Source organism: Antarcticimicrobium luteum (assembly GCF_004358185.1).
Classification (GTDB): Bacteria; Pseudomonadota; Alphaproteobacteria; order Rhodobacterales; family Rhodobacteraceae; genus Antarcticimicrobium; species Antarcticimicrobium luteum.
The window spans coordinates 109974-167186 of sequence record NZ_SMUV01000071.1 but is presented as its reverse complement, the minus strand read 5'-3'; the positions used below and the strand labels follow the sequence as shown (position 1 = coordinate 167186).

The window sequence follows — 57213 nt, the reverse complement described above, 5'->3', positions numbered from 1 at the left end:
TCCTCGACCTGGCGGACCTCGGCGCGGGCGCCTTCACGGTCCTGGAAATCAAAGTCCGGCATTTTCTTGTAGTCGGTTTCGGTCAGCTCGCCATCGGACATGGAAACCACGCCCTCGTGCAGGATAAAGAATTTCTTGCGGTCTGCGGGCTCGCCGTGGCGCGCCAGGATGCCATAGGGCGCCAGGCTGACCGGGGCGCCGGAGGCGTTCTGGACCGTCTGGGTGACGGTGAACATGTAATTATCGTCCACCGCGACCACGCGGCGGAAGGTCAGGCCCTTGCCGTTGTCCCAGGCCAGCGTCACCGGGCTGTCGATGCTCAGCGTTTTGCCGCTTTCGGCCCGCCATTCGGTATTGGGGCCCGGCACGTCGTTCGCGGTGAGACCGGCGCCGGGCGCCCAGCCGTAAAGCGCGTAATAGGCGCCAGCCTCGCCCACCGGCTTGAGCATGCGGACGATTTCGGACTGCGGGTCGATGGTGACGCGGTAATCCTTGAGCGACAGATCGTCGATCCGGCCGCCCAGCAGCGAGATGCTGCCGGTCAGGCGCGGCGTGTCGATGGCGACGCGGGGCGCGTCTGTGGCGGCCTCCTGCGGGGCCGAGCCCGGTGCGGTGCCGGCCGTGCCGCTGCCGGCCTCGGCGGTCGGCGCCGTGGCGGAAGGGACCGCGGGTGCGCCCGCGCCGGGCGTGGTCTGGCTGGCCTGTTCGGTCGGCGCGGTGCCGGTTGTGTCCGGCTCCGGCGGCGGGAACAGGATGAACCACCCGAGGATCACCAGGAAACTGAGCGCCGTTGCGAGAATGAGGTTCTTGTTCTGATCGTCCATCGGGGACCGCCACCTTGTGCTGTCTATGACAGGGTGGGTTCAACAGAGTGCAGCCCCAAAGGTCAAGCGGATTCCGGGTGAGTGTGCATTCGTGGTGCGCCCCGGTCCGTTCCCGGCCCAGGAAGCCATGCCCCTCAGCCGGTTTTGTCCCCGATTCGCGGCGCGTCCCGCAGTTTCGCCCGATGGGCGGAAATCCAGTCGAGCGTGCGATCGAAGGGCATCGGGCGACCGATGCCGAAGCCCTGCACATGGTCGCAGCCGAGCTGCGCCAGCAGCGCGTGTTCACCGACCGTCTCGACCCCTTCGGCGAGGGTCTCCAGTTCCAGCCGTTCGGCCATGGTCAGGATCGCGGCGATCAGCTTTTGCTGTTCGGGGTCGCGGTCGGCCTTCATCACAAAGGACCGGTCGATCTTGATCCGCGAGACTTCGAACCTCTGGATCGAGGCGAGCGAGGCATGGCCGGTGCCGAAATCGTCCAGGTCGATGCGGCAGCCCAGCCCGGCCAGCCCGGCGATATTGCGGGCGATGGTGTCGTCCGGATCGCTGCTCATCACCGTTTCGAGGATCTCGACCGACAGCCGGTCGGCGGTCAGATCGAAGCGGTCGAGTTCCCAGCGGATGCGCTCCACCAGGGCCGGATTGCGCAGCTCGTCGGTGGAGAAATTCACCCCCACGCGCGGCACATCCGCCCCGGCGCTGTCCCAGGCCTTCAGGGCGGTCAGCGCGTTGTAGAGGATCACCTCGCCCAGCCGCTGCATCAGCCCCGCCTCCTCCAGCGCCGGCAGGAACTGACCGGTCGGGATCATCCCGTGGACCGGGTGGGTCCAGCGCGCCAGCGCCTCGAATCCGGTGATCTTTCCGGTGTCGGTCGAGATCTGCGGTTGATACCAGGGCTGGATCTGGCCGTTTTCAAGCGCGGCCGCGGCCTCGTCCTGCAGGTCGTGGCGGGCGCGGCTGCGGCGATGGGTCTCGGCGCTGTAGACGCGGATGCCCGAGGGGCCATTGGCCTGCGCCTCGCTCAGGGCGGCACTGGCGGCCTCGAACCAGGCGCCGGCACCCGGGCCAGGCGCGCGGCTGCGCAGGCACAGACCGATGGAGCAGGACATGTAGATGGTGCTGGCGTCGACCGAGATCGGATCCTCCACCGCGCTTTGCATCCGGCCGGCAAGCTGAATGCAGAGTTCGAGATCGAGCTGGCGCACCGGGGTCAGGCAGATGGCAAAGCGGCTGTCGCCGATCCGCGCCACCGTGTCGGTGCCGCGCAGCGCCGCGCCGATCCGCTCCCCGGTCTGCAGCGCCACCTGATCGGCGGCGGCCTGGCCATGCCGTTCCTCCAGATCGCGGAAGTCGTCCAGCTCCAGCACGAAACAGGCCGAGCGCAGGCCGGAGCGGCTGGTCTCGGCATAGACCCGCTCCAGCGCCGCCTCGAATCCGTCGCGCAGCAGCAGACCGGTCACCCCGTCGCGCGGGACCGAGGGGGCCCGCGCCCGTTCGTCGAAGGCGCCAACAAAGGCAAACAGCAGCGGCAGACCGAGCGAGGTGATGACCAGCGCCGCCTCGCCCCAGAGCCAGAAGGCGCCCAGCGTGATCGCCGGAAGAAAGGCCAGAACCGGGGGGCCCATGAGAATGGGCAGGACGGTCTGGCGCAGCCGGGTCAGGGGGCTGGAGGGCGGCAGGGACATTGGGGGCCTTTCACCTTTTGCGTTTCGCAAGGTGAGGTTAGCCCGAGGGTCTGACCCAGATGTTAACGCAGAACGGGAATTTTCCCGTTGTCGTTCCCATCCTCCGCGTGGGCCGTGGCGGCGCGGGTCAGGCCGGCGAAATCGAACAGTTTGGGGTCGAGCATATGCGAAGGGCGGATGTTCATCAGCGCCCGGAACATCACCTGGCGGCGGCCCGGCGCGTTACTTTCCCACTGGTCCAGGATCGCCTTGACCTGCTGGCGTTGCAGCCCGTCCTGGCTGCCGCAGAGGTCGCAGGGGATGATCGGATAGTTCATGGCGCGGGCGAATTTCCCGCAATCCTCCTCGGCCACATGAGCCAGCGGCCGGTAGACAAAGAGGTCGCCCTCTTCGTTGACCAGCTTTGGCGGCATGGTCGCCAGCCGCCCGCCGTGAAAGAGGTTCATGAAGAAGGTTTCCAGGATGTCGTCCCGGTGGTGGCCCAGAACCACCGCTGAGCAGCCCTCTTCCCGAGCGATCCGGTAAAGATTTCCGCGCCTTAACCGCGAGCAGAGGGCACAGTAGGTGCGCCCGGCGGGCACCTTGTCCATCACCACCGAATAGGTGTCCTGATATTCGATCCGGTGCGGCACCTGCATCTTGTCCAGAAACTCGGGCAGCACCGTGGCGGGAAAGCCGGGCTGGCCCTGATCGAGGTTGCAGGCCAGGAGATCAACGGGCAGCAGCCCGCGCCATTTCAGCTCGTAAAGGACCGCCAGCAGCGTGTAGCTGTCCTTGCCCCCCGACAGGCAGACAAGCCATTTCGGCCGTTCCGCGCCCTGTTCGACCATGCCGTATTGCTCGATCGCCTCGCGGGTGGCGCGGACGATGCGCTTGCGCAGCTTCTTGAACTCCGTCGAGGAGGGCGCGCCGTTGAACAGCGGGTGGATATCGTCGGTTTCGTCGAACATGGTCTGGCTTTAATGGAGTCGCGCGGATCGGGCAAGCGGCGCGAAGTGCGGTAAGCGGCGCGCGCAGCGGGCGCGGCATTGGGGCGCGGCCTTGGGGATCGGCGGGGGGTGATTCTGCGGGCGGGCGCGGCCCTGTGCGCCTGCATCGGAGGGAGGGATGAAACCGCCCCCTTACTTTCTATTGGCCGCCTTTTCCTTCGGCTTCGGCTCCGGCACCGGATCATAGCCGTCGCTGCCCAAGGGATGGCAGCGGCCGATGCGGCGCAGCGCCAGCCAGCTGCCCCGGATCGCCCCGTGTTTCGCCAGCGCCTCCAGCGCATAGGCGCTGCAGGTGGGCTGATAGCGGCAGTTATGTCCGACCCAGGGCGAAAAGATCAGCCGGTAGGCATGGACCGGCAGGGCGACGATGCGGGCGAGCGGGGTCATGGGCGGCTCTTGTTGCGGTCGGCGTGAAGTTTCGCCATCGCATATCTAAGATCGCCCAGAAGCGACTCATAGGGGGCTGCGACAGTTGTGTCGCGGCGCCCGATCAGCACATAGTCCCAGCCGTCGTGGCCGAGGTCGGGCAGGATCGCGCGCGCCACCTCGCGCAGCCGCCGCTTGGCGCGGTTGCGGGCGACGGCATTGCCGACCTTCTTGGAACAGGTATAGCCGACGCGGATTCCGGTCGCGGCGTGCCCCTCGGGGCGGCGGCGGGCCTGCACCACCATGGTGGCGGTGGCCTGGCGCCGGGCGCGCGACGCGGCCAGAAACTCCGCCCGCTTGCGCATGGTCTGAAGCGGCATCCTGGGATCAGCCTCCGGACATGACGAAACCGCCGGGGGCGTCGTCCCCGCAATGGTCTCGGGGGCCTCCGGCGGTGTCGTTGTCATCGGAACCTGACTGAGGCGTTACGCGCTCAGCGACTTGCGGCCGCGGGCGCGACGGGCGTTCAGGATCTTGCGGCCGGCCTTGGTTGCCATGCGCGCGCGAAAACCGTGGCGCCGTTTGCGAACCAGGTTCGAGGGTTGAAAGGTGCGTTTCATCGCTCCGTCTCCAGTCTTGCGGTCGGGTGCGACGCGGATTCGCCCCCCGGATGTGTTCGAAGCCCGTCCTTTACGGGCAGTTGCCCGGCAAGTCAAACCCTGTCGGGACGGTTTTCGCGCTGTGTCTGCAACAAAAGACGCGGCGCGGGCAGGCGGAATGTTACAAAGGCGCGCCCGAGCGCGGAATTTGTCACGAATCCGGCCCGGTCCATCACCGCCGCGTGAGGCCCCTGTCGTTTTTTGTTCCTGCGGCCCATTTTGGACCCTCGGTGAACAGGTTCGGCGAACAGGATCGGGCGGCAGGATGACGGAGACGAACGAGATGATGACCCCACGCGCGCGACGGTGGCTGCGGCATCTGCCGCTGATCGCGATTCTGCTGGTGGCCGCGACCGGCGCGGCGACGCTGGGCGACGATCTGAGTTTCGACACGCTGCGCGACAACCGCGCGGCGCTGCTGGCGTTCCGGGATGGCAATTTCACAGCGCTCGCGCTGAGTTTCGTCGGCGTCTACGTGCTGATCGTGGCCTTCTCCCTGCCCGGGGCGGCGGTGGCCTCGGTCACTGGCGGGTTCCTGTTCGGGCTGGGGCTCGGCGGCGTGCTGAATGTCGTGTCCGCGACCATCGGCGCGGCGGTGATCTTTCTGGTGGCGCGCTGGGGGCCGGGACAGGCGTTGAGCGCGCGGATGGAGGCCTCGGAGGGGCGGTTGCAGCGGCTGCGCGAGGGGCTGCGCGAACATGAGGTCAATGTACTGCTGCTGCTGCGGCTGGTGCCGGCGGTGCCGTTTTTCGTCGCCAACCTGCTGCCGGCGCTGGTGGGCGTGCGGTTCTGGACCTTCCTGTGGACCACGGCCGTGGGGATCGTGCCCGGCGCGCTGGTGTTCACCTGGATCGGGGTGGGTCTGGGCGAGGTCTTTGCCCGCGGCGAAAAACCGGATCTTTCACTGCTATGGGAGCCGTATATCATCGGGCCGATCCTGGGGCTCTGTCTGCTGGCGGCGCTGCCCATCGCCATGAAGATGCTGCGCGGGGGCAAAGAGGTATGAGCGGTATGGAACGGATCAAGACCGACCTGCTGGTGATCGGCGCGGGCTCTGGCGGGCTGTCGGTGGCGGCGGGGGCGGCGCAGATGGGCGCCGATGTGGTGCTGCTGGAAGGGCACCGGATGGGCGGCGATTGCCTGAACTACGGCTGCGTGCCCTCCAAGGCGCTGATCGCGGCGGCCAGGGCGGCGCATGGCCAGGCGAGTTCCGCGAGATTCGGCGTCGCCAACGTGGTTCCGCAGGTGGATTACGCCGCGGCGATGGAACATGTGGCGGATGTGGTCGGGCAGATCGAACCGATGGACAGTCAGGCGCGGTTCGAGGGGCTGGGGGTGCGGGTGATCCGCGAGTATGGCCGCTTTGTCTCGCCGCGCGAGGTGCAGGCGGGGGATCATGTGATCCGCGCGCGGCGGGTGGTGATCGCCACCGGCTCTTCGCCGCTGGTGCCGCCGATCCCGGGGCTGGCGGATGTGCCCTATCTGACCAACGAGACGCTGTTCGATCTGCGCGCGCGGCCCGATCATCTGCTGATCATCGGCGGCGGCCCGATCGGAATGGAGATGGCGCAGGCGCATGTGCGGCTGGGCAGCAAGGTCACGGTGATCGAGGGCGACCGCGCGCTGAACCGCGACGACCCCGAACTGGCGGCGGTGGTTTGCGACAGCCTGCGCGGCGAGGGCGTGGAAATTGCCGAGGGCGCGCTGGTGGAACGGGTTTCCGGCACGGCGGGCGCGATCGAGGTGACGGCGCAGGACGGGCGGGTCTTTGCCGGCTCGCACCTGCTGGTGGCGGTGGGGCGCAAGGCGAATACCGAGCGGCTGAACCTGCCGGCGGCGGGGATCGAGACCACGCGCACGGGGATCAAGGTGGATGCCGGGCTGCGCACGAGCAACCGCCGGGTCTATGCCATCGGCGATGTGGCGGGCGGGCTGCAATTCACCCATGTGGCGGGGTATCACGCCGGGGTCATCATCCGTTCGGCCCTGTTCGGTCTGCCGTCGAAGGCCGGCGAGGCGCATATCCCGCGGGTGACCTATAGCGATCCGGAACTTGCGCAGGTCGGTCTGAGCGAGGCCGCGGCGCGCGAGATTCATGGCGACCGGCTGGAGGTTGTGCGGTTCGATTATGCCCATAACGACCGGGCGATTGCCGGGCGCAAGGCAGTGGGATTCGTCAAGGTGATGGTGGTCAGAGGGCGCCCGGTGGGCGCGAGCATCGTCGGCGATCAGGCGGGCGAGTTGATCGGCCTGTGGTCGCTGGCGCTGGCCAACGGGCTGAAGATGGGCCAGATCGCCGCGATGGTCGCGCCCTATCCGACCATCGGCGAGCTTAACAAACGCGTTGCGGGGGCCTATTTCTCACCCAGGTTGTTTGATAGTCAAATGGTCAAACGCGTGGTCGGGGCCGTTCAGAGGTGGCTGCCCTGATCTGGAAAGGGCTGTATGCTGAACACGCTTTCGGGCCGGTTTCTGATCCTGACCACGGTCTTCGTGATGCTGGCCGAGGTGCTGATCTTTGTGCCGTCGATCGCCCGGTTCCGGGTCGATTACCTGAACGATCGGCTCGAGCGGGCGCAGATCGCCTCGATGGCGCTTCTGGCCGACGACATGCTGGAGACCGAGCTGGAGCAGGAGCTCCTGCGCAACGCCGAGGTGTTCAACGTGGTGCTGCGCCGCGACGAGATGCGCCAGCTGATGCTGTCCTCGCCGATCCCCGAGCCCATCGCCGAGACGTATGATCTGCGCGACGCGGGGGCGGTGATGCTGATCCGCGACGCGCTGCGCCGGCTGTTCACGCCGCAGAACCAGATCGTGCGGGTGATCGGCGCGCCGACCCGCGATGCCGGTCGGCTGATCGAGGTGACGATGGAGACCGCGCCGCTGCGCACGGCGATGATCGACTATGGGTTGCGGATCCTGCTGCTCTCGGCGGTGATCTCGGTCTTTACCGCGCTGCTGCTGTTCGTGGCGGTGCAGCGGTTTCTGGTGCGGCCGATCAAGGGCGTGGTGAGCTACATGAAACGCTATGCCGCCGCCCCCGAGGATGCGCGCGGGATTATCCAGCCGCATGCCGGCGTAACCGAGCTGCGCGAGGCGGAAGAGGCGCTGCAGATGCTGCAGACCGAGCTGACCCAGCTTCTCAAGCAGCGCGAGCGCATGGCGCAGTTGGGCGGCGCGGTGGCCAAGGTCAGTCATGATCTGCGCAACATCCTGACCAGCGCGCAGCTGTTCACCGACCGGATCGAGATGAGCGAGGATCCCCGCGTGCGCCGGCTGGCGCCCAAGCTGGTCAATTCGATCACCCGCGCGGTGAGTCTGTGTGAAAGCACGCTGGCCTTTGGCCGCGCCGAGGAGCCGCCGCCAGCGCTGCGCATGATCGGGCTGGCCGCCATCGCTGAGGACGTGGTCGAAAGCGAACGGCTGGCCGTCGGCGATGGCCCGGTGGAGCTGCACAACACCGTGCCCTCGAGTCTGCGGGTGCGGGCCGATCCCGAGCAGCTCTATCGGGTGCTGCTCAATCTGGTGCGCAACGCCTGCCAGGCGATCGAGGCGACCCGCCGCCCCGGCTCCGTGACCCTGCACGCGCGCGAGGACGACGACGACTGGTGGATCGAGATCGCCGATACCGGCCCCGGCCTGCCGGTCAAGGCGCGGGAGAACCTGTTTACGCCGTTCCGCGGCGGCGCCCGCGCCGGCGGCGCCGGGTTGGGCCTGGCGATTTCGGCGGAGCTGGTGCGCGGTCACGGCGGCGCGCTCGAACTTGTCCGCTCCGGGCCTGAGGGCACGGTCTTTGCCATCCGCCTGCCACGATCCATGTCGGCGCTGGAGATTTCCGGGCCGGATCGCACCCTGGAAGGGACGCGAAAAAAGGATGAAAAAATCGTCTGAAATGGGTTGCAAACCCCCAGGGCCAAGGGTACATGCAGGGCCTCAGTGGACCGATAGCTCAGCTGGATAGAGTACCTGACTACGAATCAGGGGGTCGGGGGTTCGAATCCTCCTCGGTCCGCCACTGCACTTTTACGATGTTGTTTTTGAACGATTAATCTGCATTTTTTCCAACTCGTTCGGAAAAGTTGGAAAAATCCGTTCCCGAAATGATATTCTTGGCATCCGCGGTCTTGCTATATTCGCGGGTTTGCTCGGATGTTTCGTGTCCCAGAAACGCCATGCGCTGCTCAGGGGGCGCGCCGGCCTCGGCCATCATCACTGATCGTAGTTTTCGCAGCCCGTGGGCGGTCAGTCCGCTGGCGAGCCCAGCCTCTTTCGCGGCGCGGGAAAACCACTGTTGCGCGGCCTTTGGCGATCTGGCGGCGCCCTGCGCGGTGCTGAGGAACGTCATGTGTTTAGGCGCCGCCGCGACGCAGTCCGCCAGGTGCGGGCTGATCTCGAACCATACCGGGGGCCCCATCGCCGCCGCCCCGGAAAAGGGGCAGATCGCCAGCGTCCCGGTTTTCGCGCGCTTGTAGCGCAGCCAGCCCTGCCGGTCGACGTGCCCGGGTCCGATCCGGCAGGCATCGGTGACGCCGGCGCCGGTGTGCAGCATCAGCTCCATCGCAAACCGCTGCATCGTGCCAATTGCCCAGTGCCGCCGGAACCGATCGGCATCCGCCCTAGTCCACGGTGTGTGGCCGTCCGTTTTCGGGGCCCTGTGCGGTCCAACCAGCGGTTGGGTTGGCCTCAACCAGACCGGAATCGTACCACCAGCGCCCCAGCGCCCGCCAGACCTTGAGCCGGTTGTTTGCCGGGATCGGCGCGAGGCGGGCCAGATCCTGCCTGACGTGGCGCGGCTCAAGATCGACCATCCGGCCGACGCCATAGCGCGCGTCGATGTCGTCGAGCATGCGCCGCCAGCTCGCCCGCGTCGAGGCGACATAGGCGGCGAGAAAATCGGGATGCCCCTTTGGCAGATCCGGCATGGCAATGGCCCTGTGCCCGGCCGGCGCAGATAAAAGCGCGGGTTGCCGGACGGCCAGTGGCCGCTCTGGCTGAGCCCTTTCAGCCGCACAGCCCCGCCCCGAACAGATCGTCGCATGAGTTCGCCTCCTGCCCCTCATAGGGCAGCGATGCGATGAGTTGGTCAAGGCCGCGGCGGTCGTACAGCCGTTTTCGGCCCAGCACCCGGCGCGGAATGTCGAGGGTGTGCAGCGTCGATTCCGATACGCCCAGATAGTGCGCGGCCTGCGGGGCCGGCAACAGGGCGGGCGGGAATTCGAGCGTCACGGCCATGGCGTCAGTCCTCCGCCTCCCTGTTCGCAATCTCCAACAGAACGTCGGCGTGGCAGGGGGTTCAGTCTGGACAAGTCTCGCCCAGCGGCAGCCCCTCCGCGTGGCGGTCGCACAGCCGACACCAGCAGGCGAGATCACGCCCGCGCAGGGGGGCGACGACAAAGGAAATCAGATGTGGATCGTGGCGCAGCTCTTTCTCCGTCAAGGCGCGAAACTCCCGCACCGCGGCGGCGGCGTCTTGAATGCCGTCCTCTCCGATGCGGAACGGATTGCCCCACCGGCTGGGCCGCGCCACGATCACCGCGTCCGGGTTCTCGGCGCGCCATGGGCGGTCGCGGCGCATCTGGATGCGGCGGGGGCGGTCAGCCATTGTCCTCTCCCCTCGGCAGATAGAGCCGCGCCGGGGCTGGGCCGGTGACATCGATGGTGTAGCCGCCCTTGCGCCCATCGCCGCGCAGAACGCGCGTCTTGATCCCGGGCAACGGTTTGCCGTCCGGGCCAAGCCCGCCGATCTGCTCCAGCACCTCGGTCGCCATGCGCGCGCGCAGCTCCTCCTCGGTGACCTGGGCGCGGAAACTGATGGTGTCTGGGGTGATAAGTTTCATGCCGCTTGTTCCTCTCTCTCGGCCACGTGCGCGCAGTTCGCCCGCGCCAGCGCCTCGGCCAGTGGCGGGCAGACGCTGTTGCCGCACATGCGGGTCTGTTCGGTCTTGGTGAAGGTCCGGCCGTCTGGCGCGGTCTCGATCCGGTAGCTGTCTGGGAAACCCTGGGCACGGAACATTTCGCGCGGGGTGAGCATGCGCATGCCGATATCGGCGATGGCATAGGTCGCGCCGTCGATCTCGACCGTGACCAGGCCGAAAGTGTCGCGGGTGCTGAGGGTGTGCAGCGGCTCGCCCGCCTCCTGTCCCAGGCCCTGCCCGTAGTATTTTTGCAGGAACGCCGCCACCAGCGCGCCATGTCCGCCGCCGGCGCAGATTGTCGGGTGCGGGGCCTCGATCGAGGCGTCCCGCCGCGACGTGCCATGCAGGCTGAGGAGAGAGGCCGCGACCACCTGCTGTTGTGTCCCGCGCGTGGTCAGGGTGCTGAGCGGCGCGGTGGCGGACCGCCCGGCGTTGCGCTCCATCCGCGGCCCGGCGTTGTGCTGGGCGAGGAAGGTGGCGACCAGCGCATGTTTCGCCCCGCCTGCCACCACGGTGCCCAGCGGCTTGTCCAGCCCCGGAACGCGCGGGGCTTGCCCGGGCCGCTCACCATATCCGGTCTGCACCAGAGTGGGCACGACGATGCCGTTGTAATCCTTGGTGCTGGCGGTGATCGTGTGGTGCGGTGCGTCCATCGGCCGGTTGTGGCCGCCGTGCTGGCCCTGCGTCGAGAAGGGGGCGAGGGTCGGCGCGACCAGCCCATGCTGGATGCCGCCGGCAGAGACGGTTCCAAGCGGATCGCCGATGGGATATTCACGCCGTCCACCGCTATAGCCGTGCGCGACCGAGATCACGAAGGGCTGTTTCGCCTCGACCACATAGCGCATGACGCCGCGCGCGATTGCGGGCCTCCGCGCGGGCGCGGTCGAGGATTTCCTTCTGCTTTTGGGCATTGCCTTGCCCCTTGGCCCATTCCGCCATGGCGCGGCCGGTCTCCACGCCCATCGGGCGGCGCGGGTCGAGCAGCCCTTTGAACTGGTCGGCGACCTTGATCTGGTGGACCGGGCAGCCAGGGGAGGAGGGGTCGAGGATGATCGTTTCAGCAACATCGCAGAATGACTGATCAGGTAGTTCAATTATCGGCTGAAGGAGCGACGAGAACCGATCCTCCGCGGCGTCCATCTAAGCTGACGACACCAATGCATAGAACTGATTGTTCCAATCGTCTGGCGTCCGATTGGGCTCGGCATCGGCGGAATAGCCATGGCCATTCATTCGTGCGGACCAAGCCGCATGAGTGTCTACGATCTCAATGTACCAGCCTGGCCGAGCGAACCTTTCAACATTGAGTAGACTCAACCATCTTGAGAGCTCTTGGTCGTTGACTCGAACGACGGCCTGTTTGGAGCTGCGTCTCAGGGAGTCGTCATCACGTTTGAGGTCAATATGTTCGCCGTTCGGTGAGACAATCGCACGCGGCTGACGCGAAAATGACGGTGTCTCTTCCGGAAGCTCTGGCCAAGTCGGCTCAGGTCCGCCATCGAGCCAAGCGATCTCGGCTGCAACCGCGTCAGCGTCCTTCCCCGCTTTCTCCTCCTCGTAAGCCTCTCGAGTAGAGGCGTCCTCGTCATGGGGATTCCAACGCCAACGGCAGCAGGTGAAAGCGATACGGACTGCAGCTTTGATCAGTCGCGGATCGGCATCTCTGATGCTCTCATGTGCTGCCTCCACCCGCCGTACCCGCATAGGGAGAGTCTGGGTGTAACGGGTGCCACCATCAACGACAGCGACCTCTCCCACACCGGGGGAGGTCACGCAGACGGACCCGAGAGCAGCCCAGTTAGCTGGGGCACTTTTCAGGGGAATTTCCCGGCCAACGGGGGCCACGGATGCTTGGTTTATTAATCTGGAGATCAATGGCTGGGGTGGTAGGATTCGAACCTACGGTACACGGTACCAAAAACCGCTGCCTTACCACTTGGCTACACCCCAACGGTGAGCGGCTAATTACGCGGCTTGTTCGGGCTGTTCAAGGCCCATCTGACAAAAAAATCCGCAAAGATGCTGGCGGCGGCGGCGGTGCGGAGGATCTTTCCGCGCCATCGCATGACCGGCCCTCCGGATCAGTCCCGGATCTCGTCCGGATCGACGCCCCAGAGGTTGGATTTCCGGGTCCAGCCGCGATAGCCGCCGGCCGAAATCCGGCACCAGTCATGGCTGCATTCGCCCAGCCGCGCCACCACCCCCAGTTCGAATCGCGCGATCACCGGCGTGGCGTCGTCGGCGCGCGCGTGCACCGCCAGCATGTCCTGTTCCACCAGCACCGTGCGTACCCCGGACAGCAGCGCATAGTGCACCCAGCCTCCGGCGCCGTCGCGGTCCTGCACCCGGCGCCAGTGGCCGTGCTCGGCGGTAATCTGCAGCGGCATGTCGCGGCGCTTGAACACCCAGTCGATCCGATGGGTCAGCGACGGGCCACGGCGCACGTTGCCCTCGCCGGCCTTGAGCGAAACGAAACGCGGCAGTGGCAGGTTCGTCACCGGCCCGCGCGCGTCGCCTTGCTGCGCCTGCCCCGCACTTGCCAGCAGGATCACCGCCACGGTCGCCGCGGCGCGGCGTGTCAGTCGCATCAATACACTCACAGACGGCCTGCCCGATTTCTCTGTTTGCCTCATCGCGGAAAGCCTGCGTCATTTGCGCATCGGGTTCTTGTGCCCCGGCTGATCCTGCGCCACGATGCCACGGCGCAGGCGGTTTTGAAAAGCATCGGAGGAGCATCAGTGCCAAGAGAACGACTGAGTGTTGTCGTGACGCGACGGTTGCCGGAGGCGGTCGAAACCCGGCTGAGCGAGCTTTTCGACGTCCGCTTGCGCGAGGATGACACCCCCATGACCCGCGCCGAACTGGTCGAGGCGGTGAAAACCGCCGATGTCCTGGTGCCCACCCTGACCGACGCGATCGACGCCGGCCTGATCGCCCAGGCGGGCGACCGGCTCAAGCTGATCGCCAATTACGGGGCCGGGGTTGATCACATCGACGTCGCCACCGCCCGCCAGCGTGGCGTTCTGGTCTCCAACACCCCCGGCGTGGTCACCGACGACACCGCCGACATGACCATCGCGCTGATCCTCGCCGTGACCCGCCGCATCCCCGAGGGGCTGGCGATGATGCAGCGCGGCGACTGGCCCGGCTGGGCGCCCACCGCGATGCTGGGCGGGCGGATCGGCGGCCGGCGACTGGGCATCCTCGGCATGGGCCGGATCGGCCAGGCGGTGGCCCGGCGCGCCGCCGCCTTCGGTATGCAGGTGCATTACCACAACCGCCGCCGGCTGCGCCCCGAGATCGAAGAGGCGCATGAGGCCACCTATTGGGACAGCCTCGATCAGATGGTGGCGCGGATGGACGTCATCTCGATCAACTGTCCGTCCACCCCCAGCACCTTTCACCTGATGAATGCGCGGCGACTCAAGCTGATGAAGCCCAGCGCGGTGATCGTGAACACCTCGCGCGGCGAGGTGATCGACGAGAATGCACTGACCCGGATGATCCGCGCGGGCGAGATCGCGGGCGCCGGGCTGGATGTCTACGAACGCGGCGCCGAGGTGAACCCGCGGCTGCGTGAGCTGCCCAATGTGGTGCTGCTGCCGCACATGGGGTCGGCCACCGTCGAGGGGCGGATCGAGATGGGCGAAAAGGTGATCATCAACATCAAGACCTTCGAGGACGGCCACCGCCCACCCGATCAGGTGGTGCCGGCGATGCTCTGACGGGTGCGGGCCTTCATCGCCATCGACCTGCCCGAGGAGGTGACGGCGCCGCTGGTCCGGCTGCAGGCCGGGCTGCCCGCTGGCAGGCCGGTGGCGGAGGAGAACCTGCACCTGACGCTGGCCTTTCTGGGCGATCAGGAAGAGGTAGTGCTGGAAGGGCTGCATTACGAGTTGGAGGGAATAAAAGCGCCGCCCTTCGAGCTGTGCTTCTCTGGTCTCGGCACCTTTGGCGGCAACCGGCCGCGGATCCTGTTCGCCGATGTGGCGCCTGAGTCGGCGCTTACCGATCTGCACCGCCGGGTAACGGGCGCGCTGCGCCGCGCCGGGATGGTTCCGCCGCGAGAGCGTTTTCATCCGCATGTGACGCTGGGGCGCTTCGGCAATGGCGCGGCGGCGGACGTGGCAGCCCGGTTGCGCGGGTTCCTTGCCGAGCATGGCGACACGCCGCTGCCCGGGTTTGCGGTCACGGGGTTCGGCCTCTACGAATCGACGCGGCACCCGTCCGGGGTGCGTTATGAGCTGCTGGCGCGGTACGATTTGGTGTGAAGGGGGCTCGGGGGCAGCTGGTCCGCTCGCTTTTCCTCCGTTGGGGGAGGGGGCGCAAAGGACAGAGGAAGGTGCGAGGCGATTTTGCCGTTCCCCCTCTATCCCTCGATCTCCAGAGCAAGCCGAGCGAGCGCCAGACCGTGGGATGGCGCTACGACCTCTGATCGGCGCACTTTATGGCAGCCAAATCCGCGGCCTTATGTATCAAACGCACCAAGCGTGCGACAGCGCCAGCCGGAGGGCTGAGCGGTGATTAAGATAGCTTTGATCGCGTTGATAATCTTAAGCAATGTCCAGCAGGACAAATGGCCTGGTTCCGTCTTTGATGAACCTCCATACCGTCTCGCCGCCAACCCCGGTTACGTCCATGAACGAGAGTTGCACAAGAAAAACGATACGATCACTTTCTGTAATTGCGGCGCTTTCGGTCTCGCTCAAAGCGACGTGGCGCTGGTTGTTCAGTTCCCCGCCCGATTGAATGACATCATAGCAAGCATCCAACTCGCCTTTTTCTACTGTTTTCCCAAGGTGATGGCGTACCGCAGTGAGAACAGCGGGGCTACGGCCAGCGTTAACAACGGTGTAGTCAATGGATCGCACCCCGCCTTGGTTGTTATGGAGCCTGTATGTATCGGTAATTTTGACTGCGAGGAAAGGCCTCTCCAGAGTTCTGAAGCTGTCCTCGGCAATGTCGGCCTCTCGCTTGGCTTGGTCGGCAGTGTTCTTGGTTTCTCTGAGGGTGTAGTAAACAAAAACGACACCAATAGAGGTGACAAACATAGTGATGGCAGAGACAATGAGAACTCCAAGAGCGGACAGCGACATATGCTGTTGCGCCTTCAAGTCCTTGTAGGATGTATATTCTTCATTGGCGGAGTCTATGGCATCTCTAATGCATTTCGACGCAGAAAAGACATAGGGGATTTCTCCGCAAGCATCGATGCCGCTATGTGCTTCGGAATTTTGTCGTTCGGCTATATCTTGACGATCATGGGCATAATATTCCTCCAATGACCAAATAGCCCAAATGCCAGCACTTGCCGATGCAATGAAAGCTAATCCAAATGCAACTGCGATGATCCAACGGCTGACAGACATTGCAACAGGAACGCCGCGCTAAACTTCCCTCGGGACAGCTTGTTGGCGATGTTCGCTTCCTTCTCGCTGATTCCCATTTCGCCTAGCTTTTCAACAAGTTTAGCGTATGTCACGCCTTTCCGTTTCAGCTCAGCCTTGAGAAGGTTTGCCGCCTTCGCTTCCCACTCTGTTTGCGTGGCCATGTCGCCTCCGTTATAAATCTATCGTATGTGATAGATAACCTATTGCAAACAGTATGTCACTATACTATATTCGATATAAACCTAACGAATGTAGTAGAAATGGCACAACACTTCCTTCTCTCCGCAGCATCCCGCACCCTCAGCCTTCGCTCGATTTACAAGGCTGGCGAGGACTCGGCTTACCGCACCTTCTGCGAAATGCGCTGGCCGGAAACCAACGGCGAAGCGGTTTGCCCGTGCTGCGGTCATGACGAGGCGTACAAGATCACCACCCGCCGCAAGTTCAAGTGCAAGGCGTGTCACCACCAGTTCAGCGTCACCAGCGGGACCATCTTCGCAAGCCGCAAGATGGACTTCGTTGACCTGCTGGCGGCGATCTGCATCATCGTGAACGCCTCCAAGGGTGTTTCGATGGTCCAGCTTTCGCGCGATCTGGACTGCCAGTACAAGACCGCCTTCGTGCTGGCGCACAAGCTGCGCGAGGCGATGGCGCAGGAAGTCCAGACCGGCGAAGTTCTGACCGATCACGTCGAGATTGACGGGGCCTATTTCGGCGGTCACATCCGCCCGGCAAACGCCAAGGTTGACCGCGTTGACCGCCGCCTGAAAGAGAACCAGACCGGCAAGCGCCGCGTTGTCGTCGCCCTGCGCGAGCGCGAGGGCCGCACCCTGCCTTTCGTGACCATGAGCGAGGCCGAAGGCGTTGCGCTGGCAAACGAGAACGTTGACCGCACGGCAACCATTTCCGCCGACGAGGCGAGCCATTGGGATCTGCTTCACGCGGGATGGAACGTTGACCGGGTGAACCACAGCGAGTGCTACAGCGACCACGGCAAGCATACCAACATGGTCGAGAGCTTCTTTTCCCGCCTGCGCCGCATGGTCGAAGGTCAGCACCACCACGTCAGCCCGCAGTACCTTTACCAGTACGCGAACCACGCCGCATGGCTGGAAGACAACCGCCGCACCGACAACGGGACGCTGGCGCAGATCGTGGTGTCGAACGCCATGAGCGCGCCGGTTAGCCGTCAGTGGAAAGGGTACTGGCAGCGGGCGGCTTAAGTGTGATTCTTCCTAGACCTACACACGCAATCGCTGTTATCACCGTGATTCAAATCAACCCACAAAACCTTGAGCGCTCCACCGTCCCGTATACCATAGATTCGATGTTGCCCTTGCAGCCTGAGTGAAAAAATAGAGTCTAGGTCATCCTGCTGGATTTCCATAAGCCGATCTTTAGCAACCTTGTTGAGTCTTCTGCATTCAATCGAATGATGTTGCTTATCACGTAGTTCAGACCACGACATACTTTCGAATGATTTAATTTGTTTGTTAAGTAGGTCGGGCAACGACATGCTAGCGAGAGATTTTTCGCCCCACGGCCCATCCCAGTCGAATGCGCCAAGACGCCACGACAGTTTCAAACCTGCGTCACTGTCAGTTCGAACTGAAGCCCTCACCTCTGGTCCTGAGATGGGCTCTTTAGCGACCTTTGGTTGGTTCCCCCTACCACGCCTATTTGAGCGAGCCATAGTACTCGGACATTGATTCCAAAGTAATTTCGTGGTTCCCGCGCTCACTCGGGCCAAGGCCCTCACGCGCGGACAGCCACGGTTTTTCAGCATGTGTAATATCGCTTAGCTGCTGACCATTGTACTGTGAATAAAACTCAACCACCTTCAAAACGTCATCGGCCTCTGACTCCGAAAGCAACGAAGCATCTCCGCCGGATATCCCCCCGACCTTAAACATGCCCCTATGTTTGGCGTACAGGTCCGGGCAAACAGGTCCGTTCGCCCAAGCTTCAATTTTGCTCTCGAAGAGCGGAGAATCTCTCCACGTCGCTACCCAAGCCTGACTGTAGTAAATAAGCTTCTGTAGCTTCCATGCGCTAACTGGACCCGTCTTTTCCAAGATGTAGGCCGCAACATCAAATACACTTGCCATGCTAGCCTCCCGATAAAATTCACGGATTATGTGGGATACTAAGGTCTACCTTGAGGAATGTGAATCCTACATATCCAGATCGTGATGCACAAGTCGCATTCAAGCCACGCCAAAGATGCCGGACCATTTCACCTTAGAGACATCCACACCCGCCCCTCACGCCCCACCATACCTTGCCGCTTCAACTCTGACAGCATCAACGCAGACCGCGTGTAAGAAGCCTGCCAGTCCAGATCAGGGCGCTTGCATTTGACCCACTCCGCAACCTCTGGAAGCCCCTTGGGGCCGTCTCTGAGAGCGTCCATCACTATAGCTGGCATGACACCACGGCGGGCTGGCTTGAATCGTGGTGGCCTTTGGATGCGCGGCAAGCGATTGACGCCACGCAGAGCAAGCAGCCTCTCGGCTAAGTCTCGAACCTCTCCACCTTCCTTACGCAGATCCAGTAGAGCATTGTTGATAGTCTTGTCCTGCATGGGCGCAGGATAGCAGTTCCCCTACTTAGGGGATTCCGGTTTCTTGGTGCGCTTGATACATACGGCCGCAAATCCGACCTAGATACGAACGGCGCGCCTACGTCAGCCAAGCGCCAGAACGCGGGGACGGTCCGGCGCTTGCGCGGCGCCCTTCGGGCTTGTTCCGCGAAGGGGTACTTTGGCTCGGAGGCCTCCTTCACACCAGTGCTGCAGGTTTTCGGCCCGATCTTGGGGTCGAGCCAGGCGGCCAGGTGGACCAACTTTCACAAGCTCCGCAGCCCCCAGCAATTGCCAGCCCGCCCCGATCCGCTACAGTTGCCCAATCCAGCCCAAGGGAGACGCCCATGCGCCGCTTCGCAATCGCCTTTGCCGCCAGCCTGACCCTCGCGGCACCGCTCTCCGCCCAGCAAACCGCCGATGCCGTCGCCCCCGAAGCCGCGACCGAGGGCGCCTTTGCCAGTGCCTCCCCCGCTATTGCCGAGGCACTGGCGGCGAAACAGTCGGGCCGCCCGGTCGTGGCCGAAAACTGGATGATCGCAGCCGCGAATCCCCACGCGGTGGAGGCCGGCGCGGCGGTGCTTGGCGCGGGCGGGTCTGCCGCCGACGCCATGATCGCGGCCCAGGCCGTGCTGGGGCTGGTGGAACCGCAAAGCTCGGGTCTTGGCGGCGGCGCATTCCTGGTCTGGTACGATGCGGCGAGCGCAGAGCTGACCACGCTCGACGGCCGTGAAACCGCGCCGCTCTCCGCAGCGCCGACCCTGTTTCAGGACGACCAGGGCGAACCGCTGACATTCTTCGACGCGGTGGTCGGCGGCCGCTCGGTCGGTACCCCGGGCACGCCGGCGCTGATGGCAGAGGCGCACCGCCGCTGGGGCCGCAGCCCCTGGCCGGGGCTGTTTCACGACGCCATCGACCTCGCCGAGCAGGGTTTTCCGGTCTCGCCGCGCCTTGCCGGCCTCATCGCCGGCGATGCCGAACGGCTGGCCCGCTTCCCGGAAACCGCGGCCTATTTCCTGCCCGGCGGCGCGCCGCTGGCCGAGGGCCAAACCCTGAGAAACCCCGCCTATGTCGACACCCTGCGTCAACTGGCCGGGCAGGGGGCCGAGGCCTTCTATGCCGGACCCATCGCCGCCGACATCGTGCAGGCCGTGCAGACCGCGCCGGGCAATCCAGGCGTGCTGTCCCAGACCGATCTGGCGCTCTATCAGGTGCGCGAGCGGCCGCCGGTCTGCGTCAGCTACCGCGCCCATGAGGTTTGCGGCATGGGGCCGCCGTCCTCCGGCGCGCTGACGGTGGGGCAGATTCTCGGGATGCTTGAGACCCGCGATCTGCCCGGCCCGCAGGATCCCGAGGCCTGGCGGATGATCGGCGACGCCTCGCGCCTCGCCTTTGCCGACCGGGGCCGCTACATTGCGGATGCCGATTTCGTGCCGATGCCGACAAAGGGGCTGGTCGATCCGGCCTATCTGGCCGAGCGCGCGACACTCCTCGACGGTGACGACGCCCTGCCCGAGGTCGCGCCCGGAACGCCGAAATTCGATCACGCGCTGAACTGGGCCGACGACGCGGCCATCGAGTTTCCCTCGACCTCACATCTCTCCATCGTCGACAGCCGGGGCAATGTGCTGTCGATGACCACCACCATCGAAAACGCCTTTGGCTCCCGCCTGATGGTGCGGGGGTTCCTCTTGAACAACGAACTCACTGATTTCTCCTTCCGAACCCACAGGGACGGCACCCCCATCGCCAACCGGGTGGAACCGGGCAAGCGCCCCCGCTCCTCGATGGCGCCGACCATCGTGATGAAGGACGGCCGCCCGGTGCTCGCCCTGGGCTCCCCCGGCGGCAGCCGCATCATCGGCTACGTGGCACAGGCGGTGATCGCCTGGCTCGACTGGGGGCTGGATGTGCAGCAGGCGGTGGCGCTGCCCCATGCGGTCAACCGGTTCGGACCCTACGACCTTGAGGCCGGCACGGCGGCTGAGGCGCTGCAGGCGCCGCTGGAGACGTTGGGATACGAGGTCAGGATCCGAGATCTGAACTCGGGCCTGCATGCCATCGAAATCGGCGACACCCTGAAGGGCGGCGCCGACCCGCGCCGCGAGGGGATCGCGATGGGCGGCTGAGGCGCGCAGCTGTGCCTTGCCCCGGTCCGGTCGATAGGGCAGGGTTCGCCGCGAACGACCGATAACAAGGAGCCGACCATGGTCCAGGCCACCGCGCTGCCGCGCAACGAAACCGGAATCGAAACCGCCCTGGGCATTCTCAAGCAGCGTTTCGGCGACCGCTGCCAGACGGGGGCGGCGATCCGCGAGCAGCACGGTCATACCACCACCTACATCCAGAACCAGGCGCCCGATGCCGTGGTGTTCCCGCACAGCACCGAAGAGGTCTCGGAGATCGTCAAGGTCTGCGCCGCGCACCGGGTTCCGGTGATCCCCTTCGGCACCGGCACCTCGCTTGAGGGGCATGTGAACGCGCCCGCCGGTGGCATTTCGGTCGATCTGATGCAGATGAACAAGATCCTCGCGGTGCATCCGGGGGACCTCGACTGTGTGGTTCAGCCCGGCGTCACGCGCGAGGATCTGAACACCCATCTGCGCGATCAGGGCCTGTTCTTTCCGATCGACCCTGGTGCCAACGCCTCGCTCGGCGGCATGGCCTCGACGCGGGCCTCGGGCACCAACGCTGTTCGCTACGGCACCATGAAGGATAACGTCATCGCGCTTGAGGTGGTGATGCCCGACGGCGAGGTGATCCGCACCGCGCAACGCGCCAAGAAAAGCTCGGCCGGCTACGATCTGACCCGGCTGATGGTCGGCGCCGAGGGCACGCTGGGCCTGATCACCGAGATCACCCTGCGCCTGCAGGGCATCCCCGAGGCGATCTCTTCGGCGCGCTGTTCGTTTCCGACCGTCGATGCCGCCTGCCAGGCCGTCATGATGACGATCCAGTATGGCATCCCGGTGGCGCGGATCGAACTGCTGGATGCGATGAGCGTGGGCGCGGCCAATGTTTATTCCAAGCTCGATCTGCCGGAAACGCCGCTGCTGCTGCTGGAATTCCACGGCTCCGACGCTGGCGTGGTCGAACAGGCCGAGACCTTCCAGGGCATCGCCGAGGAATTCGGCGGCACTGATTTTGCCGCCACCACCAGCACCGAGGAGCGCAGCAAGCTCTGGCAGGCACGCCATGACATGTACTGGGCCAGCCATGCCCTGCGTCCGGGCGCCAAGGGGCTGTCGACGGATGTCTGCGTACCTATTTCGAAGCTCGCCGAATGCGTTGGCGCCGCGGCGGCCAAGGCCGCGGAACTGGGGCTGATCTCACCCATCGTCGGCCATGTGGGCGACGGCAATTTCCACTGCCTGCCGCTGATCGACATGGACAACCCCGAAGAGATCGCCAAGGCCGAGGACTTCGTCGGCTGGCTGAACGATCTGGCGATCTCGATGGAGGGCACCTGCACCGGCGAACATGGCATCGGGCAGGGCAAGCGACCCTATCTGAAAAAGGAACTTGGCGCGGCCACGAAATACATGGCGGCGATCAAGGCGGCGCTGGATCCGGACAACATCATGAACCCGGGCAAGATTATCTAAAGCGGCGCGGCCCCCCTCCCTGCCCCCGAGAGGGGGAGGGGAGGCCGCGGATGCGCCCGGCGGGGATCTTCCCGGCCAGAGCAATCCAGAACAACAGGGCCGTCGTTTCAGGCCGGGCCGCCATGCTGTCGTTGCCATCAGAGGAGATCCGCTTGCCCCCCCTCTGGCTCGGCACCCTGAAACCGCCCCGAGGTCGGTTTTGCAATATAGGGTGTCGGATGGCTTCTGAGCGGACCCGCCCTTATGGCATACATCAAACAGCAGAGACTCATTTGCGGAGCGCGGTATCATGAAAACCCATGTCAAAGCCCTGGTCGTCGGCGGCGGTGCCGTCGGCACCTCGATCGCCTATCACCTCGCCCGCGCCGGCTGGTCCGACGTGATGCTCGTCGAACGCGACGAGCTGACCTCCGGGTCCACATGGCATGCCGCGGGGCTGCTGCCGCTCTTCAACATGAGCTATGCCAGCAGTCACATCCACGACTACTCGGTCAGGTTCTACAAGACCCTGGAGGAGGAGACCGGCCTGAACCCCGGTTTCGCCGTGGTCGGCAATCTGCGCATGGCCCAAAGCCGCGCGCGCATGGACGAATACCAACTTTACGCCACCACCGCCGAAACCGTCGGTATCCCGCATGAATTTCTGAGCCCCGCCCAGATCAGGGAGCGTTGGCCGCTGGTGCGCACCGAGGATCTTGTCGGCGCGATTTTCCACCCGACCGACGGCTATATCAACCCCGCCGATGTCACCATGGCCATGGCCAAGGGCGCGCGTCAGCGCGGGGTTGCGATCGAACGCAAATGGCAGGCGGACGGTTTCGACTGGAAAGGTGACCACTGGGAGGTGACGCTCACCAAGATGATCGAAAAGGGCGGCAACCTGGTGGCCTCTGACGAACAGGTCGTTGTCTCGGCTGAACATGTGGTCACCGCCAGCGGCAACCACGCCCAGCGCACCGCCGGGATGCTGGGGATCAAGCTGCCGGCGATTCCGGTCGAACACCAGTTCATCGTCACCGAACCCGACCCGGCGCTGGTCGAATATCGCAAGAGCCATGGCGAACACCCCGTCCTGCGCGATGTCGACGCGCGCTGGTACGTGCGCGAAGAGCGCGGCGGATGGATCCTCGGCCCCTATGAGGATGGCGCGCCGGCGCGGTTCCGTTATGGCGTGCCGGACAGTTTCCGCGCCGACCTCTTCCCGCTGGATCTGGAGCGGATCGAACAGGAATACATGGATTTCATCCATCGCATCCCCTCGACCGAAACCGTCGGGCTTAAGGACGATTTCAACGGCCCGATCTGCTATACCCCGGACGGCAACCCGCTGATCGGCCCGGCGCCGGGGCTGCGCAACATGTGGCTGGCCGAAGGCTTCAGTTTCGGCATCACTGCCGCCGGCGGCGCCGGTCATTACCTGGCGCAGATGATGGTCGACGGCGAGGCCGAGATCGACATGGCCTCGCTCGACCCCAAGCGCTACGGCGACTGGATGACCTCGGAATATGCGACCCGCAAGAACGAGGAAACCTATCCCTTCCTGCTGAAACTGCATTGGCCCGATGAGGAGCGTCCGGCCTGCCGGCCGCTGCGCACCGCGCCCGCCTACGACCGCCAAAGGGCGCTGGGCGCGCAGTTCGGCCAGGTGAACGGCTGGGAACGCCCGAACTACTACGGCCCCGCCGATGCGCCCGAGGGGTTTGACGAAACCACCTTCTCGTTCCGCCGTGGCGGCTGGTGGCAATATGCGGTCGAAGAGGCCAGGGCGATCCGCGAGGGGGTCGGCCTGATCGACGCCACAGCCTTCACCAAACATGTGGTCAAGGGGCCCGGCGCGACGCAGTTCCTCGACTGGTTCACCTGCAACAAGCTGCCCAAGGTCGGGCGGATCAATTTGACCTATGCGCTGACCGTTGCCGGGACCACGCGCACCGAATATACCATCGTGCGGCTGGCCGAGGATGAATACTACCTCGTCTCCGCCGGCGCCTGGACGGCCTATGACGCCGATTACCTGCGCAAGGCGGCCGCGGACAAGGCCCCCGAATTTGGCTATATCGAAATTCAGGACGTCACCACCCAATGGGGCGTCTTCGCCATCGCCGGGCCGAAATCGCGCGATGTGCTGAACCAGATCGTCAAGGACGCGGCGCCGGAAACGGTGCTCTCGAACAAACGCTTCCCGTGGCTCTCCATGCGCAATATCGAATTGGGCATGTGCCCGGTCCGCGCCATCCGTGTCGCCTATACTGGCGAGCTGGGGTGGGAGTTGCACCACCCGATCGAGATGCAGAATTATCTCTGGGACCAGCTGATGGAGGCCGGCGCGAACCACGGGATGAAACTGGTCGGCGCCCGCGCCCAGAACTGGCTGCGCCAGGAGAAGAGCTATCGCGCCTTCGGTACCGAACTGGGCCGCGACGCGACCCCGCTGGAGGCCGATCTGCCACGCTTCGTGGATCTGTCGAAGGAGTTCCACGGCAAGGGCGCGCTGGAAGAAATGGGCATCCGTAGCAAATGCTGCACCCTGCTGATCGACGGGCCGGAGGATGCCGACCCCTGGGGCCGCGAGGCGCTTTATCTCGACGGGACAAAGGTCGGCCGACTGACCTCGGGCGGCTATTCGGTGGCCTTCGGAAAATCCATCGGCATGGGCTATGTCAAACCCGAACTTGCGGTGCCGGGCACCAGGCTGAAGGTGCGGATGTTCGACCAGCTCTGGGACGCCGAGGTGACCGAAGACAGCCCCTACGACCCCAGGAACGAGGCGATCCGCAAGGACGGCTGACGAAAACGCCGCCCGCTGGAGAATTCCGGCGGGCGGCGCTGACATCCGATCCGGTTCGGCATGCTCAGTTCATGCCGCGGCCGAAATCCTCGATTGTCACCACGCCGTCGCCGGTCCGGTCCATCCGGTCGAACCAGGCGTCGGTGGTGCCGAGGAACTCTTCCTTCGACACCTCGCCGTTGCCGTCGGCATCATTGTATTCGCGGGCCAGCAGCGCGGCGGGCGAATTTCTGCGGCCCTGGCCCTGCTTCATGCCGGCATTCGCCATATCGGCGGCGCGGGTTTCGTCGAAGAGGTCGTATTCCTCGCCATCCAGCGCGCCGTTCTCGTCCGCGTCGAACATATAGAAGATATTGCCGCGCTGTTCGTGGGCCTCTGCGCGGGTGACCTTGCCGTCGCCGTCCAGATCCCAGTTCTCGATGAAATGGGGCGCGAAGGCGGGCGTCGCCGCCGCAGGAGGCGTGGCGTCGCTGCCGGCGGCCAGCGCCGCGCCGGAGATCAGCCCGAGCGCGGTCGCGGTCAGGACCAGACGACGCATGATATGAGATGCTTTCATGGCGCCCCCCGTCACTCCGCGCTCAGCTCGTCAAAGCAGTCCAGCGCCTTGGCGGCATACATCATCGACGGCCCGCCGCCCATCTGGATGCACATGCCCAGCACGTCGGCCACCTCTTCGCGGCTGGCGCCGGCCTTGATCAGCGTCTCCACATGCAGTCCGATGCAGTCTTCGCAGCGGACCGCGACGGCGATGCCGAGGGCCACGAATTCCTTGGTTTTGAAATCCAGGACGCCGCCTTCCTTCACCGCCTTGCTCAGCCCGCCGAAGCCGCGGGTGGCCTCCGGATTGGCGCGGCCCAGGTTGCGCAGACCGTCGCGGATCTTGGGCAGCTTTTCTTTCCAGCTCATTTTGATGCCTTTCACAGTTCGGTTTTGCGGCCACTGATCACGCGTCCGGGGGAAAGACCTTGATCTTGATCAGAAAGCCGGCTTTTGCGCGATCAATGCCAGATTGTTCGCCGGCATTTCGACCACCTCGGCCAGTTCCAGCCCGGCCTCCTGCATCAGGTCGATCACGTCGAAATCGTCCTTGTAGCCGATGCGCGGATCCTGCGCGGTCAGGCTGGCGTGGAACGCCGCGTCGCCCTCGCTGGTCAGCTCGCCCGCGCGCATGAAGGGGCCATAGATCACCAGCCGCCCGCCGGGCGCCAGCGCCCGCGCGGCCTCGGCGATCAGCACTTCGACGCGCTCCATCGGGATCAGGTGCAGCAGGTTGCAAAGGGTGATCAGGTTCTGCCCGGACAGCTCCGCCCCCCAGCCCGGGCGGGCGGCATCGAGAGCGAGCGCGGGGGCGATATTCGGGCACCCGCTCTCGGCCGCATAGGCGTCGATGCTGGCGCGCCGCGCAGCATCGGGTTCGCTGGGCTGCCAGTGCAGATCGGGGAACCGCGCGGCAAAGGCCGCCACATGCTGCCCGGTGCCGCTCGCGATCTCCAGCGCCTTGCCGCTGGTCGGTGCCACATGGGCCAGCAGGTCGCAGATCGGCGCCAGATTGCGCTCGGCCGAGGGCGCGATCAGCTTGTCGCCCTCGCCGGGCACCGCGTGAGAGGCAATCTCGGTCTTCCGGGCATCATCGGTCATCGGCGGCATCCTCTTGCGGCGGGCGGCGGGGCGCCCCGGTCAATGGCGCGGGTTCAGCCCTGTTCCTCGATCCGGTCGGTGGCCGGCGGCGGGGCAGGGGACAGTGCGCTGAGCTCTGCATATAGCGTGTCATCCATCTCGAACGCCAGCGCCGCCAGCGACGGGCGCAGCTGCGCCTCCGAGCGGGCCGAGATGATCGGCACCGGGCGGGTCGTTTGTGCCGCCACCCAGGCCACCGCCAGCGTCGCGGGATCGGTGCCGCGTTCGTCGGCCAGCGCGGCCAGCCGCTCTGCCGCCTCGTGCATCCAGTCCAGCCTGTAGCGCGCCGCATAGCGGTCGTCCTCGCGCAGCCGCCCGCCGCCGCCGCCGGTGTATTTCCCGGTCAAGAGCCCACCGCCCAGCGGCGAATAGGTGGCCGCGACGATACCCTGGTCGGCGCACATCGGCAGGATCTCGACCTCGGCCTGGCGTTTCACCAGGTTGTACATCGGCTGCAGGACATCGATGCCCAGGCCGAACTCCGCCCCGATCCAGGCCGCCTTCATCACCTGCCAGGCGGCGAAATTCGACAGGCCGACATACCGGATCAGCCCGGCCTGTTTCAGCCCGGCGAAACATTCCATCGTTTCGCGCAGGTCGGTGTCCGGATCGAACCGGTGCAGATAGAGCAGATCGACCGTGTCCAGCCCCAGCCGCCGGCGCGAGATGTCGAACTGCGCGCGGATATTCTCCGCCCCCGCGCCGCCGGTATAGCCGGCCTTGGTGGCGATCAGCAGCCGCTCGCGCTCGCCCGCGATCATGCCGCCCAGCAGGGTCTCGGAGGCGCCGTCGGTATAGACATGCGCGGTGTCGAAATGGGCAAGGCCGTCGGCGCGGCAGGCCTCGAACATAGCCCGGCTGGCACCGGCATCGGCGCGCCCGCCGAATTGCATGGTGCCAAAGGCAAAGCGGCCCGCCGGGCTGCCGTCGGGTGTGGTCAGGGTCGGTGTCATGGCGCGACATTGCCACGGCCCGCGCCCGACCGAAAGGGCTTCAATGAGGGATGAGGGATGAGGGATGAGGGCAGGGGCTGCCGCTCTCCCCAGACGAAAAAGGCCCCGCGCATGGCGGGGCCTTCCAGTCTTTTCACGCGGAAACCGCTTATTGCGGGATTTCGCCGTCGATGCCTTCAACGAAGAAGTTCATGCCGGCCAGGGTGCCGTCATCGGCAACATCGCCCTCGGCCAGCCAGGCGCTGCCGTCCTGCTTGTTCAGCGGGCCGGTGAACGGGTGGTAGGCGCCCGAGGCGATCGCCTCTTTCACTTCCAGCGCCTTGGCCTTCACGTCCTCCGGCACGGCCGAGGAGATCTCGCCGATCTTCACCATGCCCTTGCCGATGCCGTCCCAGCGATTGCTGGTTTCCCAGGTGCCGTCCATCACCGCGCGGGTGCGTTCGATGTAATAGGGCGCCCAGTTGTCGATGATCGAGCTGACGCGCGGCATCGGCGCGTATTCACCCATGTCCGAGGCCTGGCCGAAGGTGATCACATTGCCGGCGTTCTTGGCGGCCGCCTGCGGCGCGGTCGAGTCGGTGTGCTGCAGGATCACGTCGGCGCCCTGTTCGATCAGTACCTTGGCCGCATCCGCCTCTTTCGCCGGATCGAACCAGGTAAAGGCCCAGACGATCTTGAACTGCACGTCCGGGTTCACCTTCTTGGCGTGGATATAGGCCGAGTTGATGCCGCGGATCACTTCCGGGATCGGGTAGGAGCCGATGTAGCCGATCACGTTCGACTTGGTCATCATGCCTGCGATGGTGCCCTGCACCGCACGGCCTTCATAGAAGCGGGCGGAATAGACCGAGACGTTCGGCGCGGTCTTGTAGCCCGTGGCGTGCTCGAATTTCACGTTGGGGAATTTCTTGGCCACGTTGATCGTCGGGTCCATATAGCCGAACGAGGTGGTAAAGATCAGATCGGCGCCGTTCAGCGCCATCTGCGTCATCACACGCTCGGAATCCGGGCCCTCGGCCACGTTTTCCACATAGACGGTTTCCACCTTGTCGCCGAACTCCGCCTCGACCGCCAGACGGCCCTGGTTGTGCTCATAGGTCCAGCCGCCGTCGCCGACCGGCCCGACATAGACAAAGCCGACCTTGGTTTTGTCCTGCGCCACCGCTCCGGTGGCTAGGCCCAGCACCATTGCGGCACTGGCGAGAAGAGATGTCAGTTTCATTCAGGGTCCCCCTGTTGGATGTCATTTGCCCCTAATGCGAGGCATGGAAAATTCGGCCCAAAGAGGCAGGCGCGCTGCTCTTGTCGGCCGACAGGATCACGAGCACGAGGATCGTCACCAAATAGGGCGACATTGCCAGATACTCGACCGGAATGGCAACGCCGGCCGCCTGCAGATTGAGCTGCACGACGGTGACGCCGCCGAAAAGATAGGCGCCCAGCAGCACCCGCCAGGGCTTCCAGCTGGCAAAGACCACCAGCGCCAGCGCGATCCAGCCGACGCCCGCGGTCATGCCCTCGGTCCACTGCGGCACCCGGATCAGGCTGATATAGGCGCCGCCAAGGCCCGCGCAGGCGCCGCCGAACAGGATCGCCAGCACCCGGATGCGCACCACCTTGTAGCCCAGCGCATGGGCGGCATCGTGGTTTTCCCCCACCGCCCGCAGGATCAGGCCGACGCGGGTGAATTTCAACAACGCCCAGACCGCCGCGATGATGCCCACGCCGAGGTAGAGCATCGGGTCATGGCTGAACAGGATCGGACCCAGCACCGGCAGATCACTCAGCACCGGGATATGCACATCGGCCATCTGCGGCGGTTTGATCCCGACATAGCTTTGGCCCATGAGCGAGCTCAGCCCAAGCCCGAACAGGGTCAGCGACAGACCGCTCGCCACCTGGTTGGCCAGCGCCAGCTGGGTGAGCACGACGAACAGCAGCGACAGAACCGCCCCCCCCACCGCCGCCGCGAGAAAGCCCAGCCAGGGCGATCCGGTCTCGACGGAGATGGCAAAGCCGCTGATCGCGCCGGTGATCATCATCCCCTCGACCCCGAGGTTCAGCACGCCCGCCTTCTCCACCACCAGCTCGCCGATCGCCGCCAGCAGCAGCGGCGTCGCCGCCACCATCAGCGACGCGATCAGAAGGACGGGATTGATTGCGCTCAGGTCCATGTCACGCCACCTCCGGTTTGCGCCAGGCGACGCGGTAATTGGTCAACAGGTCCAGTGCCAGCAGGAAGAACAGCAGCATCCCCTGAAACACCTGGATCGCCGCCGCCGGCAGCCCCAGCTGCCCCTGCGCGATCTCGCCGCCGATATAGGTCAACGCCATCAGCCCGCCGGCCAGCAGGATGCCCACCGGGTGCAGCCGGCCCAGGAACGCCACGATGATCGCGGTGAAGCCGTAGCCGACGTTGAAATCGATGCTCACCTGACCCGCCGGCCCCGACACCTCGAACAACCCCGCCAGCCCGGCCAGCGCGCCCGAGATGCCCAGGCACAACAGGATCAGCCGCGCCGGGCGCACGCCTGCGAACCGGGCCGCCCGCGGCGCCTCGCCGGTCAGCCGGATCTGGAACCCCAGCATGTGCCGGTTCAGCAGCACATAGGCAAAGATCACCGCGATCAGCGCCGCCACCACGCCCCAGTGCATGCCGGAATTGGCGATCAGGTCGGCATTATGCGCGCTCTCGTATTGCTGAAGGTTGCGGCTGCCAGGAAAGCCGAAGCCCTCGGGGTTCTTCAGCAGCCCCAGCGACATCGACGCCAGGAACTGCTCGGCCACATAGACCAGCATCAGCGAGACCAGGATCTCGTTGGTGCCGAAGCGGACCTTGAGAAAGGCCGGGATCATCGCCCAGGCCCAGCCGCCCAGGGCCCCGGCGATCACCATCAGCGGAAAGATGTACCAGGCCTCGACCGGGTAAAAGGCCAGGCCCACCGCCGCGCCGGTCAGCGCGCCGATGATATATTGGCCCTCGGCCCCGATGTTCCAGATCCCGGCACGGAACCCCAGGCTCAGCCCGATCGCGATCAGCACCAGCGGCGCCCCTTTCACCAGCAGTTGCGGGCGATAATAAAAGGAAAACTCGCCAAACAGCGGCTCCCAGAAAATCGTCTCGATCGCCAGCAGCGGGTTGGTGCCCAGCACCCCGAACAACAGCCCCCCGAACAGCATCGTCGCCAGCACCGCCACCAGCGGCGTCGCCATCGACCAGCGCTGCGACGGCTGCGGCCTTTTCTCCAGCCGGATCATGCGCGGCCCCCCGTGCTTTGTCTTTGTTCAATTGCTCCCGCCGGAGGCAAACGCCGGCCCTGCCGCCTAAACATGCGCGACCTCCATGCCATGCGCCCCGCCCATCATCAGCCCGATCTCCTCCACCGTCAGCCCGGCGGTGGGCCGCGGCGTACTCAGCCGCCCTTCGTTCAGGGCCGCGAAACGGTCGGCGATTTCCATCAGCTCGTCCAGGTCCTGGCTGATGCAGACCACCGCCGCCCCGCCCGCGGCGAGATCCAGCAGCGCCTGCCGGATCGCCGCCGCGGCGGCCGCATCCACCCCCCAGGTCGGCTGGTTGACCACCAGCACCTGCGGGTTCTGCAACACCTCGCGCCCGATCACGAACTTCTGCAGGTTGCCGCCCGACAGCGCCCGCGCGGCGGTGTCCGGCCCCGGCGTGCGCACGTCGAAGTCCGCGATGATCCGCTCGGCAAAGGCCCGCGTCGCCCCCCATCTGAGAAACCCGTTGTGCACCAGCTTTTCGCGCACCGCCCCGGTCAGCAGCGCGTTCTCGGTCAGGCTCATGTCCGGGGCGGCGGCATGGCCCAGCCGTTCCTCCGGGGCGGTCAGCAGACCCAGCGCGCGCCGCGCCGTCGGCCCCAACCGCCCGATCGGCCGGTCCATCAGCTTGACCGCGCCCGCCTCGGTCAGGATCTCGCCCGAGAGCACGCCCAACAGCTCCTCCTGCCCGTTGCCCGCGACCCCTCCGATGCCGACGATCTCGCCCTGTTGCACGGTCAGATGCACATTCTTCAGCGCCGTACCAAAGGCCGAGGGCGAGGGCACCGACAACCCGGAAATGTCCAGCGCGACCTCGCCCAGCGCGCGCCCGGACCGCTCCGGCGTCTTCAGCGCGCTGCCCACCATCATCTCGGCCATGTCCCGCGCCGTGGTTTCGCGCGGGATGCAGGTGCCCACCACCTTGCCCAGCCGCAGGATCGTCGCGGTGTCGCAGAGCGCGCGGATCTCCTCCAGCTTGTGCGAGATATAGAGGATCGAGGTGCCCTCACCGCGCAGCTTGCGCAGGGTCTCAAACAGGATGTCCACCTCCTGCGGCGTCAGCACGCTGGTGGGCTCGTCCATGATCAGCAGCTTGGGATCCTGCAACAGACAGCGGATGATCTCGACCCGCTGACGTTCGCCCGCCGACAGATCCCCCACCGTGCGGAACGGATCGAGCGGAAGGCCGTAGGTCTCCGACACCTCGCGGATGCGGGCGGCCAGATCCCTCATCGGCGGCGGGTTCTCCATCCCCAGCGCGATATTCTCGGCCACGTTCAGCGCGTCGAACAGCGAGAAATGCTGGAACACCATTGCGATCCCGTCGGCCCGGGCCGCGCGCGGCTCACCCGGCGCATAGGGCCGCCCGCGCAGCTCCATTGCGCCGCTGTCGGGCTTGACCAGACCATAGATCATCTTGACCAGCGTCGATTTCCCGGCGCCGTTCTCGCCCAGCAGCGCATGCACCTCGCCGGCGCCGATCCTGAACGAGATGTCGTCGTTGGCCACAACGCCGGGATAGGCCTTGGTCAGCCCGCTCAGGCTCAGCAATACTTGGCTCACGCGCGTCGCTCCTTTTTCTCTGCCGTGGCGGTCGCGGGGCGCAAAAGCTGCGCCGCCACGCCGATGGCGATCTGCTGCGGATGTTTGCCCAGACCAGGATCGCCGATCGGGCAGGCGATCCGCGCGATGGCTTCAGGCGCATGCCCCAGCGCGCGCAGCCGCGACCGGAACCGGGCCCATTTGGTAGCCGATCCGATCAGCCCGGCAAAGCCGAACCCATGGGAAAGCAGCCGGTGGCACAGTTCCAGATCCAGCGCATGCGAATAGGTCACGATCAGATGCTCGGCCTCGATGGGCGCATGGCGCACCAGATCGACCGGATTGGCGGCGGGCAGGACTGTCACCCCCTCCGGCACGTTCTCGGGAAACCGCTCCGGCCCGCAATCGACCCAGGCGATCGCCAGATCGGGCAGCGGCGAGAGAACATCGACCATCGCCCGCCCCACATGGCCTGCACCCCAGATCCAGAGCTGCCGCGCAGGCCGCGCCACCGGCTCCACCATCCAGCCGTCGATCAGCGCCGGTTCGGGCCGCAGGCCTTGCGCCCGGGCCCGGTCCAGCAGCCGCCGCACCGACAAAGGCATCTGCGCCGCCGCTGAAACCGGCCGGGCGATCACCTCGCCCTCCAGCACCGCCAGCGCCGCGGCGTCGTAAATCTCGCTCACCAGGGTGACGGCCCCGCCGCAGCACTGGCCGAGCTCGGGCCCCAGCGCATGGCGGCTGACCCGGGTCCGCTCCGTCTGCCCCCGCGCCGTCTGCGCCGCGGCATGTTCCAAAGCCCCGCCGCCGATGGTGCCCGACTGCCCGGTCCCCCAGACCAGCATTGCCGCCCCGACATCGCGCGGCGACGAGCCGCGTATTTCCGCGATGACAACCCGGGCCACCCGCCCATGCGCCGCAACGGCCGCCCGCAGCGCGTCGAGATCAAAGCTCATCGCGCATCCCCCGGATCGCCGCCCAGACCCGTTCCGGCGTCGCCGGGGCGTCCAGGTCGGGATAGCCATCCCCGCAGGAGGCCACCGCATCGCTCAGCGCCAGAAAGGCCGAGATCCCCAGCATGAAGGGCGGCTCTCCCACCGCCTTGGAGCGATAGATGCTGTCCTCCCGGTTGCGCCCGTCCCAGAGCGCCACGTTGAACACATCCGGCTGATCGGAAAACGCCGGGATCTTGTAGGTGCTGGGCGCATGGGTGCGCAGCCGCCCCTTGTCGTCCCATACCAGCTCCTCGGTGGTCAGCCAGCCCGCGCCCTGCACATAGCCGCCCTCGACCTGGCCCTTGTCCAGCGCCGGGTTCAGGCTGGCGCCGGCGTCATGCAGAATATCGGCGCGCAGGATGCGGTATTCGCCGGTGCGGCTGTCCACCGCCACCTCGGTCACCGCCGCGCCATAGGCGAAGTAAAAGAACGGCCGCCCGGTCCCCTTCACCCTGTCCCAGGCAAGTTTGGGCGTCTTGTAGAACCCGGTCGACGACAGGCTCACCCGCCCCTCGTAACAGCGCTGCGCCGCCTCGGCAAAGCTCAGCACCTCGCCGCCCACCTGTACGTTTCCACCCTCGAACCTTACATCCTCGGGTGTCGCCTGATGCTCGGCCGCCAGAAACTCCGCCATCCGGGCCCGGATCGTGTCGCAGGCCGCCTTGACGGCCATCCCGTTCAGGTCCGAGCCGGACGAGGCCGCCGTCGCCGACGTGTTCGGCACCTTGGCGGTATCCGTCGCGGTGATCTTCACCGAGGCCATATCAATCCCGAACCGCTCGGCGGCCACCTGCGCCACCTTCTGGAACAATCCCTGTCCCATCTCGGTGCCGCCGTGGTTCAGATGCACCGAGCCGTCCTGATAGACATGTACCAGCGCACCCGCCTGGTTCAGATGCGTCAGCGTAAAGGAAATCCCGAATTTCACCGGCGAAAACGCGATCCCCTTCCTGATCGCGCCATGGGTGGCATTCCACTCCGCAATCGCCGCCTTCCGCGCCGCGTAATCGCTGCTTTCCAACAGAACCTCGGTGATCCCATGCAGCTCGAAATCCTCGACCTCCTGCCCATAGGGCGTGGTCTGAGGCAGCGTCCCGCGCCCGCTCTCTTTCGGGTCGGAATTGTCCCGGCGGGCAGAGCCCCCTTCCACCGCTTCCGCATAGTAATTCCGCCGCCTGAGCTCGACCGGCTCGATCCCGAGCGCATGCGCGGCATGATCCATCAGCCGCTCCATCCCCAGCATCCCCTGCGGCCCGCCGAAGCCGCGATAGGCGGTGGCGCTCTGGGTGTTGGTCTTGAGCCGGTGGCTCTCGATCCGCGCATTCGGCAGCAGATAGGCGCTGTCGGCGTGCAGCATGGCGCGGTCGGCCACCGGCAGCGACAGATCCATCGCCCAGCCGCAGCGGGCGTATTGGACAAACTCGACGCCCTGGATCAGCCCCTCCGCATCGAACCCGGCGCGATAGGCGATGCGGAAATCATGCCGCTTGCCGGTGATCATGATGTCGTCGTCGCGGTCGTAGCGCATCTTGCAGGGCCTGCCCGTCAGCCGCGCCGCCACGGCGCAGGAGACGGCGAGCGCATTGCCCTGGCTCTCCTTGCCGCCGAAACCGCCGCCCATGCGCCGCACCTCGACCCGCACGGCGTGCATCGGCACGCCAAGCGCCTCGGCCACCTTGTGCTGGATCTCGGTCGGGTGCTGGGTGGAGGACTGGACGATCATGTCGCCCCCCTCCTGCGGCAGCGCCAGCGCCGCCTGACCCTCGAGATAGAAGTGCTCCTGCCCGCCCATCTCGAAGCTGCCCTCGATCACATGGGCAGACTGTGCAATCGCCGTCGCCGCATCGCCCTTCTGCCAGATCACCGGGCCGCCCTCGAACCGGCTGTCGGCGGCGAGTGCCTGATCGATGGTCAGGATCGGCTCTTCCCCGGCGATCCTCACATCGCCCAGCCGCGCCGCCTTGCGCGCGGCCAGATGGCTCTCGGCGACCACCATAAACAGCGGCTGGCCGACGTAGTTCACCCGGTCCACCGCCAGCAAGGGCTCGTCATGCACCGAGGGCGAGACATCGTTGGCAAAGGGCAGATCCGCGGCGGTCAGCACCGCCACCACGCCGGGCGCGGACCGCACGGCGGAGAGGTCCATCGCCGCGATCCGCCCGCGCGCCACCTCGCTGAGGCCAAAGGCCAGATGCAGCGTGCCCTTCGGCATCGGAACATCGTCGATATAGCGCGCGGTGCCGGTCACATGCAGGCGCGCGGCGTCATGGGGCAGGGGTCTGGTCACGCTCATGCGCTCACCTCCAGCACCGATACCTGTTCGCCCTGATCTTCCGCGAAATACCGCTCCAGCATCGCCCGCGCGGTTTCCAGCCGGTAGGCGGCGCTGGCGCGCATGTCGCTCATCGGGGCAAAATCGGCGTCGAACCCGGCCTGGGCCATGCGGATGGTGCCGACCTCCCAGGGTTGCCCCAGCAGCGCGCTTTCCACATGCGCCGCCCGCTTCGGAATGCCGGCCATGCCGCCAAAGGCGATCCGCGCCGACGATACGATCCCGTCCTCGACCCGGATGTTGAAACAGCCGCAGACCGCCGAGATGTCCTGGTCGAACCGCTTCGACAGCTTGTAGCACTTCAGCCGGTCGTCCTGGCGCGGGAAACTCACCGCCTCGACGAATTCGCCGGGCTGGCGGTCCTGCTTGCCATAGTCGATGAAGAACGCCTCAAGTGGCAGCGCCCGCCGCTCCGCCCCGCGCCGCAAATGCAGCACCGCGCCCAGAGCGATCAGCGCCGGCGGGTTGTCCCCGATCGGCGAGCCGTTGGCGATATTGCCGCCCACCGTCGCCGCCGCGCGCACCTGGGCCGAGGCATAGCGGCGGATCATCGCGGCATAAGAGGGGTGCAGCCCCTCCATCGCCGCGCCAAAGATGTTCATGTCGGTCATCGCGCCGATGCGGACCTCATGCTCGCCGATCTGGACGCCCTTGAGATCCTCGCAGCGGTTGAGAAAGATCACCGGGTCCGGGTCGCGCAGCGCCTTGGTCACCCAGAGTCCCACATCGGTGGCCCCGGCCACCAGCGTCGCCTCGGGGCGCGCGGCATAGAGCGCGGCCAGTTCCTCCGCGCTGTCCGGCGCGGCTTCGAGCGGCGGGGTGCCGTTTTCGATCAGCCATGCGGCATCGGACACCATCCACTCGGGCACCGGCTGCAGCGCCGCCGCCTCGGCGGCGCGCAGGATCGGCGCATAGCCGGTGCAGCGGCACAGGTTGCCGGCCAGCGCCGTCTCGTGGTCACGCTCGCCGTTCAGATGCGCCACCGCCATCGAGACCACGAACCCCGGTGTGCAAAAGCCGCACTGGCTGCCATGATGGTCGATCATCGCCTGTTGCACCGGGTGGAGCTGCCCGTCCGGACCGGCGATCCCCTCGACGGTGCGCACCGCGCGCCCGTGCAGTTGCGGCAGAAACAGGATGCAGGCATTCAGCGCCCGGGCGCCCGCCGCGTCCGTCACCATCACCGTGCAGGCCCCGCAGTCGCCCTCGTTGCAGCCCTCTTTCGTGCCGGTCAGCCCGCGCCGCTCGCGCAGCCAGTCCAGCAGCGTTTGCGTCGGCGCGACGTTCGACAACGCAACAGCCTCTCCGTTCAGAAGAAACCTGATCTCCATTCTTGAAACCGGTCGCCTTACCCCGTTGTGCCCTTTGCTGCCTTTCCTCGATGCGACGTAGAAAAAAGGCGGGCCTATGTGCTTGTCCCCCGAGGTTAGAAAGAGGCCCGGTGCCGAGGCAAGGAAAACTGCGGCGGCGCGCTGGCGCGTCAATCTGTCCGGGCCGGTAGGATGTTCTGGAAAGTGTTTATATTACTGTGGTTTACCTGAAATTTTCCCGCGATAGGCGGCAGAAGGTCTTTCAATATTTTCCGAACAATTGCGCCCGTTTTCGCGGCATCTCCGACCGGACTGGTAGGCGGGTGGGCGCCGCCGCCGCCGGCCGGGGTGGGGATTCTCGCCCCCGGATCCCGGCGGGCGCATTCCGCGTCGCCCTCTCTTTCCCTGCCCGCGCCATCGCGATAGCCTGCCGCCATGAGCAGCACCCCCCGATTCATCCACCTTCGCACCCATACCGAATACTCCCTGCTGGAGGGCGCCGTGCGGCTGAAAAAGCTGCCGGACCTGTGCCGGAGCCTCGAGATGCCGGCGGTTGCGCTGACCGACACCAACAACATGTTCGCGGCGCTGGAGTTTTCCGTGACCCTCTCGGGCGCGGGCATTCAGCCCATCGTCGGTTGCCAGGTCGACCTGGCCTATGACGGCGCCGAGGTGCAGCCGGCGGCGCGCAGCCAGACGTTACCGATCGGTGCGGTGGTTGTGCTGGCGCAGACCGAGCGCGGCTATGAAAACCTGATGAAGCTGAACTCCTGCCTCTATCTGCGCGGCGACGGCCTGCCGGCCCATGTGCTGCCCGAAGAGCTGGAGCGTCACGGCGAGGGGCTGATCTGCCTTTCCGGCGGGCCGGACGGGCCGGTGGGGCAGCTTCTGCAACAGGGCCGCCGCGAGGAGGCTGAGGCGCTGATGCGGCGCCTGCACGCCATTTACGGCGACCGGCTCTATGTCGAGCTGCAGCGCCACCCCGGCGAGGACGGCGCGCCCGAGGCCGAGAGGCTGACCGAGCGCGGTTTCGTCGAGATGGCCTATGCGATGAACATCCCGCTGGTGGCCACCAACGATGTGTACTTTCCCAAGTCCGAAATGTACGAGGCGCACGACGCGCTGATCTGTATCGCCGAGGGCGCCTATGTCGATCAGGCCGAGGGACGCCGCCGCCTGACCGCGCAGCATTACTTCAAATCGCAGCAGGAGATGATCACCCTCTTCGCCGATCTGCCCGAGGCGGTCGAGAACACCGTCGAGATCGCCCGCCGCTGCGCCTTCATGACCTACAAGCGGGCGCCGATCCTGCCGAAATTCGCCGATGACGAGGTCGAGGAACTGCGCCGGCAGGCCAAGGAGGGGCTGGCGGCGCGTCTTGCGGTGATCCCGCACGCCGCACCGGTCGAGGAATACGAAAAACGTCTCGAGTTCGAGATGGGCATCATCGAGGGAATGGGCTTTCCCGGCTATTTCCTGATCGTGGCCGACTTCATCAAGTGGTCCAAGGACAACGGCATCCCGATTGGGCCTGGGCGGGGGTCGGGCGCGGGCAGCCTGGTGGCCTATGCGCTGACCATCACCGACCTCGATCCGCTGCGCTACAGCCTGCTGTTCGAACGCTTCCTCAACCCCGAACGGGTCTCGATGCCCGACTTCGACATCGACTTCTGCATGGATCGCCGCGAAGAGACGATCCGCTACGTGCAGGAGAAATACGGCCGCGACAAGGTGGGGCAGATCATCACCTTCGGCGCGCTGCTGTCCAAGGCGGCGGTGCGCGATATCGGCCGGGTGCTGCAGATGCCCTATGGCCAGGTGGACCGGCTGTCCAAGATGATCCCGGTCGAGGGGGTCAAACCGGTCTCGATCGAAAAGGCGCTCAAGGACGAGCCCCGCCTGCGCGAGGCCGCGCGCGAGGAGGAGGTGGTCGACCGTCTGCTGACCTACGGCCAGCAGGTCGAGGGGCTGCTCAGGAATGCCTCGACCCACGCCGCCGGGGTGGTGATCGGCGACCGGCCGCTCGATGAGCTGGTGCCGCTGTATCAGGATCCGCGCTCGGACATGCTGGCGACCCAGTTCAACATGAAATGGGTGGAACAGGCCGGACTGGTGAAGTTCGACTTTCTGGGTCTCAAGACGCTGACCGTGATTCAGAACGCGGTCGACCAGATCCTGAAATCGGGCCGTCCCCTGCACGTCGCCGCCGATGGCGCGCAGCTGTACGAGCCGGCCGAGGGCGCCGAGAACCAGATGAACGCCATCCCGCTGGATGACGAAAAGACATACAGGCTCTACGCCCGCGCCAAGACGGTGGCGGTGTTCCAGGTGGAAAGCTCGGGCATGATGGATGCGCTCAAGCGCATGAAACCCACCTGTATCGAGGATATCGTGGCCCTGGTGGCGCTCTATCGCCCCGGCCCGATGGAGAACATCCCGACCTATTGCGAGGTCAAGAACGGCCAGCGCGAGATCACCTCGGTGCACCCCACGATCGACCACATCCTTGCCGAGACGCAGGGCATCATCGTCTACCAGGAACAGGTGATGCAGATCGCCCAGGTGATGGCGGGCTATTCGCTCGGGGGCGCCGACCTGCTGCGCCGGGCGATGGGCAAGAAGATCGCCGAGGAAATGGCCAAGGAGCGCCCGAAATTCGAAAAAGGCGCGATGGAGAACGGCGTCGACCAGAAGAAAGCCTCGGAGGTTTTCGACCTGCTGGAGAAATTCGCCAACTACGGGTTCAACAAATCCCATGCGGCGGCTTATGCGGTGGTCTCGTACCAGACCGCCTGGCTCAAGGCGAACCACCCGGTGGAGTTCATGGCCGGCGTCATGAACTGCGATATCCACCTGACCGACAAGCTGGCGATCTATTTCGAAGAGGTCCGCAAGGGCCTCGGCCTGCCTTGGGTGCCGCCCTGCGTCAACCGCTCGGAGGCCACCTTCACCGTGGTGAACGGTGAGCTGGTCTATGGGCTTGGCGCGCTGAAAAACGTGGGCGTCGATGCCATGCGGCTGGTGGTCGGCGGCCGCCGCGCCGAGGGCGAGGACCGCCCGTTTGCCACGCTGTTCGATTTCGCCCGTCGGGTGGATTTGAAGCGGATCGGCAAGCGCCCGATGGAAATGCTGGCCCGTGCCGGCGCCTTCGATCAGCTCGACCGCAACCGGCGCCGCGTCTTCGACAGCCTCGATGCGCTGGTCGCCTATTCGGCGGCGATCCACGACCAGAAGGCCAGCGCGCAGGTGTCGCTGTTCGGCGAGGCGGGCGACGATCTGCCCGAGCCGCGCCTGAGCGCCGCGCCCGACTGGTTGCCGGCCGAACGGCTGGCCGAGGAATTCAAGGCGGTGGGCTTTTACCTGTCCGGTCACCCGCTGGACGACTACATGGCGCCGCTGAAACGCAAGGGCGTGCTGACCCTGGACGAGCTGATCGCCAAGGCCGAGCGCGGCCCGCTGGTGGCCAAACTGGCCGGTGTCGTGGCCGGGCGGCAGGAGCGCAAATCGGCCCGCGGCAACCGTTTTGCCTTTGTCCAGATGAGTGACACCACCGGCGCCTATGAGGTGACGCTGTTCTCCGAAGCGCTTGAGAAATCGCGCGACGCGCTGGAGACCGGCTCCAAGGTGGTGGTGACGGTCGAGGCGACGATGGAGAGCGATCAGCTCAAACTGCTGGGCCGCGGCGTGGCGCCGGTGGACGCGGCGGTGGCGCAGGCGGGGACGGCGGGGCTCAAGGTCTTTGTCGACAACGCCGGCGCGGTCGATCCGGTCGCCACCATTCTGGACGAGGCCGCCAAGGCCGCGCGCGGCGCGGCCAAGGGGCCGGTGCAGCTTTGCCTGCTCGATCCGGCCCTGCCGGGCGAGGTCGAGATGGACCTGGGCCAGGATTTCGCCATCAATCCGCAGATCAAGGGTGCGCTGAAAAGCCTGGACGGCGTGCTGGACGTGGAGGAGTTGTAGGGGGGCGAGCGAGGCGGTTTGCGTCTCGCACTGTCGTTGCCGCGAAAGCAGTGATGACAGGTGCCCTCTTTGCCCGGAATCAAGGCGCGCAGCGCCGCCGGGCAGCGCCCGACCGCCCCCACGGGCGGGCGCTACTCCACCCTCAGCGCACAGAACTCAGGTTCGATGTTTTGGCGACCATAAAGTGACGATCTCACAGCGAGGAAGCGCCCACCCGCGGCCGGGCGCCGCCCTCTGTTGCGCTTGGAAGGTCAAGGTCTCGCGTCACTGCTCGCCTTCCTTCCCCCTCTCGGGGGAGGGTTAGGGAGGGGGATACCCCAACCTCAATAATGCGGCGGCCGCTCGTCGCCCAGCACCACACCGCCGGTGCCCTCGGCCTCGCGCCCGGCCTCGCGCTGCATCAGCATCTCGACCCGGCGGGTCAGCCGGTCGATCTCGGCCTGCTGGCGGGCGACCACGTCGCTCAGATCCTCCACGGTGCGGATCAGATGGGCCAGCCGTTCTTCGATTTGCTGCATCACGCTCTCCTTTTCCGACCAGATAGGCCGGCGCGGCCCGGGGCGCAACGTCACCGGCGCCGCGGCCTTGCCTGCCAAGGGGCCGCGCTGTCAGGCTGGGCGGGGAAAGGGAGAGGACGACATGAGCATTCAGATCGAAACCGACGGGCCGGTGCGCACCATCGCCATCGACCGGCCGCAGGCCCGCAACGCGGTGAACCCGCAGACCGCGCAGGCGCTTTACGACGCCTTTCTGGCCTTTGACGCCGATCCGGATCTTGACGTCGCGGTTCTGACCGGCACCGGCGGGGCGTTTTGCGCCGGCTTCGATCTGAAGGCGGCGGGATCGGGCGCGGCGGATGGCTGGATCGCCGGGCTGGACATCCCCGAGGGGTGGTCCGACCCGATGGGCGATCCGCGCCCCGGCCCGATGGGGCCGTCGCGGCTGATGCTGGGCAAGCCGGTGATCGCGGCGATCGAGGGGCACGCGGTGGCCGGCGGCATGGAACTGGCCGCCTGGTGCGATATGCGGGTGATGGCCGAGGGGGCCACCACCGGCGTCTTTTGCCGCCGCTGGGGCGTGCCGCTGATCGACGGCGGCACGGTACGGCTGCCGCGTCTGCTGGGGCAGGGGCGGGCCAACGACCTGATCCTGACCGGCCGCCCCGTCGGCGCGGAAGAGGCGCGCGCCATCGGCTTTGCCGACCGCATTGCACCGCAGGGCGGGGCGCTGGCCATGGCGCAGGATCTCGCGCGCGAGCTCGCGCGGTTCCCGCAGGGGTGTCTGCGCGCCGACCACCTTTCGGCCCGCATCGCGCCCGAAGATCTGGCCCGGGCGCTGCGCCGCGAATGGGCCTCGGCCGCGATCTTCGCCGCCGAGGGACGGGGCGGGGCGGCGCGGTTCGCCGCCGGCAAGGGGCGCGGCGGGGATTTCGCGGCGATTTGAGCCGGCGCCGGAGCCGGGCGGCGCTTTGCGGGGTTTCACCGAACCCCCGCAGCCTTCGGCGGGTATTTGCGGTGAAGGCAAGAGCCGGGGCAGAGGCCATTGCATCAAGATGTACGCCGCGCCCCTCGCGCCGCCTTGCCCCCCGGGGGGGCTTGGGATAGACCGCGCCGCGACACGTGAGTGAGCAGGAGCCCTTGATGGCCAAGCCCAAGAAACAGCCCCGCCCCAAGGCCGAGACGCCAAAAGGCTTCCGCGATTACTTCGGCGCCGAGGTGACGCAGCGCACCGAGATGCTGCGCCAGATCGCCGGGGTCTATCATCGCTATGGCTTCGACGCGCTGGAAAGCAGCGCGGTGGAGACGGTCGAGGCGCTGGGCAAGTTCCTGCCCGATGTGGACCGCCCCAACGAGGGCGTCTTTGCCTGGCAGGAGGGCGCCGAGGAGGACAAGGGCGATTGGCTGGCGCTGCGCTATGACCTGACCGCGCCGCTGGCGCGCGTCTATGCCCAGCATCGCAACGATCTGCCGACCCCCTATCGCCGCTATGCGATGGGGCCGGTCTGGCGCAACGAGAAACCCGGGCCGGGGCGCTATCGCCAGTTCTACCAGTGCGACGCCGATACCGTCGGCAGCGGGTCGATGGCGGCCGATGCCGAGATCTGCGCCATGCTGGCCGACACGCTGGAGGCGGTGGGCATGCCGCGCGGCGATTACCTGATCCGGGTCAACAACCGCAAGGTTCTGAACGGTGTGCTTGAGGTCATTGGCCTGCCCGAGGGCGAGGACCGAGCGGCGGTGCTGCGCACCATCGACAAATTCGACAAGGTCGGCGAGGCCGGGGTGCGCGAATTGCTGGGCAAGGGCAGGCTTGATGCTTCCGGCGCCTATATCGACGGGGTCGGGCTGGCGCCTGAGCAGGCCGAGCCTGTGGTTCAGTTTCTGCTTGCCGGAAAAACGGTAGACGAAAAACTAGACACCCTTGGGCAAAAAACTCTCGGAGAAATTGACCCGGATGATCCGGAACTGCATTCCATCATATCCATGATACTTGCTTCAAAGCGTGGTTATAGGGCTGGTAGTGGTCTCGATGTCAGTGCGTCGAACGCGCTTCGAAATGCTGCGACTCTTCACGTCTTGCGGGAACTAGTTTGCAATTCCGTGGTGGGTTCCGAAGGCGTCAACGAACTTGAAGAAATCGTCGTGCTATTGGAGGCTCAAGGATACGATTCTTCACGCATCGTCATCGACCCCTCGGTGGTGCGCGGCCTGGGTTATTACACCGGGCCGGTCTATGAGGCCGAGTTGACCTTCGAGATCTTCGACGAAAAGGGCCGCAAGCGGCAGTTCGGCTCGGTCGCCGGCGGCGGGCGTTATGACGATCTGGTCAAGCGCTTCACCGGCCAGGCGGTTCCCGCCACCGGCATCTCGATCGGCGTTGACCGGCTGCTGGCGGCACTGCGCGAAAAGGGCCGCATCACCGCCCACGATCAGGGCCCCGTCGTCGTCACCGTGATGGACCGCGACCGCATGGCCGATTATCAGGCGATGGTGGCCGAATTGCGCAATGCCGGCATCCGCGCCGAGGTCTATCTGGGCAACCCCAAGAACTTCGGCAACCAGCTCAAATACGCCGACCGGCGCCACTCTCCCGTCGCGGTGATCGAGGGGGGCGACGAGAAGGAGCGCGGCGTGGTCCAGATCAAGGATCTGATCCTGGGCGCGCAGATCGCCGAAAGCGCGACGCTGGAGGAATGGAAAGAACGCCCGAGCCAGTTCGAGGTGCCGCGCACCGATCTGATCGCCAAGGTGCGCGAGATCCTCGACGCTCAAGCCGGCGGGCAGGACTGATGCCCCGCCGCGCCCGCATCCTGTCCCGCGCCGCCGGGCTGCGCGCCTATTTCGAAGAGGCCGGCGCCCGCCCGGTCGAAACCCCGGTGCTGCAACCGGCGGAAACCCTGCTGGATCTTTACGGCGAGGATATCCGCGGCCGCGCCTATGTCACCTGGGACGCGCTGCGGGGCGAGCTGATGCTGCGCCCGGATTTCACCGTGCCGGTGGTGCAGATGCACATGACGCATGGCGCCGAGCCCGCGCGCTATACCTATTCGGGCGAGGTGTTTCGCCGGCAGGAGCATGACCCGGACCGCGACAACGAGTATATCCAGGTGGGATACGAGGTGTTCGACCGTGCCGATCCGGCGGCGGCGGACGCCGAGGTGTTCACCCTGATCGCGGGCACCCTTTCGGGTTTGCATCTGCGCGCGGCAACCGGCGATATCGGCATCCTGATGGCCGCGGTCGCCGGGCTGGAGACGACCGGGGCGCGCAAATCGGCGCTGATGCGCCATATCTGGCGTCCGCGCCGGTTCCGTGCCCTGCTGGACCGCTATTCGGGACGCGCCCCGGTGCCGGGCGCGCGCGCCGCGCTGCTTGCCTCCGCCGATCCGATGGCCGGTGCCGGGCCGCAGATCGGGCTGCGCAGCCGCGCCGATATCGAGGCGCGGATCGAGGCGCTGCGCGCCGATGCTGCGGCGCCGCCGATTTCCGAGCGCGAGATGACCGCGCTCGAGGCTCTGCTGGCGGTGCGCGAAACCCTGCCTTTCGCGCTGGAGCATCTGCGGGACGTGGCCGTCGATCTGCCGCAGATCACCCCGGCGCTCGACCGGCTCGAGGCGCGCATCGCCGCGCTTGCCGCGCGCGGGGTGGATGTGGAGCACCTGGAATTCGAGGCCAGCTATGGCCGAACCTCGATGGAATATTACGACGGCTTCGTGTTCGGTTTCTACGCCGCGACCCGTGCCGACCTGCCCCCCGTGGCCACCGGCGGGCGCTATGACGCGCTGACCCGGGCGCTGGGCGATGGCTCTGAAATCCCGGCGGTGGGCGGTGTGCTGCGCCCCGGTGTGATGCTGACCCTCGAGGAGGCGGCGCAATGAGCGTGAAGCTGGGCGTGCCGTCCAAGGGGCGGTTGATGGACAAAACCTTTGACTGGTTCGAGAAGCGCGGCATCCGCCTCAGCCGCACCGGATCCGATCGGGAATATTCCGGCGCGGTCGAGGGGATCGGGGGGGTGTCGCTGGTGCTGCTGTCGGCGGGTGAGATCCCGCGCGAACTGGCGGCGGGCCGCATTCATATGGGCGTCACCGGCACCGATCTGGTGCAGGAAAAGCTGCCGCGCTGGGAACAGCAGGTCGAAGAGATCGCGCCGCTGGGGTTCGGTCAGGCCGACCTGATCCTGGCGGTGCCGGGATGCTGGGTCGATGTCGACACGCTGGACGATCTGGATGCCGCCGCCGCCGCGTTTCGCGCGCGCCACGGCTTCCGGCTGCGTATCGCGACCAAGTATCACCGGCTGGTGCGCGACTTCCTGACCGATGCAGGGGTTGCCGACTATCAGTTGGTCGACAGTCAGGGCGCGACCGAGGGCACCGTCCGCAACGAGACCGCCGAGGCGATCGCCGACATCACCTCGACCGGCGAGACGCTGCGCGCCAATCACCTCAAGATCCTCGGCGACGGGCTGGTGTTGCGCAGCCAGGCGACGCTGTGGCGCAGCCGGGTGGCCCAGTGCGATGCCGCGGAGAAACAGGCGCTGGACGCCCTGCTGAAGCGGGTGGAGGGCTAGGCACGCCCCGAAGGGGACGCTGCTGCGCCTTGCCGCCTGACCCGAAGACCGCGCCGCGCTGGGGGCTTGGCTTTGTTCGCCGTGCTCTCGGGCCGTGCAACGCCCGCCCCGGTCTACCGTCAGGCGTTTCAATCGGTTGCCCGCGCCGGTGCATGCCCGGCGCGCAGAGGGGGCATGGATGCCACCCCCGGGGTTTCGCCGTGTCCGACGGGCTGAACCGTCACGCGCGCGAAGGGCTCAAAGCACCCCGATCTCGGCCAGTGCGCGGTCCAGCTCCTCGGGCAGCGCCGCTTCCTGCGCCCGCCCGGCGGGCAGGTCGGCCGGGGCATCCTCGGGCGTCAGATAGCGCCAGCCCTGAAACGGCCGGCGGGGGGCGGCGCGGGTCAGGACAATCTCCCGGTCCATGACGATGCCGCAGCGCCGGATACCGTCGCCGCGATCGACCTCGTCCAGCCGCAGGACGCGCTGGCGGGCCAGCACCACGCCCTTGAACACCCAGTAGAGCGAGCCGCCATTGAGCAGCTCTTCGGTGCGTTTGGGCCACATTCTTGTGACGTGGCGCGGATAGCCCTCGGCGGTGCAGGCGTGCGGGGTCAGCTGCCAGTCATGCAGATCCTGCACCCCTTCGGCGCCGACGCAGAGCTTGATCAGGTTGATGGTTCCGGTCACGCGAGTCGCCCCCCAACAGATAAGCTCATATTGTAGGGGCTCCGCACCCGACGGCAAACCCTAGTGTTATTTTTCGCTTCCGGCGGCTTGGCTTGTTGTGGTCGCCCGAGGTTGTGGTGTATCTTGGGTATCTACTCAAAATGACAAATCCTCTGCCAAGGATCGCCAATATGACCCGTTTCGCCGCCCCCATCGCCGAGCAGATATGGGATATGAAGTACCGCTTCAAATCCGCCGACGGTGTGCCGATCGACCTGACGGTCGAGGATACCTGGCGACGCATCGCCCGCGACCTGGCGCGGGTCGAAAAGGATCCGGCCCTGTGGGAAGAGCGATTCTTTGCCGCGCTGGAGGATTTCAAATACCTGCCCGCCGGCCGCATCACCGCCGGCGCCGGCACCGCGCGTGAGGTGACGCTGTTCAACTGCTTTGTCATGGGCACCATCCCGGACACCATGGGCGGCATCTTCGACATGCTGAAAGAGGCCGCGCTGACCATGCAGCAGGGCGGCGGCATCGGCTATGATTTCTCGACCATCCGACCCCGCGGCGCTGCCGTTGCCGGGGTCGCCGCCGACGCCTCCGGCCCGCTGTCCTTCATGGATGTCTGGGACGCCATGTGCCGCACCATCATGTCCGCCGGATCCCGCCGCGGCGCGATGATGGCGACCATGCGCTGCGATCATCCGGATGTGGAACAGTTCATCTCGGCCAAGTCCGACCCGGCGCGGCTGCGCAATTTCAACATGTCTGTTCTGGTCACCGATGCCTTCATGGAGGCGGTCAAGGCGGATGGTCCGTGGGAGCTGAAATTCGGCGACAAAGTCTATCACACGGTGCAGGCGCGGGATCTGTGGAACAAGATCATGCGCGCCACCTATGATTACGCCGAGCCGGGGGTGATCTTTATCGACCGCATCAACCAGATGAACAATCTGGCCTATTGCGAGACCATCGCCGCGACCAACCCCTGCGGCGAGCAGCCCCTGCCGCCCTATGGCGCCTGTCTGCTGGGCTCGGTCAACCTGGCGCGGCTGGTCAGCGATCCGTTCGGACCCGACGCGGCGCTGGATCAGGCGGCGCTGTCCGATCTGGTCGCCACCGCGGTGCGGATGATGGACAATGTGGTCGATACCTCGAAATTCCCGCTGCCCGAACAGGCGGCCGAGGCGCAGGCCAAGCGGCGGATCGGGCTGGGGGTCACCGGGCTGGCCGACGCGCTGCTGATGCTGGGGCTGCGCTATGGCAGTGAGGCGGCCGCCAGACAGACCGAGGACTGGCTGCACGCGATCGCGCGGGCCTCTTATCTGGCTTCGGTCGAACTGGCCAAGGAAAAGGGCGCCTTTCCGCTGTTCGACGCCGAGAAATACCTCGCCTCGGGCGCGCTGCGGCAGATGGATGAGGATGTGCGCGCGGCGATCGCAGAGCACGGCATCCGCAACGCACTGCTGACCTCGATCGCACCCACCGGCACGATCAGCCTTTATGCCGGCAATGTCTCTTCGGGGATCGAGCCGGTCTTTGCCTATTCCTACACCCGCAAGGTGCTGCAAAAGGACGGCTCGCGCAGCGAGGAAGAGGTGGTCGATTACGCGGTGCAGATGTGGCGCGACAAGTTCGGCGACGCGGCGCTGCCGGATTACTTCGTCAACGCCCAGACGCTGGCGCCGCAGGATCACGTGCGGATGCAGGCGGCGGCGCAGAAATGGATCGACAGTTCGATCTCCAAGACCATCAACTGCCCCGAGGACATCGGCTTCGACGCCTTCAAGGACGTCTACATGCAGGCCTATGAGACCGGCTGCAAGGGCTGCACCACCTACCGGCCCAATGACGTGACCGGCTCGGTGCTGAGCGTCAGCGAAAAGACCGACGCCGCCCCGGGCGAGGCGGCCGCCCAGGGTGCGGGCGAGACGGTGCCGGGCGCCGAGGTGGTCTATATGTCCGAGCCGCTGGACCGGCCGCAGGCGCTGGAGGGCAATACCTACAAGCTGAAATGGCCCGACAGCGAACACGCCATCTATCTGACGATCAACGATATCATCATCAACGGCCACCGCCGCCCGTTCGAGGTCTTCATCAACTCCAAGAACATGGAGCATTACGCCTGGACGCTGGCACTGACCCGGATGATCTCGGCGGTGTTCCGCCGCGGCGGCGATGTGTCTTTCGTGGTCGAAGAGCTCAAGGCGGTGTTCGATCCGCGCGGCGGCGCCTGGGTGCAGGGCAAATACATCCCCTCGATCCTGGCCGCCATCGGCGGTGTGCTGGAGCGGCACATGGTCTCCATCGGGTTCCTCGAGGGCGAGGGGATGGGCCTGAAAAGCGACCCGCAGGCGCAGGTGGTCAACCTTGACGCCCCGCGCGGCAAGGCCTGCCCCTCCTGCGGCCAGTACGAGATGCGGATGATCGAGGGCTGCATGACCTGCGCCAGCTGCGGTTATTCCAAGTGCGGCTGAGGCGCGGGGGACAGGCAACAGCCGTCCATTTTCCGGGGTTTCGCACCCCATAAGCCGGCGACAGATCTCCATCGGCCTGGATCGGGCTGATGGACTTGAATAGGCGCTGCCAGTCAGCGTCTCAGCCAGCGTGGCGGGTCCGTGCCGGTCCAGAGCCAGGATCGAAGAATTGGTGGGATAGTGGGCTATGGACCGGTCATCCTTGCCCCTTTTGCAGACGGCGCAGCCACGGTTGAGAGCCACCGCGCCGCCTGCGGGGAGGATCAGTTGGTCAGCGCCGCCTCGATCCGGGTGCAATATGAGACAGCTTGTTCGCCAAGGCCGGCGCAGGTGCCCTTCCAGATCTTGATCAGTTCGGCCTGGATTTCCTTGCGGTCCTCCAACGGCATGGGGTCGAGTTCGCGCATACCGCCTTGGGTCTTCAGCCAGTCATAGGCGGCCTTTTCGGTTTCGGCGCTGCGCCATCTTTCCAGCGCCTCGTCCCACATCACGCGGGCCTCGGTGACAAAGATCTCTTGCAGGTCCTCGGGCACGGCGGCCCAGGTTTCCTTCTGGGCGACGATCGAGAACGGATAGGCCATCGAGAATGCGCCGAGGTAGGAATAGCAGCAGGTGACCTCGTAGATCGACTGCGACTTGGCATAGGTGGGCCCGTAGACCGAACCGTCGACCACACCGGTCTTGAGCGCCAGGTAGAGCTCCGACGAGGGGACCACCTGGGTGGAGATGCCGAGCGCGTTGAACGCCTTGAGCCCGTCCTTGGTAAAGTGGCGGAACTTGATGCCTCGCAAACCGTCCAGAGTGTTGATCGGCTCCTTGGTCATGATCACCATGTCGCGCAGGGCGCCGAAGGGCGCGCGCGCGATCAGCTCCATGCCCCATTTGTCGCCGCTCAGGATTTCGCGGGCGATCTCATATTGGGTATCGACGATCTTGAGGTTCTCTTCGGCTTCCACCAGCATGCCATGCGGCGCGAAGACGCCCATCGCCGGTTCGTCGCGCGTGACGTAATAGGGAACGAGGCCCATCGCATCCACCGCCCCCTGCTTGACCACACGGAGCGAATCCACGTTCTTGAACCCGATGGTCTCGATCGGGATCACCTCGATCTCGAACCGGCCGCCCGAGGCTTCGGCCACGCGGCGCGCCAGTTCCTGATAATTCAGCGTCGTCGGATCCTGCGGGCCGACAGCGGAGCCGAGTGTCCATTCCACCTCGGCCGCCTGCGCGGTCAGTGCCGTGGCCGCCAGCGTCGCGGCCAGTGCCCAGTCTCTCAGTCCCATCGTTACTCTCCCTGTTTTGATTGGCGGTTTGTGTCTCTGCGCTCAGCCGAACCCGGCCGCCTGCGGCAGCATCAGCGCGATCTGCGGGACGATTGTGATCAGCGCCAGAGCGGCCAGCATCAGCAGCCAGTAGGGCAGGCAGGCCAGCGCGGCCTGGCCCAGGCTGATCTCGTTGCGGCTCACGGCCATGACGACGAAGAGGTTGATGCCCAGGGGCGGCGTCAGAAGCCCGATCTCGATGACGATGACCAGGACGATGCCGAACCATACCGGGTCATACCCAAGCCCGGTCACCAGCGGGAACACGAAGGGCAGGGTGATCAGCAGCATTTCCAATGGACCGAAGAAGCAGCCCAGAACCAGGTAGAGCAGATAGATCAGCGTGATCACCGCCGGGGCGGGCAGGCCGGCCTCGCCCACCAATTCGATCAACACCCGGGGCAGGCCGGTCAGGGCCACCGCCTGGCTGAGGATCAGGGCGCCGAGGATCACCAGCGCCAGCGTGGAAAAGGTGCGCGCGGTCGCCATAAGCGCCGCCCAGAGCCGGGCCAGCGAGAATTCCCGGTAGAGGGCCGCGAGCACGATTGCCGTGACCACCCCCAGCGCCGCCGCCTCGGTTGGCGTGGCGAGACCGAGGAAGATGGTGCCGAGGATCGCGAAGACGAGGATGAGGAAAGGCCATGCTTCGGCAGATTTCGCCAGCGCCCGTGCCAGCGGCATGACTTCGCGCGCGGGCGGCACCGCCTTTGGGCGCAGCTTCGCCAGAACCGCAATATAGACCATGAACAGCCCGGTCAGCAGCAGTCCCGGCACGACGCCGGCGAGGAACAGCGCACCGACCGACACGTTTTGCCACGCGCCGTATACGATCAGCGCGATGGAGGGCGGGATAAGGATGCCGAGGGTGCCGCCGGCCGCGATGGTTCCGACGATGGCGGAACGGTCATAGCCGCGGTCCTTGAGTTCGTCATAGGCGATCGACCCCACCACCGCCGCGGTGGCGGTGGAGGAGCCGCTGATGGCGCTGAACACGGTGCAGGCGCCGATATTGGTCTGCAGCAGCTTGCCGGGCAGCCGCTCGAAACCGGGCGAGATCGCGCCATAGATGCGCTTGGCGAGCCCTGACTGGCCGAGGATCTCTCCCAACAGGATGAAGGCCGGAACGGCGGTGAAGGTGAAGCTGTTGAACAGGTTCCAGCTCGCGTTGCCCAGCACGCTGAAATTGCCGTTGAATTCGAACCACAGCACGGTCAGCCCGGCCGCCCCGATCAGCACCCCCAGCAGCGCGCCGGAGAGCAGGGCAAAGGCGACAAGCGCGAGCAAGGAAAATGTCAGCATGTCAGATGGCCTCTTCACTGTCGGCTGCAAGCGCCTCGGGGGCAGGCAGGCCACGCAGGGCGCGGTCCAGATCGGCAAGGGCGCGGATGGCAATGGCCAGCGCCAGCAGCGCCAGCGTGGCGGGCAGGATCATCATCCAGGGCCATTCGAGCAGGTTCGCGACATAGCTGCGCGCCCCGAACTCGTAGCTGCTCCAGGCAAAGGCAAAGGTCTCTCGGGTGATCACGGTGAGCACCGCGACCGAAAACAGATGCCCCGCCAGCATGGCCCAGTTCTGCGCCTGCATCGGCAGCTTGCGCCACAGGGGCAGCAGCCGGATGTGCCGTCCCTCGACCAATCCGCCCACCATCGACAGGAAGGCCACGCAGACGAAGAGATAGGCCGCGATTTCCTCGGTGGCCGGGATCGGCTGGGCGAGCGCGTAGCGTTGGAGACTGGAAAAGGCCAGAACCAGGACGATTGCCCCGACGGCCAGCGCCGCGAGGCCGGTCAACAGCGAGGCGATCAGCCGCGACAGCGCGTCGGCGCGCTCTGAGATCCGTGTCAGCATCCGGGAACGTCCTTCCAGACTTCGCGCGCCAGCCGCAGCCAGTTGCCGCCAAGGATCAGGCTGATATCGACTTCGGAATAGCCCGCGCGCAGCATCCGGTCGCTCAACTCGGGAATCTGCTCGGGCGTGGAGACCTTCATCACATCGGTGCGGTCATAGCCCTGACCTTCGGGGTATTTCGACGCCTGGTCCTCGACCGAGTTGGCCAGCGCGCCGATGTCGGACACGCTGTCGAGGCCAATGCCCACATGCCGCGGCCCCAGAAGCTGCACCCAGTAATCGAGGTGCGTGAACAGCGCCTCGGTCGACGCCGCCATCTCGCCCAGGAAGATGCCGATCCCGTTCAAGCCTACGACGCCGCCCGTCGCGGCGCAGGCTTGTGCCATCTCGTCGTCGATATTGCGCTCATGATCGGTCAGTGCGCGCGCGTTGGAGTGTGAGAAGATGACTGGCGCGCGCGCGACCTCGAACACGTCCATCGCCGTGCGCCGGCCGGTATGGGTGACGTCCACGAGCATGCCGACACGCTGCATTTCCGCGACGAGATCCTGGCCGAAGCGGGACAACCCGGCATCGGTGCGTTCGTGGCAGCCGTCGCCGACGTGGTTCTTCTGGTTATAGGCCATCAGGGCATGGCGCACGCCAAGCGCATAGAATGCTTCGACCAGGCCGAGATCGCGGCCGAAGGGCGTGGTGCCCTGGAAGTGAAAGCCGAGTGCCAGCCGGCCGCTGGCCCTGGCCTCCTCGGCATGTTCGGCGCGGGTGAGGAGCAGGTATCTGTTGGGGTTTTGCGCCACGAAACGGCGCCATTGCGCGATTCGGCGCAGCGCTTCCATCGTATCGTTCGGATCGGAAGCGACGGTGATCGACACCGCGTCATAGCCGCTGGCGTGCATCCGCTCCAACGCGCGCAGGTGCGTCGACCAGGCGCCACAGGTGGGTGTGGCGGGAAAGGTCTGGTCCCAGACCAGCGCGGTTTGATGCAGCGGTTCGACGGTCATGTCCGGGCCTTCTGTCTGGGTTCAAATTCGGTCAGGACCATCTTGCGGGCATGATCGAGCGCCTGCCGGTCCAGCGTTGCGTCGGACTGATACAGGCGGCGAAGGGCATGGCCGCGCAGGTAATCCATCATGCGCTGCACCGTGGCTTTCAATTCTGAAGGCGGCAGGTCGACATCCGGGAACTCCACGAGCAGTCGATGCTCGAGCGCGGAGAGGTTGCGCGAGCGGTATTGCGAGACCAGCGTCATGAGCGAGGGGTCATGCCGGGTTGCCAGGAGGATCTCGAGCACCGCGAAATACCGTTCGCCGCCGTAGATCGACCAATAATGATCGACGACGCGCGCGACGCGCTCTTCGAGCGATAGATCCGCCTCGCCGATCGCGGGAATATCGTCCGCAAAGGAGGTGAACAGGGTTTCCACCACCTCGGCGATCAGCCCGGTCTTCGAGCCGAACTGGTGCTGGATGGCGCCGGTCGTCACGCCGGCGCGCTTGCAGATCTCCTGGACGGCTGCGCCTTGCATGCCGCGCTCCATGAGCAACTCGGTGGTCGCGTCGATCAACGCGTTGCGCGTCTGCTCTCGCCGCTCGCTCTGGGATCGTCTCTTCGTTGTCACGCTTCGCCTCCAATTACATACATTACGTTATTTATGTTTTTGATTCTGTCAACAATGTAAAAAATTCCCGCGTGCTGACCGGAGGTTCCCGACCGTCGGGGTGAACTTCTCCGAGGCGAGGAATGGCTCGATGTTTCGGTGGGAGCCATCGCACATGATAGGAGGGTAAGCGAAGTCTCAGAAAAACCGTACGGATGCAAAAGCGACGCACTCTGGCTCCGGCACGTCCAGCTGAGGGAGGGGACAGCCGAGCCAGAATTCAATGCCGCGAGATCCAGTGCGCCGAGAAAGAAGTATGCGAAATACGGTGAACACCCTTTGAATTCCTTAATCCACAACGATGTGTTAAGCGGCCAGAAATCACCGGTCACGAGATAGACTTGGCCGATAACTCCGCTTCGCCCCGTCGTAACGCCGGGTTCTTTGACCTTGAACTCATTGTGAGTTCCATGATGTCCCCCGGCGGCCATAACCGGGAAAGGGCCATCCTGTCGATTTTTCTTGGGGAGGTCGAAGCCACGTTGAAGCGTGATCAGATCGCCCACCTCTCCCACCTCCCACCCCTTCGGCAGGCCGTCGGGGCCGAAGCTGTTGGGGAAGAGGGCGGCGGCGGTTGCAGCCGCCGGTCGGGTAGGTGTCAGTTCACCCGGAGATTACGCCACCTTCGAATTTCCACCACTTCCGAGACACGACCCTCCTCCGGGATGAACTGCTCAATGGCGAAGTCTTCAACAGCTTGCGGGAGGCACAAATCCTTATCGAACAATGGAGGAAACACTACAACGCGAAACGGCCCCACAGCGCTCTGGGCTACCGACCACCAGGCCCGGAAACCTACGTACGATAGAAATAAGGCCAATTATGCAGTCTGGTTCAAACTGGACCACTTAGATGGGGCTGATCAAGAGCATTGTGCGGCCCGAAGGGATTGTAGCGCACTCGTCAAGGGGGGGGGGACGAATATGGCCACCTTTACTGTAACGACTGGGTCGGGCGACCCCGATGACGGGCTTACGCTTAGAGAGGCAATAGAACTGGCAAAAGGCAGAGCGGGTGAAGACAAGATCCGTTTCGCGGACGGTGTGCGGGAAGTGGTCCATTCTGAACAATTCCAGATCACGGCTGAGGGCGGTCCGGTTATCATCGATGGGGACCACGACGGTGATGGAATCTCTGACGTTGTCATCAGGGCGGACAGCGGGAAGAACTTCACCATCGCGGAAGGGGGCAACCTGACGCTCTGCAACGTCGACTTGATAGGCGGTACAGAGGAAGTGGGGGGCATTGGCTTTCCCTATGGCACATGGGGAACCGGGGGCAGCGACTCGCCCGAGATTCCGTTCGAAGGTCACGATGGCGCTGACGGAGACGAGGGCGGTGCGGGGGAGGATGGTGGAAATGCAATCGAGCAAGCTCGGTCCTCTGCCGCCTCAATCCTGAATTTCGGCGCGCTGACGCTCGAGCGTGTAGGCTTTGGCGACGTTAGTTCATCTGGCCAGAAGGGCGCGACCGGCGGTACTGGCGGATTTGGCGGCGTATCGCGGGGCGGCGACGGCGAAGTCGACGACAACGCTGCTACGATACCTGTGCCATTCAATGCGGCGAGTTTCAAATATTCCTGCGGTCCAGTTGAAAACTCCGGAGCAGAACCGTTTGCAGGAGACGGTGGAGATGGCGGAACTGGTGGCCGCGGAGGAGATGGCGGAACAGGTGGCACGGGCGGTGATGCAAGTGTCATAGAAAATCACGGAACGTTGACACTCTTGGATGTCGCATTTGGAGGTCGGCTCCCTTCGGGCGAAATCGTTGTCTTGGGAGACATCGTCGGGGGCACCGGCGGCTTTGGCGGGCGCGGTGGAAGCGGCGGGGCAAGTGTTGGCGGCGATGGCGCTGACGGCGGGATCGAATGGGAATCCTATGACATCGTGACATGGAGTCCCACGGGCGATCCCAGAGACGTCATTGACGGGGCGCCGGCCTATTTTTTCCACAAACCTTATTGGAGTTACGTCACCACTGGCGGGGGCGATGGTGGCGACGGAGGGCGCGGAGGATCCGGAGGGAATAGCGGCACCGGGGGTATCGGAGGCACAGCCACCTTTGTTCGAAATTCCGGCGAGATTAGCGGCGCTTTCGCTGGGGATCTTGGTGATCTGAAGGCGGGTAATGGCGGCTTTGGCGGCGAAGGTGGCGTGGGCGGTGACAGCAGCGGTGGGACCGGTGGGGTCGACCAACGGCCAAGCTATTCGGTCTGGGGGGTTGGTGGCAGCGGCGATGAATTCCTCCGTGGCGGTGGTGCTACTGCTGGAACCACCGGGTTTGACCCCGAACCACTGTGGGCGTTTCTCGAAGGAGGTTATTCACATGTTTACACCAGTGAGGACGTTCCAGACATCGACCCTGAGAAAACGGGAGCCGATGGAGTAGTCGGGGCAGTGGGTGCGGATGGCAGTGGCGGCGCCGGTGGTGACGCCGGTGATCGCGAGGCGGTCCTTTCGGTCGGCGGCTCGGGTGTTGCAGATGTCGCCAAAGGATTGGTTTATGTCTACGGCGGTGGAGAAGTGTCCGAGGGCACAGACCTGGCCTTCACAATCGCCCGGATCGGAGTGATTGAGGACGAGGCAAGTGTTTCGTGGCAATTGAAAGGTCGGGACGGGTCGTCCGTCTCGGCAGAGGATTTCGGTGCTCCGACGAGCGGAACAGTAACCTTGGCTCCTGGCGATGCGGACGGAAATGCGGCACGCATCCTGATCCCGGTTCTGGCCGATGGCTTCTCTGAGGGCGGCGAAGGCTGGAAGGTTGTACTGACGGATGTCTCCGGCAGAAATGTAACCCTGGGCACCTCCGAAATCGCGGGCACCGTGATTGATGGCGGCAGTCCACCAACGTCGGGCGACACCCCAACCGAGGGCGATGATGACCTCAAGGGCACCCGAAAAGCCGACAGGATCAACGCGCTTGGCGGCGACGATACTGTCAAAGGCTTGGGCGGCAAGGACGTCCTGAAAGGCGGACGTGGCAGCGATACGTTGGACGGCGGCAGTGGCAATGACAAGCTGATCGGCGGTAGCGGTGCCGATCTCCTGAAGGGCGGCAAGGGCGATGACCGGCTCGAAGGCGGCGGCGGAAATGACGTTCTGAAGGCGAAAGGCGGTACGGATATCCTCGACGGCGGCAAGGGCAACGACCGGCTCTTCGGAGACGCGGGCAATGATCGCCTCTTGGGCGGGGCCGGCAACGACCTGTTGAAAGACCGCAAGGGCGACAACATCCTGAAAGGCGACGCCGGGCGCGACCGGCTGATCAGTGGAAAGGGCGATGACCGGCTCGAAGGCGGCGGCGGAAATGACGTTCTGAAGGCGAAAGGCGGCGCGGATATCCT

Annotated in this window: 52 protein-coding genes, 2 tRNA genes and 1 pseudogene (2 of these 55 running past the window's edge); 18 read left to right on the top strand and 37 right to left on the bottom strand. The window is 65.5% G+C overall.

The genetic code is table 11. The annotated features are described in order from the left end of the window. From yidC to rpmH, 6 genes are all read right to left on the bottom strand, one after another. Positions 1-824, bottom strand: the beginning of a protein-coding gene (gene yidC / locus E1832_RS16575; protein ID WP_133360881.1) for a membrane protein insertase YidC. It extends 1018 nt beyond the left edge of the window; the window shows 824 of its 1842 coding nt (coding positions 1-824); the start codon lies at positions 822-824; its stop codon lies off the left edge, out of view. Between the two features lie 134 nt (positions 825-958). Next, entirely contained in the window at positions 959-2506 is a 1548-nt protein-coding gene (locus E1832_RS16570) for a putative bifunctional diguanylate cyclase/phosphodiesterase (RefSeq protein ID WP_133360880.1), read from the bottom strand. Between the two features lie 62 nt (positions 2507-2568). Beyond that, positions 2569-3456, bottom strand: a complete 888-nt coding sequence (gene ttcA, locus E1832_RS16565; protein WP_133360879.1) for a tRNA 2-thiocytidine(32) synthetase TtcA — start codon at positions 3454-3456, stop codon at positions 2569-2571. Between the two features lie 171 nt (positions 3457-3627). Continuing rightward, the gene (gene yidD / locus E1832_RS16560; protein WP_133360878.1) at positions 3628-3882 is read right to left on the bottom strand and encodes a membrane protein insertion efficiency factor YidD; all 255 of its coding nucleotides are present in this window, start codon (positions 3880-3882) and stop codon (positions 3628-3630) included. Further along, positions 3879-4241: a ribonuclease P protein component gene (gene rnpA, locus E1832_RS16555; protein WP_133360877.1), complete on the bottom strand. Its 363-nt coding sequence runs from the start codon at positions 4239-4241 to the stop codon at positions 3879-3881. The genes yidD and rnpA overlap by 4 nt, the downstream gene beginning before the upstream one ends. 105 nt (positions 4242-4346) lie before the next feature. After that, positions 4347-4481 (bottom strand): 50S ribosomal protein L34, encoded by a 135-nt coding sequence (gene rpmH, locus E1832_RS16550; protein ID WP_012177012.1) that lies wholly within the window; start codon positions 4479-4481, stop codon positions 4347-4349. Between the two features lie 304 nt (positions 4482-4785). Between rpmH and E1832_RS16545 the strand changes: the two genes are divergently transcribed. The 4 genes from E1832_RS16545 (at position 4786) to E1832_RS16530 (ending at position 8535) form a co-directional block, all read left to right on the top strand. Then, positions 4786-5526 carry a TVP38/TMEM64 family protein gene (locus tag E1832_RS16545; protein WP_133360876.1) on the top strand — a complete coding sequence of 247 codons (741 nt, stop codon included), beginning with the start codon at positions 4786-4788 and terminating at the stop codon, positions 5524-5526. Positions 5527-5531: 5 nt separating this feature from the next. Further along, complete coding sequence (locus E1832_RS16540) at positions 5532-6950, top strand: dihydrolipoyl dehydrogenase family protein (protein ID WP_133360987.1); 1419 nt, start codon at positions 5532-5534, stop codon at positions 6948-6950. Between the two features lie 15 nt (positions 6951-6965). Then, positions 6966-8411 carry a sensor histidine kinase gene (locus tag E1832_RS16535; protein WP_133360875.1) on the top strand — a complete coding sequence of 482 codons (1446 nt, stop codon included), beginning with the start codon at positions 6966-6968 and terminating at the stop codon, positions 8409-8411. A gap of 47 nt (positions 8412-8458) precedes the next feature. After that, a tRNA-Arg gene (locus E1832_RS16530) sits at positions 8459-8535 on the top strand. Between the two features lie 30 nt (positions 8536-8565). Here E1832_RS16530 and E1832_RS22580 read toward each other — a convergent pair. From E1832_RS22580 to E1832_RS16490, 9 genes are all read right to left on the bottom strand, one after another. Further along, on the bottom strand, positions 8566-9093 hold the full coding sequence (locus tag E1832_RS22580; protein WP_165978915.1) for a tyrosine-type recombinase/integrase: 528 nt from the start codon (positions 9091-9093) through the stop codon (positions 8566-8568). A 43-nt stretch (positions 9094-9136) separates the two neighbouring features. Continuing rightward, the gene (locus tag E1832_RS22575) at positions 9137-9442 is read right to left on the bottom strand and encodes a hypothetical protein (protein ID WP_165978914.1); all 306 of its coding nucleotides are present in this window, start codon (positions 9440-9442) and stop codon (positions 9137-9139) included. A 79-nt stretch (positions 9443-9521) separates the two neighbouring features. Further along, complete coding sequence (locus tag E1832_RS16520; protein ID WP_133360873.1) at positions 9522-9752, bottom strand: helix-turn-helix domain-containing protein; 231 nt, start codon at positions 9750-9752, stop codon at positions 9522-9524. A 61-nt stretch (positions 9753-9813) separates the two neighbouring features. Continuing rightward, a complete protein-coding gene (locus E1832_RS16515; RefSeq protein ID WP_245514020.1) occupies positions 9814-10122 on the bottom strand; it encodes a DUF4326 domain-containing protein in 309 nt (102 codons plus the stop codon). Then, on the bottom strand, positions 10115-10357 hold the full coding sequence (locus E1832_RS16510; RefSeq protein WP_133360872.1) for a hypothetical protein: 243 nt from the start codon (positions 10355-10357) through the stop codon (positions 10115-10117). The genes E1832_RS16515 and E1832_RS16510 overlap by 8 nt, the downstream gene beginning before the upstream one ends. Next, positions 10354-11280 carry a DNA cytosine methyltransferase gene (locus tag E1832_RS16505; protein WP_245514019.1) on the bottom strand — a complete coding sequence of 309 codons (927 nt, stop codon included), beginning with the start codon at positions 11278-11280 and terminating at the stop codon, positions 10354-10356. The genes E1832_RS16510 and E1832_RS16505 overlap by 4 nt, the downstream gene beginning before the upstream one ends. Then, complete coding sequence (locus E1832_RS23020; RefSeq protein WP_245514018.1) at positions 11222-11575, bottom strand: hypothetical protein; 354 nt, start codon at positions 11573-11575, stop codon at positions 11222-11224. The genes E1832_RS16505 and E1832_RS23020 overlap by 59 nt, the downstream gene beginning before the upstream one ends. A gap of 735 nt (positions 11576-12310) precedes the next feature. After that, positions 12311-12385 (bottom strand) — tRNA-Gln (locus tag E1832_RS16495). Between the two features lie 131 nt (positions 12386-12516). Beyond that, the gene (locus E1832_RS16490; protein WP_133360870.1) at positions 12517-13023 is read right to left on the bottom strand and encodes an SH3 domain-containing protein; all 507 of its coding nucleotides are present in this window, start codon (positions 13021-13023) and stop codon (positions 12517-12519) included. A 150-nt stretch (positions 13024-13173) separates the two neighbouring features. On the opposite strand from E1832_RS16490, the gene E1832_RS16485 reads away from it, so the two are divergent. Both E1832_RS16485 and thpR read left to right on the top strand, forming a co-directional pair. Next, entirely contained in the window at positions 13174-14160 is a 987-nt protein-coding gene (locus E1832_RS16485) for a 2-hydroxyacid dehydrogenase (RefSeq protein WP_133360869.1), read from the top strand. 3 nt (positions 14161-14163) lie between these two features. Then, positions 14164-14706 carry an RNA 2',3'-cyclic phosphodiesterase gene (thpR, locus tag E1832_RS16480; RefSeq protein ID WP_133360868.1) on the top strand — a complete coding sequence of 181 codons (543 nt, stop codon included), beginning with the start codon at positions 14164-14166 and terminating at the stop codon, positions 14704-14706. A 282-nt stretch (positions 14707-14988) separates the two neighbouring features. On the opposite strand, the gene E1832_RS16475 is transcribed toward thpR, so the two are convergent. Both E1832_RS16475 and E1832_RS16470 read right to left on the bottom strand, forming a co-directional pair. Next, positions 14989-15804, bottom strand: coding sequence for a hypothetical protein (locus E1832_RS16475; protein ID WP_133360867.1), 816 nt, complete (start codon positions 15802-15804; stop codon positions 14989-14991). Further along, the gene (locus tag E1832_RS16470) at positions 15762-15986 is read right to left on the bottom strand and encodes a DUF6471 domain-containing protein (RefSeq protein ID WP_133360866.1); all 225 of its coding nucleotides are present in this window, start codon (positions 15984-15986) and stop codon (positions 15762-15764) included. Before E1832_RS16470 ends, E1832_RS16475 begins: the two co-directional genes overlap by 43 nt. Positions 15987-16085: 99 nt before the next feature. On the opposite strand from E1832_RS16470, the gene E1832_RS16465 reads away from it, so the two are divergent. Next, the gene (locus tag E1832_RS16465; protein WP_133360865.1) at positions 16086-17048 is read left to right on the top strand and encodes an IS1595 family transposase; all 963 of its coding nucleotides are present in this window, start codon (positions 16086-16088) and stop codon (positions 17046-17048) included. A 453-nt stretch (positions 17049-17501) separates the two neighbouring features. Here E1832_RS16465 and E1832_RS16460 read toward each other — a convergent pair whose 3' ends face one another. Further along, the gene (locus E1832_RS16460) at positions 17502-17933 is read right to left on the bottom strand and encodes a Panacea domain-containing protein (RefSeq protein ID WP_133360864.1); all 432 of its coding nucleotides are present in this window, start codon (positions 17931-17933) and stop codon (positions 17502-17504) included. A gap of 820 nt (positions 17934-18753) precedes the next feature. Between E1832_RS16460 and ggt the strand changes: the two genes are divergently transcribed. The 3 genes from ggt (at position 18754) to E1832_RS16445 (ending at position 24799) form a co-directional block, all read left to right on the top strand. Continuing rightward, a complete protein-coding gene (ggt, locus tag E1832_RS16455) occupies positions 18754-20535 on the top strand; it encodes a gamma-glutamyltransferase (RefSeq protein WP_133360863.1) in 1782 nt (593 codons plus the stop codon). 78 nt (positions 20536-20613) lie between these two features. Further along, a complete protein-coding gene (locus E1832_RS16450) occupies positions 20614-22011 on the top strand; it encodes an FAD-binding oxidoreductase (RefSeq protein WP_133360862.1) in 1398 nt (465 codons plus the stop codon). A 289-nt stretch (positions 22012-22300) separates the two neighbouring features. After that, positions 22301-24799 (top strand): GcvT family protein, encoded by a 2499-nt coding sequence (locus tag E1832_RS16445; RefSeq protein ID WP_133360861.1) that lies wholly within the window; start codon positions 22301-22303, stop codon positions 24797-24799. Between the two features lie 64 nt (positions 24800-24863). Here E1832_RS16445 and E1832_RS16440 read toward each other — a convergent pair whose 3' ends face one another. The 11 genes from E1832_RS16440 to xdhA all read right to left on the bottom strand — a co-directional run bounded on the left by E1832_RS16440 (position 24864) and on the right by xdhA (position 36908). Then, positions 24864-25355, bottom strand: a complete 492-nt coding sequence (locus E1832_RS16440; protein WP_245514017.1) for an EF-hand domain-containing protein — start codon at positions 25353-25355, stop codon at positions 24864-24866. An 11-nt stretch (positions 25356-25366) separates the two neighbouring features. Continuing rightward, positions 25367-25705 carry a carboxymuconolactone decarboxylase family protein gene (locus E1832_RS16435; RefSeq protein WP_133360859.1) on the bottom strand — a complete coding sequence of 113 codons (339 nt, stop codon included), beginning with the start codon at positions 25703-25705 and terminating at the stop codon, positions 25367-25369. A gap of 69 nt (positions 25706-25774) precedes the next feature. Continuing rightward, complete coding sequence (locus tag E1832_RS16430) at positions 25775-26437, bottom strand: DUF938 domain-containing protein (protein ID WP_133360858.1); 663 nt, start codon at positions 26435-26437, stop codon at positions 25775-25777. Positions 26438-26490: 53 nt separating this feature from the next. Next, positions 26491-27429 (bottom strand): aldo/keto reductase, encoded by a 939-nt coding sequence (locus E1832_RS16425; protein ID WP_133360857.1) that lies wholly within the window; start codon positions 27427-27429, stop codon positions 26491-26493. Positions 27430-27577: 148 nt separating this feature from the next. After that, positions 27578-28651, bottom strand: a complete 1074-nt coding sequence (locus E1832_RS16420; protein ID WP_133360856.1) for a BMP family ABC transporter substrate-binding protein — start codon at positions 28649-28651, stop codon at positions 27578-27580. Between the two features lie 31 nt (positions 28652-28682). Further along, positions 28683-29603 carry an ABC transporter permease gene (locus E1832_RS16415; protein WP_133360855.1) on the bottom strand — a complete coding sequence of 307 codons (921 nt, stop codon included), beginning with the start codon at positions 29601-29603 and terminating at the stop codon, positions 28683-28685. A 1-nt stretch (position 29604) separates the two neighbouring features. Then, positions 29605-30687, bottom strand: coding sequence for an ABC transporter permease (locus E1832_RS16410; RefSeq protein WP_133360854.1), 1083 nt, complete (start codon positions 30685-30687; stop codon positions 29605-29607). A gap of 66 nt (positions 30688-30753) precedes the next feature. Then, positions 30754-32271: an ABC transporter ATP-binding protein gene (locus E1832_RS16405; protein ID WP_133360853.1), complete on the bottom strand. Its 1518-nt coding sequence runs from the start codon at positions 32269-32271 to the stop codon at positions 30754-30756. After that, positions 32268-33206, bottom strand: coding sequence for a xanthine dehydrogenase accessory protein XdhC (gene xdhC, locus E1832_RS16400; RefSeq protein ID WP_133360852.1), 939 nt, complete (start codon positions 33204-33206; stop codon positions 32268-32270). Before xdhC ends, E1832_RS16405 begins: the two co-directional genes overlap by 4 nt. Further along, complete coding sequence (gene xdhB, locus E1832_RS16395; protein WP_133360851.1) at positions 33196-35538, bottom strand: xanthine dehydrogenase molybdopterin binding subunit; 2343 nt, start codon at positions 35536-35538, stop codon at positions 33196-33198. The genes xdhC and xdhB overlap by 11 nt, the downstream gene beginning before the upstream one ends. After that, positions 35535-36908 (bottom strand): xanthine dehydrogenase small subunit, encoded by a 1374-nt coding sequence (xdhA, locus tag E1832_RS16390; RefSeq protein ID WP_133360850.1) that lies wholly within the window; start codon positions 36906-36908, stop codon positions 35535-35537. Before xdhA ends, xdhB begins: the two co-directional genes overlap by 4 nt. Before the next feature lie 414 nt (positions 36909-37322). On the opposite strand from xdhA, the gene dnaE reads away from it, so the two are divergent. Next, complete coding sequence (gene dnaE / locus E1832_RS16385; RefSeq protein WP_133360849.1) at positions 37323-40847, top strand: DNA polymerase III subunit alpha; 3525 nt, start codon at positions 37323-37325, stop codon at positions 40845-40847. 323 nt (positions 40848-41170) lie between these two features. On the opposite strand, the gene E1832_RS16380 is transcribed toward dnaE, so the two are convergent. Then, entirely contained in the window at positions 41171-41365 is a 195-nt protein-coding gene (locus tag E1832_RS16380; protein ID WP_133360848.1) for a SlyX family protein, read from the bottom strand. A gap of 121 nt (positions 41366-41486) precedes the next feature. Between E1832_RS16380 and E1832_RS16375 the strand changes: the two genes are divergently transcribed. The 4 genes from E1832_RS16375 (at position 41487) to hisG (ending at position 45914) form a co-directional block, all read left to right on the top strand. Further along, the gene (locus E1832_RS16375; RefSeq protein ID WP_133360847.1) at positions 41487-42290 is read left to right on the top strand and encodes a crotonase/enoyl-CoA hydratase family protein; all 804 of its coding nucleotides are present in this window, start codon (positions 41487-41489) and stop codon (positions 42288-42290) included. 197 nt (positions 42291-42487) lie between these two features. Beyond that, complete coding sequence (gene hisS, locus E1832_RS16370; protein WP_133360846.1) at positions 42488-44137, top strand: histidine--tRNA ligase; 1650 nt, start codon at positions 42488-42490, stop codon at positions 44135-44137. Further along, positions 44137-45225, top strand: coding sequence for an ATP phosphoribosyltransferase regulatory subunit (locus E1832_RS16365; RefSeq protein WP_133360845.1), 1089 nt, complete (start codon positions 44137-44139; stop codon positions 45223-45225). The genes hisS and E1832_RS16365 overlap by 1 nt, the downstream gene beginning before the upstream one ends. Beyond that, positions 45222-45914, top strand: a complete 693-nt coding sequence (gene hisG / locus E1832_RS16360) for an ATP phosphoribosyltransferase (protein WP_133360844.1) — start codon at positions 45222-45224, stop codon at positions 45912-45914. The genes E1832_RS16365 and hisG overlap by 4 nt, the downstream gene beginning before the upstream one ends. Before the next feature lie 237 nt (positions 45915-46151). On the opposite strand, the gene E1832_RS16355 is transcribed toward hisG, so the two are convergent. Then, positions 46152-46583, bottom strand: a complete 432-nt coding sequence (locus tag E1832_RS16355) for a DUF1489 family protein (protein ID WP_133360843.1) — start codon at positions 46581-46583, stop codon at positions 46152-46154. 170 nt (positions 46584-46753) lie between these two features. On the opposite strand from E1832_RS16355, the gene E1832_RS16350 reads away from it, so the two are divergent. After that, complete coding sequence (locus E1832_RS16350) at positions 46754-49042, top strand: adenosylcobalamin-dependent ribonucleoside-diphosphate reductase (RefSeq protein WP_133360842.1); 2289 nt, start codon at positions 46754-46756, stop codon at positions 49040-49042. 263 nt (positions 49043-49305) lie between these two features. On the opposite strand, the gene dctP is transcribed toward E1832_RS16350, so the two are convergent. The 6 genes from dctP to E1832_RS23290 are packed head-to-tail and all read right to left on the bottom strand — an operon-like array spanning position 49306 to position 54403. Further along, on the bottom strand, positions 49306-50325 hold the full coding sequence (dctP, locus tag E1832_RS16345) for a TRAP transporter substrate-binding protein DctP (protein ID WP_133360841.1): 1020 nt from the start codon (positions 50323-50325) through the stop codon (positions 49306-49308). 42 nt (positions 50326-50367) lie between these two features. Continuing rightward, positions 50368-51663, bottom strand: coding sequence for a TRAP transporter large permease (locus tag E1832_RS16340; RefSeq protein WP_133360840.1), 1296 nt, complete (start codon positions 51661-51663; stop codon positions 50368-50370). Position 51664: 1 nt separating this feature from the next. Next, positions 51665-52213: a TRAP transporter small permease gene (locus E1832_RS16335; RefSeq protein WP_133360839.1), complete on the bottom strand. Its 549-nt coding sequence runs from the start codon at positions 52211-52213 to the stop codon at positions 51665-51667. Beyond that, entirely contained in the window at positions 52207-53214 is a 1008-nt protein-coding gene (locus E1832_RS16330; RefSeq protein ID WP_133360838.1) for a dipeptidase, read from the bottom strand. The genes E1832_RS16335 and E1832_RS16330 overlap by 7 nt, the downstream gene beginning before the upstream one ends. Beyond that, positions 53211-53831 carry a TetR/AcrR family transcriptional regulator gene (locus E1832_RS16325; RefSeq protein ID WP_133360837.1) on the bottom strand — a complete coding sequence of 207 codons (621 nt, stop codon included), beginning with the start codon at positions 53829-53831 and terminating at the stop codon, positions 53211-53213. The genes E1832_RS16330 and E1832_RS16325 overlap by 4 nt, the downstream gene beginning before the upstream one ends. After that, a complete protein-coding gene (locus tag E1832_RS23290) occupies positions 53828-54403 on the bottom strand; it encodes a restriction endonuclease subunit S (protein ID WP_425358985.1) in 576 nt (191 codons plus the stop codon). Before E1832_RS23290 ends, E1832_RS16325 begins: the two co-directional genes overlap by 4 nt. 125 nt (positions 54404-54528) lie before the next feature. Here E1832_RS23290 and E1832_RS16315 point away from each other — a divergent pair. Both E1832_RS16315 and E1832_RS23140 read left to right on the top strand, forming a co-directional pair. Next, positions 54529-54722, top strand: a pseudogene (locus E1832_RS16315) (integrase core domain-containing protein); the annotation flags it as partial. Between the two features lie 71 nt (positions 54723-54793). After that, on the top strand, positions 54794-57213 hold the 5' portion of the coding sequence (locus E1832_RS23140) for a calcium-binding protein (protein ID WP_206021069.1). 262 nt of this gene lie beyond the right edge of the window; 2420 of the gene's 2682 nt are visible here — the first part of the coding sequence; the start codon lies at positions 54794-54796; the stop codon falls past the right edge of the window.

Coding starts and splice junctions, on each gene's coding strand:
- E1832_RS16570 (WP_133360880.1), bottom strand. CDS start 2,506: ATGTCCCTGCCGCCCTCCAGCCCCCTGACCCGGCTGCGCCAGACCGTC.
- ttcA (WP_133360879.1), bottom strand. CDS start 3,456: ATGTTCGACGAAACCGACGATATCCACCCGCTGTTCAACGGCGCGCCC.
- yidD (WP_133360878.1), bottom strand. CDS start 3,882: ATGACCCCGCTCGCCCGCATCGTCGCCCTGCCGGTCCATGCCTACCGG.
- rnpA (WP_133360877.1), bottom strand. CDS start 4,241: ATGCCGCTTCAGACCATGCGCAAGCGGGCGGAGTTTCTGGCCGCGTCG.
- rpmH (WP_012177012.1), bottom strand. CDS start 4,481: ATGAAACGCACCTTTCAACCCTCGAACCTGGTTCGCAAACGGCGCCAC.
- E1832_RS16545 (WP_133360876.1), top strand. CDS start 4,786: ATGACGGAGACGAACGAGATGATGACCCCACGCGCGCGACGGTGGCTG.
- E1832_RS16540 (WP_133360987.1), top strand. CDS start 5,532: ATGGAACGGATCAAGACCGACCTGCTGGTGATCGGCGCGGGCTCTGGC.
- E1832_RS16535 (WP_133360875.1), top strand. CDS start 6,966: ATGCTGAACACGCTTTCGGGCCGGTTTCTGATCCTGACCACGGTCTTC.
- E1832_RS22580 (WP_165978915.1), bottom strand. CDS start 9,093: ATGCAGCGGTTTGCGATGGAGCTGATGCTGCACACCGGCGCCGGCGTC.
- E1832_RS22575 (WP_165978914.1), bottom strand. CDS start 9,442: ATGCCGGATCTGCCAAAGGGGCATCCCGATTTTCTCGCCGCCTATGTC.
- E1832_RS16520 (WP_133360873.1), bottom strand. CDS start 9,752: ATGGCCGTGACGCTCGAATTCCCGCCCGCCCTGTTGCCGGCCCCGCAG.
- E1832_RS16515 (WP_245514020.1), bottom strand. CDS start 10,122: ATGGCTGACCGCCCCCGCCGCATCCAGATGCGCCGCGACCGCCCATGG.
- E1832_RS16510 (WP_133360872.1), bottom strand. CDS start 10,357: ATGAAACTTATCACCCCAGACACCATCAGTTTCCGCGCCCAGGTCACC.
- E1832_RS16505 (WP_245514019.1), bottom strand. CDS start 11,280: ATGCGCTATGTGGTCGAGGCGAAACAGCCCTTCGTGATCTCGGTCGCG.
- E1832_RS23020 (WP_245514018.1), bottom strand. CDS start 11,575: ATGGACGCCGCGGAGGATCGGTTCTCGTCGCTCCTTCAGCCGATAATT.
- E1832_RS16490 (WP_133360870.1), bottom strand. CDS start 13,023: ATGCGACTGACACGCCGCGCCGCGGCGACCGTGGCGGTGATCCTGCTG.
- E1832_RS16475 (WP_133360867.1), bottom strand. CDS start 15,804: ATGTCTGTCAGCCGTTGGATCATCGCAGTTGCATTTGGATTAGCTTTC.
- E1832_RS16470 (WP_133360866.1), bottom strand. CDS start 15,986: ATGGCCACGCAAACAGAGTGGGAAGCGAAGGCGGCAAACCTTCTCAAG.
- E1832_RS16465 (WP_133360865.1), top strand. CDS start 16,086: ATGGCACAACACTTCCTTCTCTCCGCAGCATCCCGCACCCTCAGCCTT.
- E1832_RS16460 (WP_133360864.1), bottom strand. CDS start 17,933: ATGGCAAGTGTATTTGATGTTGCGGCCTACATCTTGGAAAAGACGGGT.
- ggt (WP_133360863.1), top strand. CDS start 18,754: ATGCGCCGCTTCGCAATCGCCTTTGCCGCCAGCCTGACCCTCGCGGCA.
- E1832_RS16450 (WP_133360862.1), top strand. CDS start 20,614: ATGGTCCAGGCCACCGCGCTGCCGCGCAACGAAACCGGAATCGAAACC.
- E1832_RS16445 (WP_133360861.1), top strand. CDS start 22,301: ATGAAAACCCATGTCAAAGCCCTGGTCGTCGGCGGCGGTGCCGTCGGC.
- E1832_RS16440 (WP_245514017.1), bottom strand. CDS start 25,355: ATGAAAGCATCTCATATCATGCGTCGTCTGGTCCTGACCGCGACCGCG.
- E1832_RS16435 (WP_133360859.1), bottom strand. CDS start 25,705: ATGAGCTGGAAAGAAAAGCTGCCCAAGATCCGCGACGGTCTGCGCAAC.
- E1832_RS16430 (WP_133360858.1), bottom strand. CDS start 26,437: ATGACCGATGATGCCCGGAAGACCGAGATTGCCTCTCACGCGGTGCCC.
- E1832_RS16425 (WP_133360857.1), bottom strand. CDS start 27,429: ATGACACCGACCCTGACCACACCCGACGGCAGCCCGGCGGGCCGCTTT.
- E1832_RS16420 (WP_133360856.1), bottom strand. CDS start 28,651: ATGAAACTGACATCTCTTCTCGCCAGTGCCGCAATGGTGCTGGGCCTA.
- E1832_RS16415 (WP_133360855.1), bottom strand. CDS start 29,603: ATGGACCTGAGCGCAATCAATCCCGTCCTTCTGATCGCGTCGCTGATG.
- E1832_RS16410 (WP_133360854.1), bottom strand. CDS start 30,687: ATGATCCGGCTGGAGAAAAGGCCGCAGCCGTCGCAGCGCTGGTCGATG.
- xdhC (WP_133360852.1), bottom strand. CDS start 33,206: ATGAGCTTTGATCTCGACGCGCTGCGGGCGGCCGTTGCGGCGCATGGG.
- xdhB (WP_133360851.1), bottom strand. CDS start 35,538: ATGAGCGTGACCAGACCCCTGCCCCATGACGCCGCGCGCCTGCATGTG.
- xdhA (WP_133360850.1), bottom strand. CDS start 36,908: ATGGAGATCAGGTTTCTTCTGAACGGAGAGGCTGTTGCGTTGTCGAAC.
- dnaE (WP_133360849.1), top strand. CDS start 37,323: ATGAGCAGCACCCCCCGATTCATCCACCTTCGCACCCATACCGAATAC.
- E1832_RS16380 (WP_133360848.1), bottom strand. CDS start 41,365: ATGCAGCAAATCGAAGAACGGCTGGCCCATCTGATCCGCACCGTGGAG.
- E1832_RS16375 (WP_133360847.1), top strand. CDS start 41,487: ATGAGCATTCAGATCGAAACCGACGGGCCGGTGCGCACCATCGCCATC.
- hisS (WP_133360846.1), top strand. CDS start 42,488: ATGGCCAAGCCCAAGAAACAGCCCCGCCCCAAGGCCGAGACGCCAAAA.
- E1832_RS16365 (WP_133360845.1), top strand. CDS start 44,137: ATGCCCCGCCGCGCCCGCATCCTGTCCCGCGCCGCCGGGCTGCGCGCC.
- hisG (WP_133360844.1), top strand. CDS start 45,222: ATGAGCGTGAAGCTGGGCGTGCCGTCCAAGGGGCGGTTGATGGACAAA.
- E1832_RS16350 (WP_133360842.1), top strand. CDS start 46,754: ATGACCCGTTTCGCCGCCCCCATCGCCGAGCAGATATGGGATATGAAG.
- dctP (WP_133360841.1), bottom strand. CDS start 50,325: ATGGGACTGAGAGACTGGGCACTGGCCGCGACGCTGGCGGCCACGGCA.
- E1832_RS16340 (WP_133360840.1), bottom strand. CDS start 51,663: ATGCTGACATTTTCCTTGCTCGCGCTTGTCGCCTTTGCCCTGCTCTCC.
- E1832_RS16335 (WP_133360839.1), bottom strand. CDS start 52,213: ATGCTGACACGGATCTCAGAGCGCGCCGACGCGCTGTCGCGGCTGATC.
- E1832_RS16330 (WP_133360838.1), bottom strand. CDS start 53,214: ATGACCGTCGAACCGCTGCATCAAACCGCGCTGGTCTGGGACCAGACC.